Origin of the sequence: Methylobacterium sp. ap11 (assembly GCF_900110515.1) — a bacterium.
In the GTDB taxonomy this organism is placed as follows: Bacteria; Pseudomonadota; Alphaproteobacteria; order Rhizobiales; family Beijerinckiaceae; genus Methylobacterium; species Methylobacterium ajmalii.
The window spans coordinates 1-57,671 of record NZ_FOEB01000007.1; the positions used below are offsets into that span (position 1 = coordinate 1).

Genomic DNA, 57,671 nt, shown 5'->3' on the forward strand with positions numbered 1-57,671 from the left:
AACACGAGCGCCGCTACTATCTCTCTTCAGCGAGGCTCGACGCCAAAACCTTCGCGGCCGCAGTGCGGGCGCACTGGCAGATCGAAAACCGCCTGCACTGGGTGCTCGACGTCGTCTTCCACGACGACCTCGTGCGGCTGCGGACTGGATCAGGCCCGCAGAACATGGCGATCGTGCGCCACATGGCCATCAACCTCGTGCACGCACCCCACGACCGCCACAGCCTCAAGGCCCGCAGAAAGCTCGCCAATCTCAATCCCGACTACCTCGAAGCCCTTCTCCGACACTCCCCCGCAGACCAGACAAAAAGCTGAAGCGATTCCCCTGGCGCCGTCAGGCCGAGATCGCCGAGGCGGCGTCGGACCGGTGCTGGGCGGCGCGGGTGCGGTTCGCCACCATGCGGTCGTGCAGCCGCACGATGGTGCGCGAGCCGGTGCTGGTGAAGGCGAAGGGCAGGATCCCGTGCACCAGGCAGGCGAGGCCGCCGACGATCATGCTGAGGCCGAAGCCGGTCGCGACGCCCATATGCTCGACATAGGTCTCGCCGACGGCGGCGGGGTGCTCGGAGAAGGACAGCTTCGACATCGGGCTCCTCGGTGGGCTCGGTTCGGTGTTTCGAAAGGCAGCCCGAGGATCGCACGGGGGCCGCGAAGCCGGATTGCGAATTTTGCCCCTTCTTCGTAGGTTTCCGCAAACAGGTTGCGCGAGAGCGCGAAAGGTTGGAAGATTTTCGCGTGGACGAGTTCGACCGAAAAATCCTGTTGTGTCTGCAGGAGAACGCGGCCGAGTCGCTCGAGGCGATCGCCGCCCGGGTCGGCCTCTCCGCCTCGCCGTGCTGGCGGCGGATCCAGAAGCTCGAGGCGCAAGGGGTGATCCAGCGCCGGGTGGCGCTCCTCGACCCCGACCGGATGCGGGTCGGCGTCACGGTGTTCGTCTCCGTGCGCACCAACCGCCACACCGCCGACTGGGCCGAGCGGTTCTGCGCCGCGGTGATGAGCATCCCCGAGGTGGTCGAGTTCTACCGCATGAGCGGCGAGACCGATTACCTCCTGCGCATCGTCGTGCCCGACATCGCGGCCTACGACCGGGTCTACAAGCGGTTGATCCAGTCGGTCGACCTGTACGACGTCAGTTCCGCCTTCGCGATGGAGCGGATCAAGTACACGACGGCACTGCCGGTGACTTACGCCGAGTGAGGCGCGGCCGGGCCGGCACTGCGCGGGTCTGGCCTGCGCCCGGCGCCGGTTGCTTTCCGGGCCGATCGGTTTAGCTGCGACGCGGGACGTCGCCCGGGCGGTTCCCCCCGCGAGGGCCCCTCCCCTGCCGGCGACGCCACGCCCAAAGCCGCCCCGCCGAAAAGAGCCCCCATGACGACCCCCCGGACGACGCGCCGTCCCCTCGTGATCGCCGCCGTGATGGCCGCGATGGCGATGGTGGCGATCGAGGCCACGATCGTCTCGACGGCGATGCCCGGCATCGTCGGCGAGCTCGGCGGGCTGTCGATCTACGCCTGGGTCTTCTCCGGCTTCCTGCTGACCCAGACCGCCGCCACCATCGTGTTCGGCAAGCTCGCCGACATCCACGGCCGGAAGCCGGTGCTGCTCGCCGGCATCGCGGTGTTCCTCGCGGCATCCTTCCTGTGCGGCCTCGCCTGGTCGATGCCGGCGATGATCGCCTTCCGGCTGATCCAGGGCATCGGCGCGGGCGCGATCCAGCCGGTCTCGCTCACCATCGTGGGCGACCTCTACACGGCCCGGGAGCGCGGGCGGATCCAGGGCTTCCTCGCCAGCGTCTGGGCGATCTCGGCGGTGATCGGGCCCCTGGCCGGCGGCTTCATCGTCGCGCACGCCTCCTGGTCGTGGATCTTCTGGATCAACCTGCCGGTCGGCGTGGTGGCGAGCGGCCTGTTCCTGGCCTTCCTGCACGAGGGCGAGCGGCGCGAGCGCCGTCCGGTCGACGCGGCCGGCGCCGCGCTGTTCACGCTGACGGTCGCGGCCCTGATGGTCGGGCTGACCGAAGCCGGCGAGGGCCGCTGGCCGGTCGTCGGCCTGGCCGCGGGGGTCGGCCTCGTGGCGGCGGTGCTGCTCGCCGCCCAGGAGCGGCGGGCGCCGGAGCCGGTCATCGACGCCTCGCTCTGGCGGCGCCGGCCGATCGCGGCGGCCAACGCCGCCTCGCTGCTCGCCGGCATGGCGCTGATCGGGCTCACCACCTTCCTGCCGATGTACGTCCAGGGCGTGCTCGGCCAGACCCCGATCGTCGCCGGCATGGCGCTCACCGTGATGGTGCTCGGCTGGCCGATGGGCGCGACGCTGGCGGCGCGCAACCTGCACCGCTTCGGCCTGCGCCGCATCCTGGTCTGCGGCAGCCTGCTGCTGCCCCTCGGCGCCGTCGCCTTCGTCACCCTGGAGCCCGGTAGCTCGCCGGTGCGGGCCGGCCTCGGCTCGCTGGTGATGGGCTTCGGCATGGGGCTCCTCAGCAACGCCGCCCTGATGCTGATCCAGGAGATCGTGCCCTGGACCCAGCGCGGCAGCGCCACCGCCTCGAACATCTTCTCGCGCAACCTCGGCAGCACGCTCGGCGCCACGGTGTTCGGCGCGGTGCTCAACCACGGCCTGTCGGCGGCGGGCAGCACGGTCACCGCCGACAGCCTGCAGCAGGCGCTGGCGGCGGGCGGCCTGCCGGGCGATGCCGAGAGCGTCCGGCTGGTGCTGCAGCATGCCCTGCACCAGACCTTCTGGGCGGTGCTGCTGATCTCCGCGCTCGCCTTCGCCACCGCCCTCCTGGTGCCGCACGTCGCCCTCGGCCGCACCCGCGAGGTGCCGGCGGAGTGACGGGCAACCCGATGGCCGAAGCCGTCGCCCCGACGGTTCAGGCCGTCCGGGAGGCGGGCTGGACCGGCAGCGCCTCGGTGATCGCGTTGAGCAGGTAGGGCCGGCGCAGGCCCAGCACGTGGTAGAGCACCCGGTCGACGTCGCGGGCGAAGAACGGCTTCCTCAGCACGTAGTCGATGCCGAAATGGCGCGAGGCATGCGCCATGGTGGCGGCGTCGCCCCCGGTCATCAGCACCAGCGGCGTCTCGGGCGCCACCTCGCGGATCTGGCAGGCGAGTTCGAGACCGCCGCCGCCGCCGCGCAGGCCGAGGTCGATCAGCGCGACGTCGCAGGCCGCCTGCCGGGCGAGCTTGAGGGCGTGCGGGGCGCTCTCGATCTCGTCGACCGCGAGGCGGAACCCGGAGGTCGCCAGGATGCGCCGCACCAGGGCCCGGCTCTGGGGAGCGCTGTCGACGAGCAGCAGCCGGGTCGGCTGCCGGCGCCGGGCATGAGCCTGGAGCAGGCCGGCGACGTGGGCCTCGTCGAGGGGCAGGCGCAGGAACTCGTGGGCGTCGAGGTGCTGGGCGACCTCGGTCCAGCGCGGGAAGATCTGCGAGGCGACCAGGATCAGGCAGGGCACGACGTAGCCCTGCGCCTTGAACCGGGCGACGGCCTCCGGACCGGTCGCATCCTCGAATTGCAGGCCGACGAAGGCGAGAACCGGGCGGTGGAGGAGGCAGAGTTCGCAGGTGTCGCGGCTCGTCTCCGCCTCGATGATGAGCAGCGAGGGATCGTGCGCCCGGATCAGTTCCACCAGCCTGCCGCGCAAGGCGGGGTCGCGGTCGGCGACGAGGGCCGAGGCCGGTCCGCTGGCGCGGGCATCACTGTGGCTCACCGGCATCGTGCTTCGTCCGCGTGGATGAGGTCCGTCGGGATCGTCCGGCCCCGGATTGACGCCGGGTCCGGGCTACCTAGGGGTTACACTCGTAGACCCGAAAGCTTAGCACCAGATTACGAGAGACCGGACCATCCCGCACCCCGCCATGGGGCCTCAGGACAAGGCCTCAGGACGGGGCCTCAGGAGGCGCGGGCCCGGGGGTGGGCGGCGTCGAAGGCTTCGAGCAGGCGCACGGCATCGACCTTGGTATAGACCTGCGTCGTCGCCAGGGAGGCGTGGCCGAGCAGCTCCTGGATCGCCCGCAGGTCGCCCTGGCGGGCGAGCAGGTGCGAGGCGAAGGAGTGGCGCAGCGCATGCGGGGTCGCGGTGTCGGGCAGGCCGAGGGCGCCCCGCATCGAGGCGACGGCGAGCTGCACGATGCGCGGCGAGAGCGGACCGCCCTTGGCGCCGACGAAGAGCGGTCCCTCCCCCGGCAGGGCGTAGGGGCACAGGCGCAGGTACTCCTCCACGGCGGCCTGGACCTGGGCGATCACCGGCACGCTGCGGGTCTTCTGGCCCTTGCCGATTACCGTGACGGCATCCGTGCCCGCCACCGGGGCGTCGCGGCGCGCCAGGCCCAGCGCCTCCGAGATGCGCAGGCCCGAGCCGTAGAGGAGCGCCAGCACCGCGGCGTCCCGGGCCAGCACCCAGGCCGGGCGCTCGTCGCCGGCGCGGATGTCGGGGCTCGCCATCGCGATCGCGGCGGCGACGGGCAGCGGGCGGGGCAGGCGCCGCTCGACCTTGGGCGAGCGCACGGCGGCGAGCGCCGCGACGCTGCCGTGCCCCTCCCGGTCGAGGTGGCGGGCGAAGGAGCGCAGGCCCGCGAGGGCCCGCATCAGGCTGCGGCCGCCGACCCCCTCCTGGCGCCGCGCCGCCATGAAGGCGCGCACGTCCCGGGGCTTCAAGCCGATCAGGGCCGGGATGTCGGGACTGGCGCCCTGGCGGACGAGATGGGCGAGGAACTGGCGCAGGTCGCGCCGGTAGGCCTCGACGGTGTTGGGCGACAGGCGCCGCTCCGAGGCCAGCCCGTCGAGCCAGGTCGTCGCCGCGGCCCGCACGTCGGGAGCGCCGGGCAGGAGCAGGTCGGCGGGCTCGGAGGTGGGTGCGGGCATGACGGTCCGGGCTCCGGTCGCGGGATCGGGCGTCCAGTAGGCCCGATCCCGGTTGACGGCGGGTTGACGGGAGCGGAGCGGTCAGGCCGGGGCGAAGCGCAGGGTCACGCCGTGTCGGGCGTGGGCGCCGGGCGCCAGCAGTCGCTGCGAGTCGCGCTCCGCCAGCTCGCCGGAAAACCCCATCCAGTCGGCGTGGCCGGTCCAGCATTCGAGCGACAGGAACGGCGCCGTCGGCTTCGTCCAGACCGCCAGGTGCGGAAAATCCTCGGCCTCGAGGGCGATCGCAGCGCCCGACGGGGCGGTGAAGCGCATCGTGCGGCTGCGGGCGTTCAGGAAGACCAGGGCCTCGGTGAAGAGCTCGGGATCGAGGGGCAGGGTGTCGCCGTCGAGCGGCAGCGCCCGCTCGGTGCGGACCAGAAGGCCGCCGGGGCCGACCTCCGGCACCGCCGGCCGCTCGGGCTCGTCGAAGCGCACCGCGTAGCCGCCCGCGGCCGACCGCTCGCCGCCCGCGAAGGGCCACGGGAAGGCCGGGTGGAAGCCGAGGCCGTAGGGCAGCGGCTCCGCCCCCGGATTGTGGACCTCGCAGGCGAAGGACAGCGCCCCGTCGCTCACCGTGGCGGTGATGTCGAGGCGGAAGGCGAACGGGTAGGCGGCGCGGGTCTCGGGCGTGTCGGTCAGGCGCAGCGTCACGCGGTCCTCGGCCTGCGCCACCACGGTGAAGCGGCTGTCGCGGGCGAAGCCGTGCTGCGGCATCGGGTAGGCGCGGCCCGCGACCGTCACGGCGGCGCCCGCGGAGGCGCCGACGACCGGGAAGAGCCAGGGGGCGTGGCGGTTCCAGTGCGCCGGGTCGCCCTCCCAGAGGTACTCGGTGCCGGCGACCCACCAGGAGACCGGCTCGGCGCCGCCGAGCGCGATGCGGGCTTCAGTGTCGCGGTGGCGGATCTCGACGGTGTCGGTCATCGGGGCCTCGTGTCTGACGAGGCCCCTGTTACCGGCTGGCGGCCGATCCGGGAATGGGCGTCAGCCGCGCCGGGCGGTGTTGCGCCGGGGCGCGCGCGGGCGCGGCGGCACGTCGGCCTCCCCGCCGGCCAGGGCCTCGACCTGGAGGTCGGCCGGGCCGGTGCGCGGGAAGGCGTGGGCGAAGCGCTCGGCGGCACCGCCGCGGACCTCGAACTTGGTCTCGCGGTCGAAGATGCGGATCGCGCCGATCTCCTCGCGGGTCACGTCGCCGCGCCGGCACAGCATCGGCAGCAGGCGGCGCGGGTCGGCGTTGTCGCGCCGGCCGACGTTGAGGCGGAACCACACGCTCGAGCCGAAGGGCGCCCGCGGCCCGTCCCGCGGGGTCGTCTCGCGCTTGGGCGCCAGGCCGCGGCCGGTCGTGAAGCCCGGATCGGTGACCTCCTCCGGGGAGGGCATGCGGGCGCGGTAGGCCCGCACCAGGGCGGCGGCGATGTCCTCGGCCGAGCGCTGCGCGAGCAGGGACTGGGCCATCGCCCGGTCCTCGTCGCTGACCTCGTCGGTGACCAGCGGGTCCTGGAGCAGGCGGTCGTGGTCGAGGGCGCGGATCTCGTCGGCCGGCGGCGGGCCGGACCAGACCGGGACCACGTTGGCCCGCACCATCAGCTCCTCGGCCCGGCGGCGGCGGGACGGCGGCACGAGCAGCACGCTGATGCCCTTGCGCCCGGCCCGGCCGGTGCGGCCGGAGCGGTGCTGCATCACCTCGGCGTCGTTGGGCAGCTCGGCGTGGATGACGAGGCCCAGCCCCGGCAGGTCGATGCCGCGGGCGGCGACGTCGGTGGCGACGCAGACCCGGGCGCGGCCGTCGCGCAGGGCCTGGAGCGCGGCGTTGCGCTCGCCCTGGCCGAGCTCGCCCGAGAGCGCCACGGCCTGGAAGCCGCGCTCGGTCAGCACCGCCTGGAGGTGGCGCACCGAGTTGCGGGTGTTGCAGAACACGATCGAGGTGCGCGCCTCGATCTGGCGCAGGGTGTTGACGACGACGAGCTCGGTCTCCCGCGGCAGGATGCGGAAGGCGCGGTACTCGATGTCGGCATGCGCCTTGGTCTCGCCGGCGACCGCGATGCGCATCGCGTCGCGCTGGTAGGACTCGGCCAGCGCCACGATGGCCTTCGGCAGGGTGGCGGAGAACAGCAGCGTGCGCCGCTCGGCCGGGGTGGCGCCGAGGATGAATTCCAGGTCCTCGCGGAAGCCGAGATCGAGCATCTCGTCGGCCTCGTCGAGCACCGCGGCGCGCAGTGCCGACGGGTCGAGGTTGCGGCGCTCGAGGTGGTCGCGCAGGCGGCCGGGGGTGCCGACCACGATGTGCACACCGTCGGCGAGCCAGCGGCTCTCGCGCCGCGGGTCCATGCCGCCGACGCAGGAGACGACGCGGGCGCCGGCCGGGCCGTAGAGCCAGGACAATTCGCGGTGGACCTGGAGCGCCAGCTCGCGGGTCGGCGCGATCACGAGCGCGAGCGGCGCGCCGGGCGCGGGCAGCATCTCGGCGTCGCCGAGAAGCGTCCGGGCGAGCGCCAGGCCGTAGGCGACGGTCTTGCCCGAGCCGGTCTGGGCCGAGACGACGAGGTCGCGGCCTTCCGTCTCGGGCTCGAGGACGGCGGCCTGGACCGGCGTCGGGTCTTCGTAGCCGCGGTCGGCGAGGGCCTTGGCGAGGGGGGCGGGCAGAACAGGAAACGGCACGTGGATTCGATCCCGGGTAGAGGCGACGCGCGGGGATCGAATCGGCTCCGGAGGCGCCAGGCTTGGTAGCACATGGCCTCGACAGAGGGCCGGCCGCGGCTTGCGGCGGGCGCTCGCGGCGCGCGGGGAATCCCTACGGTCTTTTCGTGGAGGAGCGAGCTGTTACAGGGGTTCGCCCGCGAGGTCCACCCCGGGGGCCGCATGGCGGGCGGGCTCCCGGGAGATGGCTGGCGCCGCGCGGCCGGGACGTGCCACGCGCCGGCCGGACATCGGATCACCCCTCGATCATCGCCCGGATGCGCTGGGCGAGGAGGTCGATCGGGAAGGGCTTGGTGATCATCTGCATGCCGGGCGCCAGGAACCCCGCCGTGGCGGCGTTCTCGGCGTAGCCGGTGATGAACAGCACCTTGAGGCCGGGGCGGTGCTCGCGGGCGGCGTCGGCGAGCTGGCGGCCGTTGAGGCCCGGCAGGCCGACATCGGTGACGAGGAGGTCGACGCGGCTCGCCGCCCGCAGGGCCGCGAGGCCGGACGGGCCGTCGCCGGCCTCGAGCGGCCGGTAGCCGAGGTCGCGCAGCACGTCGACGATGAGGCTGCGCACCGCCGGCTCGTCCTCCACCACCAGCACGGTCTCGCCGCTGCCGGCGACCGGGCGCGCGGCGGGGTCCGGGGACGGAGCCTCGGCCTCGGCGGGCGGACCGGCATGACGGGGCAGGAAGAGCGCCACGGTGGTGCCGCGGCCGACCTCCGAGGCGATGATCGCGTGGCCGCCGGACTGGCGGGCAAAGCCGTAGATCATCGACAGGCCCAAGCCGGTGCCCTGGCCGATGGGCTTCGTGGTGAAGAACGGATCGAAGGCGCGGCGGGCCACCTCGGGCGGCATGCCGGTGCCGGTATCGGTGACGGCGAGGCGGATGTAGGGGCCCGGCGTGACGTCGGCGTGGGCGGCCGCGAAGATGCCGTCGAGCTCGACGTTGCGGGTCTCGATGGCGAGCCGCCCGCCGTCGGGCATCGCGTCGCGGGCGTTGATCGCGAGGTTGAGGATCGCGCTCTCGAGCTGGTTGGCGTCGCACAGCGTCGGCCACAGCCCGTCGGCGAGGCGGGTCTCCAGGGCGACGGTCTCGCCCAAGGTCCGGCGGACCAGGTCCTCCAGGGAGGCGACGAGCGCGTTGGCGTCGACAGGGCGCGGGTCGAGGGGCTGGCGCCGGGCGAAGGCGAGCAGCCGGTGGGTCAGCGCCGCGGCGCGCTGGGCCGAGGTGAGCGCGGCGGTGATGTAGCGCTCGGCGACGTCGGTGCGCCCCTGCGCCAGCCGGGTCGAGAGCAGGTCGAGCGAGCCGACGATGCCGGTGAGCAGGTTGTTGAAGTCGTGGGCGATGCCCCCCGTGAGCTGGCCCACCGCCTCCATCTTCTGGGCCTGGCGGAAGGCCTCCTCCAGCTCGCGCTGCTCGGTGACGTCGCGCCCGACCGCGTGCAGGTGGTCCTCGCCCGGCACCGCGGTCCAGGACAGGGTGCGGTAGGAGCCGTCGGCGTGGCGGTAGCGGTTCTCGAACAGCCGCGTCGTCTGGCCGTCCTCCAGGCGCTGGGCCTCCGCGGCGGTACGGGCGCGGTCGTCGGGGTGGACGAGGTCGAGGAACGAGCACCCGACCACCGCCTCGGCCGCCCAGCCGAGCACCGTGCGCCAGGCCGGGTTGACGGCCGCCACCGTGCCGTCGAAGCGCGCGACCAGCATCACGTCCTTCGACAGGCGCCACATCCGGTCGCGCTCGCGGGTGCGCTCGGCGACCTGGGCCTCCAGGGTCTCGTTGACCCGCCGCAAGGCGTCGGCCGCCTCGCGCCGGACGAGGGCGAGGCGCAGGTTGCTCTCGATCCGCGCCAGCAGCTCGCGGGCCGAGAACGGCTTGACGAGGTAGTCGTCGGCACCCGCACCCAGGCCCTCGATCCGCGCCTCCTCGCCCGCCCGGGCCGAGAGCAGGACCACCGGGATGGCCCGCAGGGCCGGATCGGCCCGGAGCGCGGCGAGGAGCCCGAACCCGTCGAGACCCGGCATCATCACGTCGGAGACGACGACGTCGGGGACGCGGCGGCGGGCCGCCGCCAGCGCCGCGTGGCCGTCGCCCACCGCCTCGACGACGTGGCCGGCATCGCCCAGCAGGCGCCGGACATAGGCGCGCATGTCGGCGTTGTCGTCGGCGAGCAGCACCCGACCCGTGAGGCCGGACGGGACGAGGCCGGGGTCCGGGACGGGACCGGGTTCCTCCTCGCTAAGCCAGCGCGTCGCCTCCTCGACGAAGACCTGCGAGCGCGTGGCGGTCGAGGGGCCGGTCCGTGCGGCGCGCAGGCGGTCGGCCGGCAGGTGGGCGGAGCCGAGCGGCAGGCTCACCGTGAAGGTGCTGCCCTCGCCCGGGCGGCTCTCGACCCCGACGGTGCCGCCGTGCAGCCGGACGAGCTCCTGCACCAGGGCCAGCCCGATGCCGGACCCCTCGAAGCTGCGCCCCTGCGCGCCCTCGACCCGGTGAAAGCGCTCGAACAGCCGCGGCAGCTCGGCCTCCGGGATGCCGAGGCCGGTATCCGACACGGTCAGCACGGCCCGGCCCCCCTCCGCCCGCAGCCGCACGGCGATGCGGCCCTCGAGGGTGAACTTGAAGGCGTTGGAGACGAGGTTGAGGACGACCGTCTCCCACATCTCCGGATCGACGAAGGCCGGCTCGGCCGCGGGCGGCCCGGGCAGGCCCGGGCAATCGACGTCGAGGACGAGGCCGGCCTTGTCGGTGGCCGAGCGGAAACTCGATGCGAGCTCCGCGGTGAAGCGGGGAAGGTCGAGGGGCTCGAAGGCGGCCTGGGCCCGGCCGGCCTCGATGCGCGAGAAGTCGAGGAGCGCGTTGACGAGCCTGAGGAGGCGCTGGCCGTTGCGGTGGGCGAGCGCCACCAGCCGGCGGGTGTCGGGATCGAGCGCCGAGGGCGCCGAGTCCAGGACCTCGCTCAGCGGCCCGAGCATCAGGGTCAGGGGCGTGCGGAACTCGTGGCTGACGTTGGAGAAGAACTCGGTCTTCTGGCGGTCGAGCGCGGCGAAGGCCTCGGCGCGCCGCCGCTCGGCCTCGTAGGCGGTGGCGGAGGCGAGCCCCGTGGCGATCTGCCCGACGAACAGCGCGAGGAAGCCGCGATAGGCCTCGTCGAGGGGCCGATAGGGATTGAGCCCGGCGACGAACACCCCGGCCGGGCGGCCCTGGCCCTGACGGGCGATCGGCAGCACCAGGGCGTGCGTGGGTGGACGGTTCCAGGGACCCGCCGGCAGGTCGGCGAAGAGCGGGCCGAGCTCGGCCACCGGCACCGGGCCGCCGCCGGCGCGGTCGAGGAGGCCGAGCGCCGCCGCCCCGGCCTCGCCGGCGAGCCCGACCGCCGGGTGCTCCGGCCCGAGCCCGCCCCGGGCGAGCAGGACCGGCCCCGACGCCCCCTCGCCGGCGAGGTAGGCGAGCGCCACCGGCAGGTCGCGGGTGCCCTCCCCGGTCCCGTCTTCCCTCAGGCAGCCGGAGGCGACGGCGCCGACCTGCGGCACCGTGCGGGCCGCCGCCATGCCGGCCCCGAGATCGCGCAAGGAGCGCAGGCGCCGCTCGCCGATGACCCGCTCGGTCTCCTCCGAGACCACGCACAGCATGCCGGTGACGCGGCCGGCATCGTCGGCGAGCGGGCTGTACGAGAAGGTGTGGTAGCTCTCCTCGGTGAAGCCGCGCCGCTCGAGGAACAGCCGCAGATCCTCGTCCCAGGTCGCCTGGCCGGTGCTCAGCACCTGGGCGATGCGCGGGCCGATATCGGGCCAGATCTCGGCCCAGACCACGTCCGAGCGCGCGCCGAGCGCCCAGGCCTCCTTGACCCCGAGGGTGGGCCTGTAGGCGTCGTTGTAGAAGAAGGTAAGCTCGGGCCCCCACGCCATCCACATGGCGAAGCGGGAGCCGAGCATGATCCGCACCGCCGTGGTCAGCGATTGCGGCCAGCCCTCGACCGGCCCGAGCGGCGTCGCCGCCCAGTCGCGGGCACGCAGGCGCGCGCCCATCTCGCCGCCGCCGGGAAACAGCGTGTCGTGCGCATGTGCCGAATTACCAGGCATGGGTATCGTCCCGCATGCCCTGGCGATGGCACGGGCGCCCTGCACTGTCAAAAACCAAACAATCGGCCGCCATGACCCATGTTGCCCGGCGGAACGATCGGGCGCCGCGGCCGGGGGTCCGTGCTCAGGCCGTCCGCGGCCCGGGGCCCTTCAGGGTCTCGACGATCTCGGCGACGATCGCCTGCGGGGTGGCGCCGACCGAGACCACCAGCGGGTCCTCGTCGGGCGCCGGCTCCTCAAGGGTGCGGAACTGGCTGTCGAGCAGGCTCGTCGGCATGAAGTGGCCGTGGCGGGCGGCCATGCGCCGGCCGATCAGCTCGCGGTCGCCCTGGAGGTAGACGAGGCGGACATCGGGCCGGCCGCCGACCAGCACGTCGCGATAGGCGCGCTTGAGGCCCGAGCAGGTCACGACCCCGTGCCGCCCCTCGGCCTGCACCCGGTCGATCCAGGCCGCGATGGCGGCAAGCCAGGGCCAGCGGTCCTCGTCGGTGAGGGGATGGCCGGCCTGCATCTTCTCGACGTTGGCGGCGGGGTGGAAATCGTCCCCGTCCTCGAACTCCCAGCCGAGCCGGCCGGCGAGCAGGCTCGCCACCGTGGACTTGCCGGAGCCCGACACGCCCATCACCACGATGACAGCGGGAGGAATCGGATTGCCTGGGGCATTGTCCATCGTGGCGTGTCCTCCCGTTTTCTTTGTCATTCTCAAGCAGACGATGCCGCGCTGAGCACCCAACCCTCCCCTTCTGCCGCACCGCTGTCCGGGGAAACCCCTTCGAAATCAAGGCGCGGGATCCCCTCTCCCGAGTTGGAGAGGGGTAGGGGTGAGGGTGGCTCGGGTTCCGCAATGACCCAGAACTGTCGAGCTGCGCAGCTCGACGCCCAGCGAATTATCCTTAAGCCGAGCCACCCTCACCCCCGGCCCCTCTCCCACACGGGAGAGGGGAGGCGCGCCATTCTTTTTCCGGACAGCCCTGCGCAGGGGGAGGGTTACGACCGTCGCGCTCACATGTGCAGCGCGCGCTTCTCGACCGCGAGCGCGGCTTCCTTGACCGCCTCGGTCAGGGTCGGGTGGGCGTGGCAGGTGCGGGCGATGTCCTCGGACGAGGCGCCGAACTCCATCGCCACCGCGACCTCCATGATGAGGTTGCCGGCGTCGGGCCCGACGATGTGGACGCCGAGCACCCGGTCGGTTCCGGCATCGGCCAGCACCTTCACGAAGCCGTCGGTGGTGTGGTTCACCTTGGCGCGGCCGTTCGCGGTGAACGGGAACTTGCCGATGTTGTAGGTGATCCCGTCCTTCTTCAACTCCTCCTCGGACTTGCCGACCGAGGCGACCTCCGGGGTGGTGTAGACCACGTTCGGGATCACGCCGTAATTCACGTGGCCGGCCTTGCCGGCCAGGATCTCGGCGACCGCGACACCCTCGTCCTCGGCCTTGTGGGCGAGCATCGGGCCGGCGATCACGTCGCCGATGGCGTAGATGCCGGTGACGTTGGTGGCGTAGCGGTCGTCGGTCTGGATCCGGCCCTTGTTGTCGAGCTGGACGCCGACCGTGTCGAGGCCGAGGCCCGCGGTGTAGGGCGTGCGGCCGATGGCGACGAGCACCACGTCGGCCTCCAGCGTCTCCGCCGTGCCGCCCGCGGCCGGCTCGACCGTGACCTTGGCGCCCTCACCGGTGCGCTCGACGCCGGTGACCTTCTGCGACAGGCGGAACTCGATGCCCTGCTTCGACAGGATGCGCTGGAACTGCTTGCCGACCTCGCCGTCCATGCCGGGCAGGATCCGGTCGAGGTACTCGACCACGGTCACCTGGGCGCCGAGGCGCCGCCAGACCGAGCCGAGCTCGAGGCCGATCACGCCCGCGCCGATGACGACGAGCTTGCCGGGGACCTTCGTCAGGTCGAGGGCGCCGGTCGAGGACACCACGACCTCCTCGTCGATGGTGACGCCCGGCAGGTTGGCGACGTCCGAGCCCGTCGCGATCACGACGTTCTTGGCCTCGAGGATCTGGTTGCCGCCGTCCTCCGAGGTCACCTCGACGCGGCCGGCCCCGGCGAGACGGCCGGTGCCCTGGAACGCCTCGATGCCGTTCTTCTTGAGCAGGAACGCGACGCCCTTGGTGTTGCCGTCGACGCCGTCCTGCTTGAACGCCATCATCTTGGCGAGATCGAGCTTCGGCTCGCCGACGGTGATGCCGAGCACCGGGAAGTGCTTGGTCGCCTCCTCGAAGGCTTCCGAGGCGTGCAGCAGGGCCTTCGAGGGGATGCAGCCGACGTTGAGGCAGGTGCCGCCATGGGCCGGGCGCTTCTCGACCACGGCGGTCTTCAGGCCGAGCTGGGCGGCGCGCAGCGCGCAGACGTAGCCGCCGGGGCCGGTGCCGATGACGACGAGATCGTAGGAGGACATGCGGGACTCGCGAGGTTGGGCGCGGCCGGCCGTCGGGGGCCGCCGCTGCGATGGGTGAGAGGATGGGAGAGGCTAGCGGCCGCCCGAGACCGTCAGGGTCGCGCCGGTGGCGTAGGACGCCTCGTCGGAGAGGAGCCACAGCACCGCGGCGGCGATCTCGTCGGCGGTGCCGGCGCGCTTCATCGGGACCGTGGGGCCGAGCCGTGCCAGCCGGTCGGGCTGGCCGCCGCTGGCATGGATCTCGGTCTCGATCAGGCCGGGGGCGACGCCGTTGACGCGGATGCCTTCACCGGCGACCTCGCCGGCGAGACCGGTGGTGAGGGTGTCGATGGCGCCCTTGGAGGCCGCGTAGTCGACGTACTGGTTCGGCGCGCCGAGGCGGGCGGCGACTGACGAGATGTTGACGATGACGCCGCCCTGCCCGCCGTGGCGGGTCGACATCCGCCGCACCGCCTCGCCGGCGCACAGGAACGAGCCGACGACGTTGGTGGTCATCATCCGGTGGAGACGCGCGAAGGTCATCTCGTCGACCCGGGCCGCGTGGTCGACGACGCCCGCGTTGTTCACGAGCCCGCCGAGCGTGCCCAGGCCGTCGGCGGCCTTGAACAGGGCCGGGATGTCGGCCTCGACCGCGACGTCGCTGCGGACGGCGAGCGCCGTGCCGCCGAGATCCTCGATCTCCCGCACGAGCGAGTCGGCGGCGTCCTTGGCCGCGACGTAGGAGAAGCAGACCCGCCAGCCGGCCCGCGCGGCGCGCAGGGCAACGGCACGGCCGATGCCGCGGCTGCCGCCGGTGACCACCAGGACCTTGTCCGAGACAGCCTTGTCCATGACCCCGTGCTCCCTGTTGCGAGGGGCCCTAAACAGCTGGACTGTCAAGGGGAGCCTCCTGGAACGATCAAGGCGCGGGATCCCCTCTCCCGTGTGGGAGAGGGGTAGGGGTGAGGGTGTGACGCTTCTGAATAAAGCTCGGGCCATCGTGCCGGCAGCGGGACGGCTCAAGCTTTCTGCGGAACCGTAGCACCCTCACCCCCGGCCCCTCTCCCACACGGGAGAGGGGAGACCCGCGCTCCTTCCTTTACCGAACCGCCCCGGGGGGAGCGGTCCCAACTACTTGCCTCAGAGGTCGAGCACGAGGCGCGCCGGGTCCTCCAGGGCCTCCTTGACCCGCACCAGGAAGGTCACGGCCTCCTTCCCGTCGACGATCCGGTGATCGTACGACAGGGCGAGGTACATCATCGGCCGCGCCTCGATCTTGCCGCCTCGCACGACCGGACGCTCCTCGATGCGGTGCATGCCGAGGATGCCCGATTGCGGCGCGTTGAGGATCGGGGTCGACATCAGCGAGCCGTAGATGCCGCCGTTGGTGATCGTGAACGTGCCGCCCTGCATGTCCTCGATCGACAGCTTGCCGTCGCGGGCCTTGCGGCCGAAGCCGGTGATGGCCTTCTCGATGCCGGAGATCGACAGCTGGTCGGCGTCGCGCACCACCGGGACGACGAGGCCCTTGTCGGTGCCGACCGCGATGCCGACGTGGTAGTAGTTCTTGTAGACGATGTCCTGGCCGTCGATCTCGGCGTTGACCGCCGGCACGTCCTTCAGGGCGCCGATCACCGCCTTGGTGAAGAAGCCCATGAAGCCGAGCTTGGCGCCGTGCTTCTTCTCGAACACGTCCTTGTACTGCTGGCGCAGGGCCATCACCGCGCCCATGTCGACGTCGTTGAACGTCGTCAGCATCGCGGCGGTGTTCTGCGCGTCCTTGAGGCGCCGGGCGATGGTCTGGCGCAGCTTGGTCATGCGCACCCGCTCCTCGCGGGAGGCATCGTCCGGCGCGGACGGGGCGCGGGCCGCCTGGGGGGCCGCCGGGGCGGGAGCGGAGGCGCCCGACGAGATCGCCGAGAGCATGTCGCCCTTGGTGACGCGGCCGTCCTTGCCGCTGCCCTTCACGGACGAGGGATCGACGCCGGATTCCTGGGCGAGGCGGGCGACGGCCGGGCCGTTGTCGCCGGCCGAATGACCCTTCGGAGCGGCGTCGCCGTGGCTGCCGTAGGACGCCGACGACGACTTCGCGGGCGCCTCGGCGGCGGCCTTCGGGGCCTCCTTGGGGGCCTCGGCCTTGGGAGCCGCCGCGCCGTTGCCGGCGGCGGCGCCGCCCTCGACGATCGAGCCGAGGAGCGCGCCGGGCTCGACCGTCTCGCCGTCCTTGGCGACGATCTCGCCGAGCTGGCCCGAGGCCGGGGCGTTGACCTCGAGGGTGACCTTGTCGGTCTCGAGCTCGACCAGCGGCTCGTCGGCCTTCACGGTGTCGCCGGGCTTCTTGAACCAGCGGCCGATCGTGGCCTCGCTCACGGACTCGCCGAGCGTCGGGACGCGGATTTCGGTGGCCATGTCTTCCGTCAGGGTTGGGGCGGTGGGGATGCGCCCGGAAAAAGGATCAGGCGGCGCCCCTCGCGGGGCGCCGGTGAAGGGGGATCAGACCGCCAGGGCCTCGTTGAGGAAGGCCTGGAGCTGGTCGAGGTGCTTCGACATCAGGCCGACGGCGGTCGAGGCCGAGGCCGGACGGCCGATGTAGCGCGGGCGCTTGGAGGCGGAGCCGGCCTGGTTGAGCACCCACTCGAGGTAGGGCTCGACGAAGGCCCACGAGCCCATGTTCTTGGGCTCCTCCTGGCACCACACCACCTCGGCGTTGCGGAAGCGCGAGATCTCGGTGGCGAGCGACTTGAGCGGGAACGGGTAGAGCTGCTCGACGCGCATCAGGTACACGTCGGAGATGCCGCGCTTCTCGCGCTCCTCGAACAGGTCGTAATAGACCTTGCCCGAGCACAGCACGACGCGCCGGACCTTGTCGTCCTTCGACAGCTTCACGCCGTCCTGCGCCTTCTCGGCGTCGTCCCACAGCACGCGGTGGAAGGTCGAGCCCTCGGCGATGTCGGCGAGCGCCGAGACCGCCCGCTTGTGGCGCAGCAGCGACTTCGGGGTCATCAGCACCAGCGGCTTGCGGAAGTCCCGCTTCAGCTGGCGGCGCAGGATGTGGAAGTAGTTCGAGGGCGTCGTGCAGTTGGCGACCTGCATGTTGTCCTCGGCGCACATCTGCAGGTAGCGCTCGAGGCGGGCGGAGGAGTGCTCCGGACCCTGGCCCTCGTAGCCGTGCGGCAGCAGCATCACCAGGCCCGACATGCGCAGCCACTTGCGCTCGCCGCTACTGATGAACTGATCGACCACGACCTGCGCGCCGTTGGCGAAGTCGCCGAACTGCGCCTCCCACAGCACCAGGGAGTTCGGCTCGGCCAGCGTGTAGCCGTACTCGAAGCCGAGCACCGCCTCCTCCGAGAGCATCGAGTTGATGACCTCGTAGCGGCTCTGGCCGTCCTTGATGTGGTTGAGGGGCGTGTAGCGCTCCTCGTTCTCCTGGTCGATCACCACCGAGTGGCGCTGCGAGAAGGTGCCGCGCTCGACGTCCTGGCCCGACAGGCGGACCCGGTGGCCTTCGGTGAGCAGCGAGCCGAAGGCCAGGGCCTCGGCGGTCGCCCAGTCCAGGCCCTCGCCGGTCTCGATCGCCTTGGCGCGGTTGTCGAGGAAGCGCCGGATGGTGCGGTGCAGGTGGAAGTCCTGCGGCACCGTGGTGATGGCCTGCCCGATCTGCCGCAGGGTGTCGGCCGGCACGCCGGTGCGGCCGCGGCGCGGGTCGTCTTCGTCCTCGCGCACCGCCTTCAGGCCCGACCAGCGGCCGTCGAGCCAGTCGGCCTTGTTGGCCTTGTAGCCGGTGGCGATGTCGAACTCGCTGTCGAGGGTGGCGCGGAACTCGGCCTTGCGGTCGTCGAGCTCCTTCTGGCTCACCACGCCGGTCTCGGTCAGCCGCTTGCCGTAGGTCTCGAGCGTCGAGGGGTGCTTGCGGATGATCTGGTACATCTTCGGCTGGGTGAACGCGGGCTCGTCGCCCTCGTTGTGGCCGAAGCGGCGGTAGCAGAGCATGTCGATCACCACCGGCTTGTGGAACTTCTGCCGGTACTCGGTGGCGATCTTGGCCGCGAAGGTGACGGCCTCGGGGTCGTCGCCGTTGCAGTGGAAGATCGGCGCCTCGACCATCTTCGCCACGTCGGACGGGTAGGGCGAGGAGCGCGAGAAGCGCGGATCGGTGGTGAAGCCGATCTGGTTGTTGATGATGAAGTGGATCGAGCCGCCGGTGCGGTGGCCCTTTAGGCCCGACAGGCCGAAGCACTCCGCCACCACGCCCTGGCCCGCGAAGGCGGCGTCGCCGTGGATGAGGAGCGGCAGCACGGTGGTGCGCTGCTCGTCGCCCTGCTGGTCCTGCTTGGCGCGCACCTTGCCGAGCACCACCGGATCGACGATCTCAAGGTGCGACGGGTTGGCGGTCAGCGACAGGTGGACGGTGTTGCCGTCGAAGGCCCGGTCGCTCGAGGCGCCGAGGTGGTACTTCACGTCGCCCGAGCCCTCGACCTCCGCCGGCGAGGACGAGCCGCCCTTGAACTCGTGGAAGATCGCCCGGAAGGGCTTGCTCATCACGTTGGCGAGCACGTTGAGGCGGCCGCGATGCGCCATGCCCAGCACGATGTCGGTGACGCCGAGCGCGCCGCCGCGCTTGATGATCTGCTCCAGCGCCGGAACCATCGCCTCCGAGCCGTCGAGGCCGAAGCGCTTGGTGCCGGTGTACTTGAGGTCGAGGAACTTCTCGAAGCCCTCGGCCTCGATCATCTTGTTGAGGATCGCCCGCCGGCCCTGCTCGGTGAACGAGATCTCCTTGTCCTTGCCCTCGATCCGCTCCTGGATCCAGGCCTTCTCCTCCGGATCGGAGATGTGCATGAACTCGACGCCGAGCGTCTGGCAGTAGGTCCGATCCAGGATCGCGACGATCTCCCGGATGGTGCCGAATTCGAGGCCGAGCACGTTGTCGAGGAAGATCGGCCGGTCCCAATCGGATTCGGCGAAGCCGTAATGCTGCGGGTGCAGCTCCTCGTGGTCGCCACGCGGCTGCAGGCCCAGCGGATCGAGCTTGGCGTGGAGATGGCCGCGCATGCGGTAGGCGCGGATCAGCATGATCGCGCGGACCGAATCCTTGGTCGCCTGCTGCACGTCGACCGGCGAGACGGGCTGGCCCTTGGCCTCCTGCTTGGCCTTGATCTTCTCGCCGACCGCCTTCTCGACCTGGGCCCAGTTGCCGTCGAGCGCCGAGACGATCTCGCCGTTGGCGGCGACCGGCCAGTTCGGCTTGGTCCAGGACGCGCCCTCCGCGTTCTTGACCACGATCGCGCTCTCCTCCTTCAGGCCGGAGAAGAAGCTGCGCCACTCGGGGTCCACCGCGTTGGGATCCCGGGTGTAGGTCGCGTAGAGCTCCTCGATGTAGTCGGCGTTGCCTCCGTAGAGGAACGAGGTTCCGAGGAGGGCGTCGTTCGCGTCCTGGCGTGCCATGGCGATCTGTCTATCCGCGCTGGTCGATCGGGGCCCGGCTTCTCGCCAGCAGTTGAGGCGGGAGGATGGCGGGTGATCGACGGTGGGGGCGCCCGGTCTCACCGGACGCGAGGATGTCTTACGAACTCAAGAGAGTTGACGTTTGCTTGCGATATGGGTGCGGAACCGAAATTCCGCACGCCACGGCTGCCATGCGCGGGGCGAGGGGCGAGGGGCCGGGGATCCGGACACGTCCCCCGCCCCCCCGCGGCGCCTCAGCCCTTCAGGACCTCGACCAGGGTCTTGCCGAGGCGGGCCGGCGACGGCGAGACGCGGATGCCGGCCTCCTCCATCGCGGCGATCTTGTCCTCGGCGCCGCCCTTGCCGCCCGAGATGATCGCGCCGGCGTGACCCATGCGGCGGCCGGGAGGGGCGGTGCGCCCGGCGATGAAGCCGACCATCGGCTTCTTGCGGCCGCGCTTGGCCTCGTCGCGGATGAACTGCGCCGCCTCTTCCTCGGCCGAGCCGCCGATCTCGCCGATCATCACGATCGACTCGGTCTTGTCGTCGGCCAGGAACATCTCCAGCATGTCGATGAACTCGGTGCCCTTGACCGGGTCGCCGCCGATGCCGACCGCGGTGGTCTGGCCGAGGCCCTCGTTGGTGGTCTGGAACACCGCCTCGTAGGTCAGCGTGCCGGAGCGCGACACGATGCCGACCGAGCCCGGACGGAAGATGTTGGCCGGCATGATGCCGATCTTCGACTCGCCGGCGGTGACGATGCCGGGGCAGTTCGGGCCGACGAGGCGCGACTTCGAGCCTTCGAGCGAGCGCTTGACCCGCACCATGTCGAGGACCGGGATGCCTTCCGTGATGCAGACGATCAGCGGGATCTCGGCATCGATCGCCTCGCAGATCGCGTCGGCGGCGCCCGGCGGCGGCACGTAGACCACCGAGGCGTCGGCGCCGGTGGCGTGGCGGGCTTCCTTCACGGTGTCGAACACCGGCAGGCCGAGATGGGTCGCGCCGCCCTTCCCCGGCGAGGTGCCGCCGACCATCTTGGTGCCGTAGGCGATCGCCTGCTCGGAGTGGAAGGTCCCGTTCTTGCCGGTGAAGCCCTGGCAGATGACCTTGGTGTTCTTGTCGATGAGGATGGACACGTGCGATCTCCGGAGATCTGCATTCGGGGATGGGCGGTGCGGCTCAAGGTGACCGAGCGCGGTGCACCGCCCCTGAGAAAGCTGCGCTGAAGGGAAGCCCGGTCGCCGGGCCCCGCTCACGAGAAGGGCGCCCTCGCGGGCGCCCCGCCCTCCTCAGCCCTTGCGGACCGCCGCGACGATCTTCTGGGCGGCGTCGTCGAGGTCGTCGGCCGGGATCACGTTGAGGCCCGAGGAGCGGATGATCTCCTTGCCCTTCTCGACGTTGGTGCCCTCGAGGCGCACCACCAGCGGAACCTGCAGGCCCACCGCCTTCACGGCCGCGATCACCCCGTTGGCGATCACGTCGCACTTCATGATGCCGCCGAAGATGTTGACCAGGATGCCCTTCACGTTCGGGTCGGCGGTGATGATCTTGAAGGCCGCGGTGACCTTCTCCTCCGAGGCGCCGCCGCCGACGTCGAGGAAGTTCGCCGGCTCCTCGCCGTAGAGCTTGATGATGTCGAGGGTCGCCATGGCGAGGCCGGCGCCGTTGACCATGCAGCCGATCGTGCCCTCGAGCGCGATGTAGGCGAGGTCGTACTTCGAGGCCTCGATCTCCTTCTCGTCCTCCTCGGTGACGTCGCGCAGCTGCACGATCTCCGGCTGGCGGTAGAGGCTGTTCGAGTCGAACGAGATCTTGGCGTCCAGGCACTTCAGGTGCCCGTCCTTGGTGACGATGAGCGGGTTGATCTCCAGCATGCTCATGTCCTTGGCGGTGAACGCCCGGTAGAGCTTGGTGGTGAGGTCCTCCGCCTCCTTGGCGAGCGGGCCGGTCAGCCCGAGCGCCTTGGCGACCGCGCGGCCGTGATGCGGCAGCACGCCGGTGGCCGGGTCGACCGAGAAGGTGACGATCTTCTCGGGCGTGTCGTGGGCGACCTGCTCGATGTCCATGCCGCCCTCGGTCGAGACCACGAAGGCGACCTTGCCGGTCTCGCGGTCGACGAGCATCGACAGGTAGAACTCGGTCTCGATGTCGGAGCCGTCCTCGATGTAGAGGCGGTTGACCTGCTTGCCGGCCTCGCCGGTCTGCACCGTCACGAGGGTGCGGCCGAGCATCTGCTCGGAGAAGGCCTTGACCTCCTCGACCGACTTGGCGAGGCGCACGCCGCCCTTCTCGCCGGCCTCGGCCTCCTTGAACTTGCCCTTGCCGCGCCCGCCGGCGTGGATCTGGGACTTCACGACCCAGAGCGGACCGCCCAGCTCCTTGGCGGCGGCCTCGGCCTCGGAGGCCTTGAAGATGGCGCGGCCGTTCGAGACCGGCAGGCCGAACTCCTTGAGGACGGCCTTGGCTTGATACTCGTGGATGTTCATGGGGCGACAAGCTTTCTGAAAGTCAGGCGGGGCGTGCGTGCAGGGGCGGCGCGGGGATTTCCCGCGCCGCTCGTGTCAGGTGTTACGCCAGCGCGCCGTTGATGCCCTTGCAGGCCTCGACCAGGCCCTTCACGGAATTGACCGACTTCTCGAACATCGCCTTCTCCTCAGCCGTGAACTCGACCTCGACGATGCGCTCGACGCCGTTCTCGCCGATCACGATCGGCACGCCGATGAACAGGCCGTCGACGCCGTACTGGCCGGTGAGGTGGGCCGCGCAGGGCAGGACCCGCTTCTTGTCCTTGAGGTAGCTCTCGGCCATCGCGATGGCGGAGGCCGCCGGCGCGTAGAAGGCCGAGCCGGTCTTGAGCAGGTTGACGATCTCGCCGCCGCCCTTGCGGGTCCGCTCGACCATCGCGTCGAGCTTCTCCTGGGTGGTCCAGCCCAGCTTGACGAGGTCGGGCAGCGGCACGCCGGCCACCGTCGAGTAGCGCACCAGCGGCACCATGTCGTCGCCGTGGCCGCCGAGCACGAAGGCGGTGACGTCCTCGACCGAGACCTGGAACTCCTCGGCCAGGAAGTGGCGGAAGCGGGCCGAGTCGAGCACGCCGGCCATGCCGACGATCTTCTTCGGGTCGAGGCCCGAGAACTTCTGCAGCGCCCACACCATCGCGTCGAGCGGGTTGGTGATGCAGATCACGAAGGCGTTCGGGGCATGCGTCTTGATGCCGGTGCCGACCGCTTCCATCACCTTCAGGTTGATGCCGATCAGGTCGTCGCGGCTCATGCCGGGCTTGCGCGGCACGCCGGCGGTGACGATCACCACGTCGGCCCCGGCGATGGCGCTGTAGTCGCTCGCGCCGCTGTACTTGGCGTCGAAGCCGTCGACCGGCGCCGACTCGGCGATGTCGAGGCCCTTGCCCTGCGGCACGCCATCGGCGATGTCGAACAGCACGACGTCGCCCAGCTCCTTGAGGCCGGCGAGGTGCGCGAGCGTGCCGCCGATCTGTCCAGCGCCGATGAGCGCGATCTTCTTGCGTGCCATGTGAGAACCGATCCTTCGCGGTGTGATGGAACCGTCGGGGGCCGGGGTCCGCTCGCGAGGAGCCCGCGCCGGCGGGTGCCTCTTTGGCGAAAAAAGCCGGGGCCGACAACCCGAGGGCCCGGCGTGGGGCGCCCGGGCACGGCCACGGCGGCGCTTCCGGGGCGTCACGCGATCCGGATTTGCATTTTATTGCAACGCACTACGACGACACACCGCCGATCATTACATTTCGGACACTTTGTCAGCGCGGCTAGAGCGTGCCGAGGCGCAGGATGCGCAGCATCGCCCGGATGATCGCCCCGAGGCGGGCCTCGATCAGGTCGCGGGGCACCTCGGCGTCGAGCTGGATCGAGACCGGGTGCAGGAAGCGGTGGCTGGTGTCGAAGATGAAGGCGATGCCGCGCTCGCGGTCGCGCAGCGAGAAGGTGCCGGCATTCATCCCTTCCTCGATCACCCGCTCGACGAGTTGGCGCAGGCGGCCGCGGTGGCGCCGGGCGATCGGCCGGGATTCCACGGTCGCGTCGCGGTGGACCGCGAACAGGTGCGGGTCCCGCGCCAGCACGTCGCGCTGCATCGAGGCGAGCGCCAGCAGCAGGCGCTCGAGCTTGTCGTCGGCGGGGTCGGGCGCGTCCGCGATGGCGCCGAGCTCGGCCTCGACGTCGCGCAGCCAGCGCCCCGCCACCGCGTCGACGAGCGCGGTCTTCGACGGGAAGTAGCGGTAGACGTTGGCATGCGTCATGCCCGCCTCGGCCGCGACGCCCACCACCGTGACCTGGCGGTGGCCGAGCCGGCGCAGGTGGTCGGCCGCGATGGCGAGCAGCCGCGCATCCGCCGAGAGCGGCGTCGCGCGGGCACGCTGGCCGAGCCCGGCGGAGGCCAGCCCGGCCAGGACGGGTCCGGCGGCGGAGGCCCCGGCAGAGGCTTGTCCGGCAGAGGCTTGCCCGGTGGAGCTCTGCGCCCCGGGGAACGGCGCGTCCGTCGGATGCGGCTCGTCGCGGGGCTGGGCGCCGGGGCGGCTGCGGGGCATGGAACTCGGGAACGCTCGGGATCGGTGGCGAGGCAATCCCGACAGGTTAGCGTCCGGCCGGCCGCAGGAGAAGCCCCGCGGGACAGTCGCGAGGCCGCAGTATTATACCCGGTAGCGCCGGTGCAGGCTCGACACCACGTCCTCGGCCAATCCCAGGCGCTCGGCCAGGTAGGCGAGATAGAGCTGGTTGACCCGGCGGCGCTGGTCCACGGCGAGCAGCGAGGCGACGTACGCGTAGGCGCCGAGATCGGCGTCGAGGATCGCGTCGAGGAGGTCGCCGAGCGCCAGCGGCGCGGCGAGCGCCTTGTCGAGGCGCTGGCGCTCGGCCTCCGCGGCGCTGATCCGGGCGAGCGCGTCGCGCACCGGGGCGGGGTCCTGCCGGCGCCCCTGCGCCAGGAAGGCCGCCGCCATCGCCTGGATCACGAGGTCGCGCTGGGCCGGCTCCAGCACCCGGAGGTTGAGGGTGAGCGGCACCAGGGTCTGGTGGCGGTTCTGCAGGAAGGCGTGCAGCACCTTCTGGCCCAGCGCCTCGGTCACCACCGCGTCCGCCCGCCCCGCCCGCCGGTCGCGCCGCGAGGCCCGGGCCGGGGCGGTCCCCGGCTCCTCGACCTCCCCGGCCGGGTCGTCGCGCCCGAAGGCGCGGGTGAGGAAGGCGAAGCTCATGCGGGGCGGGTCCGTGACGGGCGGTCCCGCACCAACGTGCGGCGGTGCGCCGGGCTCCGCGGCGGGATCAGCCGCCGACGATCGGGCGCAGGACCGGCACGTCGAAATAGATCCGCCCGAGATCGATCGCGAAATCCACGGCGTCGAGCCGCAGGACGTCGTCCGGCGCGGTGAGGACGTCGCAGACCCAGCCATCCCCCTCGCGCCGGTCATGCTCCACCCGCATCTGGTCCTGGTAGGCAAGGACGATGTGCCGGAGCGTCGGCAACGACTTGTAGAAGGACAGCTTGGGCCCGCGGTCGCGGTCCATGGTGCTCGGCGACAGCACCTCGACGATGACGAGCGGGTCGGTGACGAAGGTGCGGTTCTGGCGCGGTCCGCAGCGTACGACGATATCGGGCTTCGGCTTGTCCCGGCCGCGGCCGTCCTCGTCGCGCTGCACCCGCATCCCGCCCTGGTAGCTGCGGCAGCCGGCAGCATCCATGGCGAGCTTCAGCGGCGCGCCGATATTGCCGGCGATCTGCTCGTGGTTCTCCGTCGGGTTCGTCATCATGACGACCTCGCCGTCGACCAGCTCCCAGTCGCTCTCGTCGCGCTGCGCATCGACGAAGCGGTCGAATTCGGAGACGGTGAGCCCGTGGTGGCGACGGACGCGGTCGTCCATGGCGCGCTCCCCTGTGGCGCTTCCCGGCTGCCCTCGGGAGCCTATCCGCTCGGGACGGGGGCGAGAAGGCGCCGTCCCGCGCAAACTCTTCGCCCCGCCGCCCTGGGCGCGGCCGCCCGCCACCCAATCTAGGGGGCTCGATACCCCGCAGCAGGATCATCCCCCGGCATGACACGCCCCCGATCGTCCGACCGGCAGGCCGGCGCATGACCCTCGACCAGGGCCTCGCCTTCGGCCTCATCGGCGTCACCGTCCTGCTCTTCATCTGGGGCCGGCTGCCCTACGATCTCGTGGCGCTGCTCTCGCTGGTCGCCGGAGTGGCGCTGGGGCTGGTGCCGGCCTCCAAGGCCTTCGACGGCTTCGCCGACGACGTGGTGATCATCGTAGCGAGCGCGCTCGTCATCTCGTCGGCGGTGTCGCGCTCGGGCGTCGTCGAGAACGCGATGCGCCCGCTCCTGCCCTACCTGCGAAAGCCCAGCCGGCAGGTGCCGGCGCTGGCCGGCGCCGTGATGGGCCTGTCGGTCTTCACCAAGAACATCGGGGCGCTTGCGATCTTCATGCCCGTGGCGCTCCAGCTCGGGCGCAAGACCGGCACGCCGGCCTCGCTGCTGATGATGCCGATGTCCTTCGCCTCGCTGATCGGCGGGCTCGTCACGCTCGTCGGCACCTCGACCAACATCATCGTCGCCAAAGTGCGGGCCGACGTCACCGGCCAGCCCTTCGGCATGTTCGACTTCACCCCCGTCGGCCTCGGGCTCGCGGCGGCGGGCCTCGCCTTCCTGGCGGTCGGCTACCGGCTGCTGCCGCGCGACCGGCGCCCGGCGGGCTCGCTCGCCGCCTCGTTCCGGATCGAGGCCTACACGACCGAAGCCTGCCTGCCCGAGGACTCGCCGCTCGTCGGCGCGACGGTCGGGGAGCTCGAGGCGCTCGGCGACGGCGACGTCACGGTGGCGACCGTGATCCGCGAGCGCTTCCGCCGCTTCGTGCCGGGCCCCGACTGGCGGCTTTCCGCCGGCGACGTCCTGCTCCTCGACGGCGAGCCGGAGGACCTGGAGCGCCTGGTGGCGCGGGCGAAGCTCACGCTCGTCGGCACGCTGCCGGCGGCCGGGGAGGCGACGGTGATCGAGGCGGTGATCCCGGACGGCTCGGCCCTCGTCGGCACCACGGCGGCGGGCGCCGACCTCGCCGGGCATCACGGCACCACGCTCCTGGCGGTCAGCCGCGCGGGCGCGGCGATCACCCGGCGCATCGGCAGCGTGCGCCTGCGCGCCGGCGACGTGGTGGTGCTGCGCGCCGCCCCGGACCGGCTCGGCGACATGCTGTCGGAGTTCGGCCTGCTGCCGCTCGCCGAGCGCAAGCTGGCGCTCGGCCACAGCCGCCGCAGCTACATCCCGATCGCGGTGCTGGCCGGCGCGATGGCGCTGATCGCGCTCCACGTCGTGCCGGTGGCGATGGCGTTCTTCGGCGCCGCGGTGCTGCTGCTGGTCCTGCGCGTCATGACCATGCACGAGGCCTACGAGACGATCGAGTGGCCGGTGATCGTGCTGCTCGGCGCCCTGATCCCGGTCAGCGACGCGGTGCGCACCACCGGCGGCACCGACCTCATCGCCGGGGCCCTGTCGAACGTCATGCACACCGTGCCGCCGATGCTGGCGATCGGCCTGCTGCTGATCGCCGCGATGGCGGTGACGCCGTTCCTCAACAACGCCGCGACGGTGCTGGTGATGGGGCCGATCGGCGCCAGCCTCGCCCAGAAGCTCGGGCTCAACCCGGATCCGTTCCTGATGGCGGTGTCGGTGGGGGCGGCCTGCGACTTCCTCACCCCGATCGGCCACCAGTGCAACACCCTGGTGATGGGTCCGGGCGGATACCGCTTCGGCGACTATGCCCGCCTCGGCCTGCCGCTTTCGATCATGGTGATCGTCGTCGGCACGCTGCTGATCAGCCTGTTCTGGCCGGTGGCGCCGCGCTGACGGCGAAAGCTGTTCCCTTCACGGGACTGCCCGTACGTGACACCGTGTCGCCATGCCGTCGAATCGTGTCGCCCCGGGCGGGGGGCTACACAGGCGGCATGACGGCGATCTGGTTCATCTTCGCGCTCATGACCGGCCTGGCGGTGCTCGCCCTGCTCTGGCCGATGTCGCGCCGCCCCGCCCTGGCCGTGCCGGAGGGCGAGGCGCGGATCGCCACCGAGACCGGCTTCTACCGCGACCAGTTGCGCGAGATCGACCGCGACGCCGCCCGCGGGCTCCTGGCCGCGCCGGAGGCCGAGGCCGCGAGGGCCGAGGCCGCGCGCCGGCTCCTGCGCGCCAGCCGCGATCCCGGCCGCACCGCCGGCGCGGTCGGCGAGCCGGCCCTGCGCCGGCGCCGCGCCGCCTCCGCCTTCGCCCTCTCGACGGTGCCGCTCGTCGCGCTCCTCGTCTACGGCATCTACGGCTCGCCCGACCTGCCGGCCCGGCCCCAGGCCGATCGCCTGGCCCACGCGAAGGCGGCCGGCAACGACCTCGCCGCGGCGGTGGCGCAGATCGAGGCGCATCTCGCCAAGGCGCCCGAGGACGGCCGCGGCTGGGCGGTGCTCGCCCCGGTCTACCTGCGGGTCGGGCGCGTCGCGGACGCGATCAAGGCCTACGAGAACTCCCTGCGGATCCTCGGCGACGACGCCGGCCGGCTCGCCGATTACGGCGAGGCCCTGGTGGCGGCCGATGACGGCGTCGTCTCGGCCAAGTCCCGCGACGCCTTCGAGCGGGCGCTCCGCCAGGATCCCAAGGCGATCAAGCCGCAATTCTACCTCGCCCGCGCCGCCGAGCAGGACGGCGACCGCGACAAGGCGCGCGCGCGCTACGCCGCGCTCGTCGCCGCCTCCCCGGCCGAGGCGCCCTGGCTGCCGATGGTGCGCGAGAGCCTGGCCCGCTTCGACGGCACGGCCCCGCCTCCCGCCGCCCAACCCGCGGCACGCTCGGCCCCCGCGATGAGCGAGGAGCAGCGCGGCATGGTCCGCGGCATGGTCGAGGGGCTGGCGCAGCGCCTCGCCGAGAAGGGCGGGACGGGCGAGGAATGGGCCCGGCTGGTGCGCTCCTACGGGGTGCTGGGCGAGCGGGCGAAGGCCGAGGAGACGCTGGCCAAGGCCCGCGGCGCGCTCGGGAGCGATCCCGGCAAGCTCGCGCCGGTGGAGGAAGCGGCCCAAGAGATGGGATTGGGTGCCAGGGCGGCACCTTGACGACCGCCCCCGCCCCGCAGAGGGGAAGATCCGGGGGCTCGGGGCGTTCGGACGGCAGAGGCTTGCGAATCATCCCGCGGTACGCCCCCGCCTTTTTCCCGCCTCGCCAGGCGAGCCGGGCCGGTGCACAACACACCAACAGAGCCGGATCCCCACGCCGGCCCCTCGGGAGACGCCCCTGATGACGACCGCGACCCCCCTCCCCCGCCGCCGGCGTTGAGACCCGCCCCATGACGCGCCGGCGCCGCCGTTCCGTCCTCATCGTCGTCTGCGGCGCCGTGCTGGCGGCGGCCCTCGGGCTCGTCCTCACGGCGATGCGCGACACCATCGTGTTCTTCCGCTCCCCCACCGAGGTGGCGAGCCAGAAGGTCGTGCCGGGCACGCGCTTCCGCCTCGGCGGGCTGGTCGAGGCCGGCTCGCTCAAGCGCGAGGCCGACGGGCATGTCGAGTTCGCCGTCACCGATACCGGCTCGACCGTGGCGGTGCGCTACCGCGGCCTGCTGCCCGACCTGTTTCGCGAAGGCCAGGGCGTGGTGACCGAGGGCGTGCTGCAGGCCGACGGCACCTTCCGGGCCGACACGGTGCTGGCCAAGCACGACGAGACCTACATGCCGCGCGAGGTCGCCGACGCCCTCAAGGCGCAGGGCCGCTGGCAGGAGGGCGGCGCGGGCGGCCCCGTGAAGCCCGCGGACGGCAAGCCCCGGCAGGCGCAGGCCGGCGAGGACCAGCCCGGATCGGTCTCGCGCACCGCCGTGAAATAGTCACGCCCCGTGCGGCGGAAGGTCTTGGCGGCTCGGCCCGGGAAGCGGATTAAGATGACGCCCGCGTTCCGCCGCAGCGGGACGCCGGGTCGCGAGACCCGTCGGCCGATCGTCCGCTGCGCTCGACACCCGCTTACCGAAAGGTCGCCCCGTTGCTGATCGAGGTTGGTCATTACGCCCTCGCCCTCGCGCTCGCCCTGTCGCTGACGCAGATGGTGATGCCGGTCTGGGCGAGCCGCGCCGGCGACCCGGTCCTGCGCAGCATCACGGTGCCGGCCGCACTCGCCACCTTCGCGTGCATCGCCTTCGCGTTCGGGGCGCTGACCTACGCCCACGTCACCTCGGACTTCTCGGTCCAGAACGTCGTCGAGAATTCGCACTCGATGAAGCCGCTGATCTACAAGATCTCCGGCGTCTGGGGGAACCACGAGGGCTCGATGCTGCTCTGGGTGCTGATCCTGGCGCTGTTCGGCGCCGTGGTGGCGCTCGCCCGCAACTCCGTGCCGCCGATCCTGCGGGCCAACACGCTGGGCGTGCAGGCCGCGATCACCGCGGTGTTCCTGCTCTTCATCCTGGTGACCTCGAACCCGTTCAACCGGCTCAACCCGGCGCCGATCGAGGGCCGCGACCTCAACCCGCTGCTCCAGGATCCCGGCCTCGCGATCCATCCGCCGCTGCTCTATCTCGGCTATGTCGGCTTCTCGATCACCTTCGCGTTCGCCATCGCGGCGCTGATCGAGGGGCGGATCGACGCCGCCTGGGCTCGCGCGGTGCGGCCCTGGACGCTGGCGGCCTGGTGCTTCCTCACCGTCGGCATCGCCATGGGGTCGTACTGGGCCTACTACGAGCTCGGCTGGGGCGGCTGGTGGTTCTGGGACCCGGTCGAGAACGCCTCGCTGATGCCTTGGCTCGCCGGTACCGCGCTGGTCCACTCCACCGTGGTCATGGAGAAGCGCGACGCCCTGAAGGTCTGGACGGTGCTGCTCGCCATCCTGACCTTCTCGCTGTCGCTGCTCGGCACCTTCCTGGTGCGCTCGGGCGTGCTGACCTCGGTCCACACCTTCGCGACCGATCCCACCCGCGGCACCTTCATCCTCGGCATCCTGGTGCTGTTCATCGGTGGGTCGCTGGCGCTCTATGCCTGGCGGGCGCCCACCTTGCGCCAGGGCGGCCTGTTCGCGCCGATCTCCCGCGAGGGCGCCCTGGTGATGAACAACCTGTTCCTGTCGGCGGCCTGCGCCACGGTGCTGGTCGGCACGCTCTATCCCCTGGCGCTGGAATCGCTGACGGGGGAAAAGATCTCGGTCGGGCCGCCCTTCTTCAACCTGACCTTCGTGCCGCTCGCGGTGCCGCTGCTCCTCGTGGTGCCGTTCGGCCAGACGCTGGCCTGGAAGCGCGGAGACCTCGCGGCGGCGAGCCAGCGGCTGTTCGTGGGCTTCGCGCTGGCCATCGCGGTCACGCTTCTCGCCGTCGCTGTCACCTGGGGCGGGCCGGTCGGCGCGCCGCTGGGCCTCGGCCTCGGCGCCTACCTGATCCTCGGCGCCGCCTTCGAGATCGTCACGCGGGCGAAGGCCAAGACGGTGGGCGTGTCGCTGCGCCGCGCCGCCGGCCTGCCGCGTTCGGCCTGGGGCACGGCGCTCGCCCATGCCGGCGTCGGCGTCACGGTGATCGGCATCGCCGCCCAGGCCTGGAGCGTCGAGGCGCTGGCGACCCTGCCGCGCGGCGGGGAACTCCGCGCCGGCCCCTACGTCGCGGTGCTGGAGGGCGTCCTGCCCCGCACCGGGCCGAACTACACCGAGACGGTGGCCCACCTCACCATCCGGGAGGGCGGCGACCCGGTGGGCGTGATCGAGCCGGGCAAGCGCTTCTACGCCTCGCGCAACATGTCGGTGAGCGAGGCGGGCCTGCTCACCCGCGGGGTGAGCCAGGTCTATGCCAGCGTCGGCGAGACAGGCACCGACGGCCGCGTCGGCATCCGCCTCTACTACAAGCCCCTGGTGCTGCTGATCTGGCTCGGCGCCGTGGTGATGGCGCTCGGCGGCGGCCTGTCCCTCACCGACCGGCGCTTCCGCGTCGGCGCCCCGGCCTCGCGGCCGGCGATCCGCGACGCCGCCGGGCCGGTGCCGCCCCATTCGGTTCCGGCGGAGTAGCCGCATGCCCGCCCCTTCCCCGGCCCTGCGCGCCCTTCTGCTCGCCCTCCTGCTCCTCGCGCCGGTCGCGGCCGGCGCGGTCCAGCCCGAGGAGGTGATGAAGGACCCCGCTCTCGAGGCGCGGGCCCGGACGATCTCGGCGGAGCTGCGCTGCCTCGTCTGCCAGAACCAGTCGATCGACGATTCCGACGCGCCGCTCGCCCGCGACCTGCGGCTGATCGTGCGCGAGCGCCTGCGCCAGGGCGACGGCGACGAGGCGGTGCTGAGCTACGTCGTGCAGCGCTACGGCGAGTTCGTGCTGCTGCGCCCGGTGCTGGCCTGGCACACCGCCTTCCTGTGGTTCACCCCGGTCCTGGTGGTCGGCCTCGGCGGCCTCGCCCTGTGGGCCGCCGCCCGCCGGCGCCGGCCGGCCCCGCCGCGGGGGCTCACCGCCGCCGAGGAGGCGGCCGTCGCCGAGCTGGTGCGCCGGGCCGAGCCGCGGTGAGCGGCGGCCTCACCGACATCGCCGGCATCCGCGTCGGCCACGCCGAGGATCCGCGCGCGCTGTCGGGCGTCACCGCCATCGTGTTCGACGCCCCCACCGTGGCGGCGGTCGACATCCGCGGCGGCGGGCCGGGGACGCGGGAGACCGATCTCCTCGATCCCGAGCGCACGGTACCGGGGGTCGATGCCCTGGTCCTGTCCGGCGGCTCGGTCTTCGGGCTCGATGCGGCATCGGGCGTCACCGCCTGGCTTGCCGAGACCGGCCGCGGCTTCGCGGTCGGCCCGGCCCGGGTGCCGATCGTGCCGGCGGCGATCCTGTTCGATCTCCTCAACGGCGGCGACAAGGCCTGGGGCCGGTATCCGCCCTACCGCGACCTCGGCTTTGCCGCCGCGGCGAAGGCCGGCACCGGCCCGGTGGCGATGGGCTCGGTCGGGGCCGGGCTCGGAGCCCGGACCGCGAACCTGAAGGGCGGGCTCGGCAGCGCCTCGGCCGCGGTCGAGGGCACGGGGCTGCGCGTCGCGGCGCTGGTCGCCGTCAACGCGCTCGGGCGGGTCACGGTCGGGGACGGTCCGCATTTCTGGGCCGCGCCGTTCGAGATCGGCGCCGAGTTCGGGGGCTTGGGCTCGCCCGCGGCCCCGCCGCCCGACGCCTTCGCCTGGCCGGTGAAGCCGATGCCGGGCGCCAACACCACGATCGCGGTGGTCGCGACGGACGCCCGCCTGACCAAGGCCGAGGCCCGCCGCCTCGCCGTGATGGCCCAGGACGGCCTCGCCCGGGCGATCGTGCCGGCCCACACGCCCCTCGACGGCGACCTCGTCTTCGCCGCGGCGACCGGCGCCGTGCCGCTCGCCGACCCAATCGGGGACCTGGCCCGGCTCGGCGACGCGGCGGCGCGGGTGCTGGCCCGTGCCGTGGCCCTGGGGGTCTACCATGCGAGCGCCTTACCGGTGGCGGGGGCGCAGGGAGCGTGGCGGGACCGGTTCGGGGGGTGAGGGCGCAGCGGTTCCTGCTCGAACCCGCCCCCTTTCCCGGACGGCTGGAGCGTCAGCGGAAGGAGATCCGGGAACCAGCAGAAAACTTGCCGCAAAGCGGCTCAGCTTCTGCAACGCCGCAGAGAGGCGGACGCTTCGCGACATTATGCGCTGGATCCAGAATCTCCCTCCACTTCGTGTCAGTCGTCCGGGAAAGGGCGGCGGATCCTACGGGGTGGTGGGCACCTGCTGCCGGGTGCCCACCCCTCAGAACTGGTACCGCAGCCCCGCCGTCACCCCGTGCGCGACCCCGGCCCGGGTGCCGACCGCCGCCTGGTAATCCACCCGCCAGCCGAGACGCTCGGTCAGGCTGCCCTGGAGACCGGCGCCGGCGGTGACGAAGTCGGCTTGCAGGAACGGCACCGCGGCGGTCGCGGTCGCCATCGGGTTCTGCACGCTGGCGAGGCGGAACAGTCCCGCGCTCCGCTGCGGGCCGAGGCCGGCATTGTAGGCCACCCGCACCGAGGGGACGATGCCGGAAAACCCGTAATACGCCACTTCGGCGCCGAAGCGGGCGGTGGTCTGGAGTACGGTGAGGCCGCCATACGCGACGTTGTTGCCGGCCGCGCCCTGCTCGGTGAAACCGTCGATCCGGGCCGAGTAATGGCTCAGGCCCGCGAATGGCGTCAGCCGGAAGGCGTCGCGGTCGAAGACGAGGCCGACCTCGCCGTCGAGCGCCAGGGCGGAGCCCGAGGTGCGGGCCGCGGCGGTGAGACCGTAGGCGGCCGGGCGGCGCAGGCCCGAGAAGTCGACGATCGGCGCCCCGCCGACGATGCCCTGCGCGTAGAAGTCCGGGCCGTAATAGCCGCCATAGGCCGCGACCGTGAAGGCGCTCTGATCCTGCCGGAAGCCTTGCTGGTAGGCTCCTTGCGGCCGCGACAGCGAGCCGCCGCCCCCGCCCACCGCGAGGCCGGCCCGCCACGGGCCGGTGAGCGGCAGGTCGAGGCCGGCCGAGCCCTGCGCGATGGTGCGGTCGAGGGAAAGGCCGCCGTTGCGCGGCTGGTCGGCGAACACGACGTCGCCCCCGACCCAGAGCGCCGGGCCGGCGGTGCCCCAGGCGCCCTGGCCGGCGCCCGCCGGCAGGTTGGCCCCGCGGCGCAGGGCCGAGAGGTGGTCCTGCACCCCGCGCGTCGCGGACGCCGCCGCGCCGATCGCGCCGGCCCCCAGGCCCTGCAGCACCGTCGGCGCCGTCTCCTTCATCACCGCGAGCGAGAGCGGGTCGACGTAGGTCGGCAGGGTCAGCCGGTAGGCGAGCAGGATGTTGTCGTTGTTGATGCCGGCGTCGTAGGGCTGGCCGTTGATGACGCCCTGGCGGGTCAGGAAGTCGTTGTCGTTGCCGACGAGCAGGAAGTAGTCGTTGGGCGCCCGCTCGCTCAGCACCGGCACGAGGCCCATCGCCTCGATCTTCTCGGGGAGCGTGGTCTGGGTCGCCGGGCTGGTGGTGAGGTTCATCCCGAAGCGGTTGAGCTGCACCGGGTTGAGCAGGTTGACGACCTCGGTCGCCTGCACCGGGGCGAGGCCGGCCCGCAGGGTGCCGCTCGGGGCGATCGGCGTCGTGCCGTCATAGGCGCTGCCGGCGATGTTGGTGGCGCCCGCCGTGTCGACGAGGAGCACGCTCTTGTAGACGATCGGCGTGATGTTGCCGGTGCCGAGCCCGTTCGAATCCCGCGACAGCACCAGGAACTGGGTGTCGTTGAGCGCCACCATCTCGCTCTGGGCCGCGGTGCGGTTGGGCGCGCCGCCATTGCCGCTCTGCTGATAGACCGGGAGCTGCAGCACGTATTCCCGGCTCGGGGCCGCCGGGGTCGGGGTGCCGGAGATGTCGTAGTAGAGGATGCGGGTATTGGCCCGCTGCTGCTGGCCGGGGCCGGAATCCTGCAGCGTCGCGCTCTGCAGGATGGCGACGAGGCCGCGCCCGTCGGGCGTCAGCGCCAGGGCCTCGAGGCCCTGGTTGTTGCGCCGCCCGGTGTCGGGCGGGTTGAGCGAGTTGAAGTTGAGCTGGCCGTTCGTCACCGGCTGGAGCGCCGCCGGGATGCCGATCAGGCCCTGCAGCTGGCCGCTGCGGTTGAAGTAGTAGACGTTCGGGCCGTACTCGTCGCTGACGTAGAACGACCCGTCGAGGCGGCGCGCCAAGCCCTCGGCGTCGAGGCTGATGCGCCCGGCGCTCGGGCCGGCGGCGGCCGAGGGCAGCACCGCGCCGAGCTGCACGGTGGTGCCGGCGGCCGGGTCGAGGCCGCTGAAGCGCTGGCCCTTGGCGTCGGTGAGCACGATGCCGCCGTCCGGCGTCAGGGCGACCTGGCGTTGCGAGGTGGTGGCCTGCGGCAGGGCGGCGCCCGCATAGGGCGTGAAGCTCAGGGAGAAGCGGTTGAGCCGGCCGGCATAGTCGCTGAACAGGCCACCATCGGGGTTGTTGTAGCCGCGGTCGGGCAGCGTGTAGAGCGTGCCCGTGTAGGTGTCGCCGCTGCGCCGCCAGGTCGCGAGGTCGACGGCGAGCGACGAGAACGAACCGAGGGAATCGCCGAGGAAGTCGCGGGTGTTGGCCGACAGCCGGCCGACGCCCTGCAGGCCCTGGTTGACGATCGTCGTGCCGCCGGCCGCCACCGAGACCGGATCGTCCGTGCGCTGCAGGTTCGGCACCCGCGCCTCGATCGACTGGCCGTGAGCGAGCCCCGCGCCCGCGAGGAGGCCGCCCGCCGCCAGGGCGGCCCGGATGGAGATGGTGGTCACGATTCGTCCCCGAGGCCGACTTTGCGGCAGCGATGCGGTGGGGACGTGACGGTGGCATGACGCGGCGCGACCCCGCCGCACCGGACGGAGCCCGGTGCGGCCTGCGGGCCACGGTCGCGGGGCGGGCCTCACCCGTCCTGCTCGCCCTCGGCGCCGGGCCGTGGCAGAAGCCACCCGGCATCAAGCGGAGGCGTCGGAGCGGTGAGCTACCTGGTGGTCTTTCTCGGCGCCGGCCTCGGCGGGGCCCTGCGCCACGGCGTCAACCTGTGGGCGGCGCGGGCGGGGAGCGGCTTCCCGTTCGGCACGATGGTGATCAACGTCGTCGGCTCGATCCTGATGGGCGTGCTCACCGGCTGGTTCGCCGCCCGGGGCGGCGGGCCGCAGGCGCTGCGGCTCTTCCTCACCACCGGGGTGCTCGGCGGCTTCACCACCTTCTCGACCTTCTCGCTCGAGGCCTTCCTGCTCTGGGAGCGGGGCGCCCACGGGGCGGCGCTCGCCTACGTGGCGGTGTCGGTGGCGGCGGGCATCGCCGGCGTGGCGGCGAGCCTCGCGGTGCTGCGCCAGCTCGCCTGAGCCGTGCGCCGGATCACGCCCGGCGAACCGGCACGGTTGACAAGTCGGGGGGATCGGGGAGGAGTCGAGCCTGAAATGAGCGACAACGCCCCCTCTCCCGCGACCGAGGCCGACGCGCTCCCCGCCGGCACGCCCCCCGTCCCGGCCAAGGACCGCCCGCGCATCGCCATCACCTACTGCACGCAATGCAACTGGCTCTTGCGGGCCGGCTGGATGGCGCAGGAGCTGCTCTCGACCTTCCGCGACGCGATCGGCGAGGTGGCGCTGATCCCCGGGAGCGGCGGCGCCTTCGCGATCACCTGCGGCGACGCCCTGATCTGGGAGCGCACGCGCGACGGCGGATTTCCCGACATCAAGGCCCTCAAGCAGCGGGTGCGCGACCGGATCGAGCCCGGGCGCGACCTCGGCCACGTCGACCGGGCAAGCCGTGACGGGGCGAGCCGTGACCCGGCGAGCCGGCAGGGCCCGACCCCTTGACCCTCCCGCGCCGCCCGCGCGCCCCCGGGACACCGTCGTGATCGGCCGCCGCCTCAGCGCCCTGCGCCGGGACGGGCTGTCGACGCAGGTCTATCTCGTCGCCCTGGTGATCGCCCTGATCGGGCCGGGCCTGCTGTTCACCGCGATCCTGCTCGGCCGCTACGCCGCCCTCGACCGGGTCCGCTTCGAGCAGGACGCCCGCGAGAGCGTGCGCGGCATCGCGCTCACCATCGACCGGGACATCGCCGGGCTGGTCTCGGTGCTCCAGACCCTCGCGGCCTCGCCGCGCCTGCGCAAGAGCGGGCTCGACGGTTTCGAGACCCAGGCCCGGGCGGTGCGGGAAACGACGGGGCTCGACCTGTCCCTGCGCCGGCCGGACGGGACACAGCTCGTCAACACCGCGCTGGCGCCCGGCGCGCCGGTGCCGCAGGCCCCGCACGAGGAGGATGCCGAGGTCCTGGCGACACGCCGGCCGGTGGTCGGCGGCGTCCGGATGGGCGCCCCCGGGCGGCCGCCGACCTTCGACGTGGCGGTGCCGGTCGTGGTCGACGGGGCGCCGGCCTACGTGCTCAGCGTCACGGTGCCGGTGGAGCGCCTGCACCAGATCCTGGTCCAGGACCTCGCGCCGGGCTGGACCACCGGCATCGTCGACCGCAAGGGCCTGCTGCTCGCCCGCTCGGCGGAGCACGCGACCCTGGCGGGCCAGCCGATGCTGGCCGCCCTGCGCGGCCGCCCGACGGCGGCTTCCGGGATCTGGGAGGGGGTCGACCGGCGCCGGCAGCCGGTGCTCTACGTCGAGACCACCGTCCGGGCGACCGGCTGGCTCGTCGGCGCCAGCATCCTGCGCGAGCGGGTCGAGGCGCCCCTGCGCCACTGGATCGTCGCCTTCGGCGGCTTCGGGCTGCTCGCCCTCGCGACGTCCTCGTTCCTGGCGGTGCGGCTCTGGGCGCGGGTCGCCGGCCCGCTGCGCCAGCTCGCCACCGCCGGCGGGGCGCTCGCCGCCGGCCAGCCGGTGCCCCGGGTCTCGACGCCGATCCGCGAGATCCGCCAGCTCGCCGACGTGCTGGCCGACGCCTCCCAGAGCCTGCGCCGGCGCATCGCCGAGCGCGACCAGGCGCTGGCCGAGCAGAGCCGCAGCCTCGTCGCCCTGCGGGAGAGCGAGGCGCGCTTCCGCCACATGGCGGATTCCGCCCCGGCCATGATCTGGATGACCGACGCCGAGGGCGAGATCGTCTTCGTCAACATGCACTACGAGTACCTGTTCGGCCGCTCGGTCGAGGCGCTGGCGCATGGGCGCTGGCGCGAGGTCATCCACCCGGACGACCTCCTCGGCTTCCAGCAGACCTTCCAACAGGCCTTCGCGGCGCGCACGCCGTTCCGCCACGCCACCCGGGTGATCGACCGGCACGGGGCGACGCGCTGGATCCTGTGCGAGGGGGTGGCGCGCCTCGACGACCACGGCCGCTTCCTCGGCTATACCGGCTGCAACGTCGACGTCACCGAGGCCAAGGCGGCGGAGCTCGCCCTGCGCGAGGGCGAGGAGCGCCTGCGGCTGGCGCTGGCCGCCGGCCGGCTCGGCACCTGGGAAATCGACCTCGCCTCCGGGCAGCACCGCCTCTCGGCCCGCTCGTCCGAGATCTTCGCGCACGCCCCCCTCTCGCACGAGGGCTGGACCCGCTCGGTCCATCCGGACGACCGGGCCCGGATCGAGGCGGCTCTGGCCGACCTGCTGGCGGGCGAGGCCGACTACCGCACCGAGTTCCGGATCCGGCCCGAGGCGGAGGCGCCGCACGGCAACGGCGCCCGCTGGGTCAGCGCCCAGGCGATCGTGCAGCGCGATGCCGGCGGCCGGCCGCGCCGGGTGATCGGCATCCACCAGGAGGTGACCGAGCGCAAGCGCGCCGAGGAGCACCTGCGCCTCCTGGTGCACGAGCTGAACCACCGGGTGAAGAACACGCTCGCCACCGTGCAGTCGATCGCGATGCAGAGCCTGCGCGGCATGCAGGGATCCGCCGCCGAGGCGGCGAAGGCCGCCTTCGAGGCCCGGCTGATTGCCCTGGCGCGGGTCCACGACGTGCTCACCCGCGAGAGCTGGGAGGGGGCGGAACTCGCCGAGGTGGTCGAGGACGCGCTGGCGCCCCTCGGGGGCCCGGGCGGCCCGTCCGACGGGAGCGAGGGCCGGCCGCGCTTCTCGGCCGCCGGCCCGGCGGTGCGCCTGCCGCCCCGCATCGCCCTCTCGATCGCCATGGCGCTGCACGAGCTCGCCACCAACGCGGTCAAGTACGGGGCGCTCTCGGTGCCGACGGGCCGGGTCGCCCTGTCGTGGAGCGTCGCCGAGGGGCGGCTCTCCCTGTACTGGCGCGAGAGCGGCGGCCCGCCGGTCGTGCCCCCGACCCGCACCGGCTTCGGCTCCCGCCTGATCGAGCGCAGCCTCGCGCGCGAGCTCGACGGCACGGTGAGCCTCGGCTTCCCGCCCGAGGGCGTGACCTGCACCATCGTGGCGCCCTTGGCCGACCCGGCGGCACCGCTGGCGCCGCAGCAGGAGGACGCCGGACCGCGGGAGCGGGACGGCGATGCCCCGTCCCGGCGCCGGGCCCGGTCCTGAGGGCACCCGGTCGCGGCGGGCGCGGGGGTAGGCCGGCCGGTCGATTGCGGCCGGCGCCGGCCTCCCCATATCGCAGGGGTGAGCCGAGGGCCCGTCCCGCGCCCCAGTCCCGGACGAGCCCCCGCCGATGACGCCAGACGCCCCCCCGCCCGCCTCGCCGGTCCGCACGCGGCCGGCGCGGATCGGCCCGGTCCGCATCCGGGCCGGGATGACCTTCGTGGGCGCGGTGCTGCTGCTGCTCGTCGGCTCGGCGAACGGGCTTCTGCTCGCCTGGCAGAGCACGGTGCAGCACCGCATCACCCACACGCTGTCGATCGACCGCGCCCTGATGCAGGTGCTGGCCGACCTCCTCGACAGCGAGACCGGGCAGCGCGGCTACCTGCTGACCGGCGACGCCGCCTTCCTGGTCCCCTACACCCAGGGCCTCGGCCGGGTGGCCGCCGAGATGCCCCGCCTCGCGGCGGAGCTGCGCGGCAACGGCGAGCAGGAGACCCGGCTCGCCGCCCTGCGCCCCGCCATCGACCGCAAGTTCGCCGAGCTCGACCGCACGATCGCCCTCGACCGCGCAGGCGACCGCACCGGCGCCCTCGCCCTGGTGCGGGCCGGCGAGGGCAAGGCGGAGATGGACGAGATCCGCCGGATCGTCGAGACGATGCGCAGCCGCGAGGACGAGTTGCTGATCGGCTACCAGCGGCACGCCCACCAGATCGAGACCTGGGTCGGCCTCGGCAGCGTCGTGTCGGTCGGCATCATGGCGCTCTTGGCGGTGCTGGCCCTGCGCGAGGCGGCCCGGCGGGCGGCCCTGTCGCGCTTCCTGCCGGCAGAGCTGGCGCCGCTCCTGGAGCGCGGCGGCAGCCTGGAGCAGGGCGGCGGCCTGCGCCTCGGCGAGCGGCGGCACGCGGCGATCGCCTTCGTCGACATGCGCGGCTCGACCACCATCGCCGAGCGGGCCGACCCCGAGACGGTGGCGGTCCTGATCACGGGCTTTCGCCGCTGCGTCGCCCAGGCGGCCCGGGAGACCGGCGGCCTGATCGACAAGTTCATGGGCGACGGGGCCCTGGTGGTGTTCGGGGTACCGGAGGTCCGGGCCGACGCCGCGGCGGGCGCCCTCGCCTTCGCGGGGCGGCTCGAGGCGCTGGTGGAGGCCTGGAACGCCGCCTCGGCGCACGATCCGGTGCGGATCGGCATCGGGGTGCATTGCGGCGAGGTGTTCGTCGGCGTGGTCGGCGACGACGACCGGCTCGAATTCACCGTGCTGGGCGATGCGGTCAACGTCGCGGCCCGGCTCGAGCAGGCGACCAAGACCTTCGGGACGACCACCCTCGTGTCGCAGGCCGCCCTCGACGCCGCGCGGGCGAGCGACGCCTCCGGGGGCGAGACGTGGCGCGAGACCTGGCGCGAGGTCAGCCGGACCGCGCTGCGAGGCCGCAGCGAGGCCTTCCCGATCTACGGCCGCGCCGCGTGAGGGCCGGGACGACGGCCGGGGGAGGAAAACCGGTTCGGGACGGGTAGCGGTCCCGGTCGGCCTCTGCTATCGCAGCCGCCCCGGACGGGTCGGCTCGAAGACGATCCGGCGGTGGAAGGCGCACCAGCTCTTTCCGTCCTGCACCGGCGCACCGCAACAGACCGCGCGGTCGTTGGGCTCGCCGATGATGAATTTGCACACGAAGGCGCCCGACTGGGCGAAGGGAACCCGGAGGCTCGGGGAGGGCTCCTCGACGGCGTCTGCGGTCACGATATGCGACATGCGCACGAGCTGGTTCATCAGGTACTGACTCGCTGGCCTTCCGTCACCCTCGACCAGAAGGGCATCGGGCCGGTTCGTTGGAGGCGACGGACCCGCGCGGAAAGCAGCGCCGGACTCGTCGCCCATGGGACCCGCGCCTCCATGACCCGTGCGCACACGCATCGCAGCGGCAGCGGTGATTTGTCGAATTTGGGGTTGCGTTTTGCAGAACGCAAGCCCCTTAGGCATTTACACATGGTTTTCACACGCCCGGCCGCCTCCGCGGCTGTCCGCGGCGGCGCGGTTCCCGTCATCGACTTGCCATTCGGGCGCCCTATTCCTTGAGGGGCAGCCCCGCCGGAGCGAGTCCACCATGTCCGACGCCGCCCTCGCCCGACGCCCTGCCGGCGCGGCACCCGGCCCCGCCCGCACGGGGCCGCGCCTCGACCATCGCCTCCACCCGACCGCCACGATCGGGTTCCTGGCGGTGCTGGCCGCGGGCCTGGCCTATGCCGGCTACAACCTCGTCGCCGACATGCGGCAGGCCGGGCAGCCGCCGCTCGCCGTCGGGGCCTTCGCGCTGCTCGGCCTCGCCCTCCTGATCGCGCTCGCCTTCGAGTTCGTGAACGGCTTCCACGACACCGCCAACGCGGTGGCGACCGTGATCTACACCCACTCGATGCCGCCGCTGACGGCGGTGATCTGGTCGGGGACGTTCAACTTCCTCGGCGTGATGGCCTCGACCGGGGCGGTGGCCTACAGCGTCGTGACGCTGCTGCCGGTGGAGCTGATCCTCCAGGTCGGCTCGGGCGCCGGCTACGCGATGATCTTCGCGCTGCTGCTCGCCGCGATCGTGTGGAACCTCGGCACCTGGGCGCTCGGCCTGCCGAACTCGTCCTCGCACGCGCTGATCGGCTCGGTGATCGGCGTCGGCCTCGCCAACCAGCTGATGGCGCCGGGCCACGCCGCCTCTGGCGTCGCCTGGGGCCAGGCGCTCGGCGTGCTCGAATCGCTCCTGTTCAGCCCCCTCGTCGGCTTCGTCTGCGCGGCCGGGCTGCTGGTCCTGCTCAAGCGCGTGGTGCGCCGGCCCGAGCTCTACCGGGCGCCGGAGGGCGACGCGCCGCCCCCGCCCTGGATCCGCGGCCTCCTGATCCTGACCTGCACCGGCGTGTCCTTCGCCCATGGCGGCAACGACGGCCAGAAGGGCATGGGGCTGATCATGCTGATCCTGATCGGCGCCGCCCCCACCGCCTACGCGCTCAACCGCACCATGCCGGATTCGAGCACGCCGGCCTTCGTGCAGGGCTCGCAAGGCGCGAGCCGGGTGTTTCGCGCCCATGCGGGCGGGGCGGCGGTGCCCGACGCGGCCGGCGCCCGGGCCCGGGTCGGCGAGGCGCTCAAGGCCGAGGCGCCGCCCAAGTCGCTCGCCGCGCCCGAGGTCCAGGCGGCGCTCGCCGGCCTCTCCGACGACATCGCCGCCCAGGTCCAGGGCTACGGTGCCATCCGGCACGTCCCGGCGGAGGCGACCCAGAACCTGCGCGCCGACATGTACCTCGCGGGCGACGCGGTGCGCCTGCTCACCGGCGAGCACTCGTCCTACGCCGACGACGAGAAGCGGACGCTCCAGGACTACCGCCGCACCCTCGACGACGGCACCCGCTACATCCCGACCTGGGTGAAGGTGGTGGTCGCCCTGGCGCTCGGCCTCGGCACGATGGTGGGCTGGAAGCGGATCGTCGTCACGGTCGGCGAGCGCATCGGCAAGCAGCACCTCACCTACGCGCAGGGCGCGTCCGCCGAGGCGGTGGCCGCCGGCACGATCGGGCTCGCCGAGGCCTACGGCCTGCCGGTCTCGACCACCCACATCCTGTCGAGCGGCGTCGCCGGCACGATGTGGGCCAACGGCACCGGCCTGCAGATGGCCACCGTGCGCAACCTGGCGCTGGCCTGGATCCTGACCCTGCCGGCGGCGATCACCCTGGCGGGCGGGCTGTACTGGGCGCTGCGGCAGGTGTTCTGAGGGCTTTCCCGGCCTTCAGGGCCGGGCCTGCCATACCGGCCGGAAGCGGCTGGAAGACTCCGCGAAGGCATGCGCGCCTGGGCACATCGCGGCGACGACGCGCTGGAGATCGCGGTGACGCTGCTCGAGCGGCAGATGGAAGATCGGCTCGTGATGGGCGATCCGGTTGCGCAAGGACAGCATCTCGTCGCAGATCGCCCACGCCGCCGGACGGTCGAGGACCCGGTCGTTGGGGAAGACCTGCGCGAGGTTCCTCCGCCAGACATGGGCGAGGTCATACCGCTTCGAGAGCTGCGACACCCAGAACCCGGCCGACAGATCCGACACGATGGCGGGCAGTGCGGCAGGCGCAGCACGCCGAATTCGTTCCTGGCGTTGCCGGGCGCGCGAGAGGCGCTCCTCGTCGGTTCCGCTCAATTGTCGGACGAGACCGGCGGTGTCGTAGGGCCAGGACCTGCCATAGCGATGGATCAGGAAGTCGTTCAGCTGGTTCCGCAGGCAGATCTCCCAGGCTTGGAGATACAGATAGAATTCCCGCGAAAGATGCGAGTTCCACTCGTACAGCTTCAGCGCCCTGCTCGGATCGTGACCTGCTTCCGAAAGATATCGCGCGAACCGAGGCTGGCTCAACGACTGGACGAACTGGCCCCGGAGATGCGCATCTTTCCAAAAATTATGTTGCATACGGCGGGGTGCTGCATTACCAGGAAAGTGTGAGCCTGGGGAAACGGTCACTGCGCCATAGGCGCACACCCCCTTGGGACGAGAATCGAACGGCGGGGGCGGGTCTGCGAGGATCCGCCCCTTGCTGTTTCACGCCGAGCGTTCTGGCACGCCGCATGACGCTGCGGCAAGCTCGTATCGGGTGGCTGCCGCACGCCCGGGCTGGCAACCCGCCCCAGGCCGGTGTAACCGCCCCGGGCGGGCGCGTGTCCGGCCCGCGCCAGGGATCCGGCATGCGCTTCCTCGTGACAGGCACGGCCGGCTTCATCGGCTTCCACCTCGCCCACCGCCTGCTCCAGGCCGGCCACGAGGTCGTGGGGGTCGACGGGCTGACCGACTACTACGACGTCGCCCTCAAGCGGGCCCGGCTGGCCCGGCTCGCGGCCCTGCCGGGCTTCTCGTCGCATGAATTCCTGCTGGAGCAGCCCGGCGCCTTCATGGCCCTGATGGGCGAGGCGCGGCCGGACGTGGTGGTGCACCTCGCGGCGCAGGCCGGGGTGCGCTACAGCCTGGAGCACCCGGAGGCCTACGTCGCCGGCAACGTGGTGGGCACCTTCCAGGTGCTGGAGGGCTGCCGGGCGCATCCGGTGCGCCACCTCCTCTTCGCCTCGACCTCCTCGGCCTATGGCGGCAACCCGACGGTGCCGTTCCGCGAGACCGACCGGGCGGTGTGGCCGCTGACCATCTACGCCGCCTCGAAGCTCGCCGGCGAGGCGATGGCGCATTCCTACGCCCACCTGTGGAAGATCCCCACCACCGCGTTCCGGTTCTTCACCGTCTACGGGCCGTGGGGCCGGCCCGACATGGCGCTGTTCCTGTTCACCCGGAAGATCCTGGCCGGCGAACCGATCGAGGTCTACGACCACGGCCGCGCCGTGCGGGACTTCACCTATATCGACGACCTCGTCGAGAGCATCGGTCGGCTGATCGACGCTCCCCCTCCCCCGCCGGGCTCCGCCCCGGTCTCGGCCGCCGACACCCTGAGCCCGGTCGCGCCGTTCCGGATGGTCAATATCGGCGGCGGCCGGCCGGTGAGCGTCGCGGCGATGCTCGATGCTCTGGAGGCGTCCCTCGGCGTGCGGGCGGTCCGCCACCTGCGCGACCTGCCGCCCGGCGACGTCGAGCGCACCGAGGCCAGCCCCGATCTCCTGCGCGACCTCGTCGGCTACGTGCCCTCGACCCCCCTCGAAACCGGCATCCCGGCCTTCGTCGCCTGGTACCGCGCGCAGTACGGCATCGACCGCTAGGAGAACGCCGCGACACTCGACGGCTTGTCACGGCGCCCGCGACAGTGCTCAATCCCCCCATGCCCCGCAGCCTCGACCCCGAGACCGTGCCCGCCCCCGAGGCGGCGCCGCGCCAGACCCGGCGCTACGCCCAGAAGCGCGACGCGATCCTCCACGCCGCCGCCGCCCTGATCAACGAGGCCGGGGTGAAGGGCACGACGCTCGCCGACGTCGCCCGCAGCGTCGGGCTGATGACGAACAGCGTGACCTACTACTACCGCCGCAAGGAGGACCTGGCGGCGGCCTGCTTCCTGCACACGATCGGGGTGCTCGACGGGCTGGTGGCGCAGGCCGAGGCGGCGCCCGGCGGGCCGGCGCGGCTCGCCCGCCTGCTCGACCTCGCGGTGGCCCACCGGGCCGCCATGGCGGTGGGCGAGGAGCCGGACATCGCGGTCCTCAACGACGTGCGGGCGCTCCCCGCCCTCCAGGCCGAGAGCGTGTTCTCCGCCTACAACGCGCTCTTTCGCCGCCTGCGCGGGCTGTTCGACGACGACGGGCTCGACCGGGCCGACCGCAACGCCCGCACCCACCTGCTGCTCTCGGTGCTGCACTCGACCCGGCTGTGGATCCACCGCTACGAGCCGCGGGACTACGCCCGGGCCGGCGCCCGGATGGCCGACCTCCTCACCCGCGGCCTCGCCGGCCCGGCCTCGGAGTGGCGCCCGGCTCTGCTGCCCGAGCCCGAGCCGCCGGAGGAGAGCGAGGTCTCGCCCGAGGCCTTTTTGCGCGCGGCGACGATCCTCATCAACCAGCAGGGCTATCGCGGCGCCTCGGTGGAAAAGATCTCCGGGCTCCTCAAGGTCACCAAGGGCTCGTTCTACCACCACAACGACAACAAGGACGACCTCGTCGCCAACTGCTTCTCGCGCAGCTTCGCCCAGATCCGGGCGGTGCAGGACGCGGCCGACGCGAAGGGCGGCAGCGGCTGGGACCGGATCTGCACGGCCTCGGCCACCCTGGTGCGCAGCCAGCTCGGCCCCGGCGGTCCGCTGCTGCGCGTCACCGCCTTCAGCGCCCTGCCGGAGGCCCTGCGCACCGAGACCCGGCGCACCATGAACCGCCTGACCGAGCGCTTCGGCTTCTGCCTCGTCGACGGCATGGCCGACGGCTCGGTGCGCCCGCTCGACGCCGGCATCGCCGCCCAGCTCGTGTCGAGCATGGTCAACGCGGCGGCCGAGCTGCCGGCCTGGGTGCCCGGGGTGACGCCGGAGAATGCGGCGGAGCTCTACGCGCGGCCGCTGTTCCTAGGGCTGTTCGCGCCGGCGGCGCGGTAGATCCACACCGGTCCCGATGCGGTCGATCATCCGCCTGGTGCTCGAGGCGTATTGGCGCGAAGCGCGCCGGGCGACCCTGCTGGTGATCGGTACCACAATCGTCGGCGCCCTCGCGGCGATCACCGCGCCCTATCTCTTCTCCCGCGCCGTCGATGCGCTGACGACCGGGACGGGAGCCGGCGCAGCCCTGCGCCTCCTGCTCCTCTACGCGCTCCTCGTCGGCGTCGCGGCGGCGTTCGGCCAGGCCGCCCGCTTCCTCATCCTCCTCTGTGCGGAGCGCCTCGCCTTCATGGCGAACACGGCCTTCTTCTCGGCTCTCCTGCGCAAGACGCCGGATTTCTTCCTCGACCACAATCCGTCGGAGATCGGCAGTGCCCGGCAGTCGGGCGCGCAGGCGCTCAACACCGTCGCGCAGCTCGTCGTCGGCGGCCTGCTCCCGGGGCTCGTCCAGATCACGATCGCGGCCGTCCTCCTCTGGCGTCTCCTGAGCTGGGACGTCGCCGTCATCGTGTTCGTCTACGGGGCGATCGTGATCGGCCTCGACTACGTCCGCATCGGCCGCGTCCGCCCGTTCCTGAAGGCCGCGATGGAGAGCAGCCAGGAGAACGCGAAGCTGGTTGGCAACGCCGTCGCGCTGATCGACACGCTGCGCCAGACCCGGGGCGAGGCCTGGATCAAGGATCGGTTCGCCCGGGGGGCGGGCGAGACCGTCGCGAGCTGGCGCGGCTACGCGCTGGCGAGCAGCGCCTTCAGCGGCGCGCTCGGCCTCGCCGCGACACTGCAGCTGGCCGTGACGTTCCTGCTCCTCATGCCGCGCTACGAGGCCGGATCGCTGACGGTGGGCGACATCGTGCTGTTCAACACGCTGCTCCTGCAGCTCAACGAGCCGTTCCGCCTCGTCGGGATGGCGATCAAGGAGACCACGGAGGCGGCCGCCCGCTTGCGGCCGCTGACGACGCTCTGGTCCGCACCCGAGCAGGCCGAGCCGGACGACCCCGTGCCCTACCGGACCGCCGAGGGCACGATCGCGTTCGAGGACGTCACGTTCCGCTACGCCAACGGACGTGGGGTCGCGGACCTGTCGTTCATCGCGAGACGCGGAACGCCGACTTTCCTCACGGGCGAGACAGGATCGGGGAAGTCGACGGTCCTGAAGCTGCTGCTCAAGGGCGCTGCGCCGACGCAAGGGCGCATCCTCGTCGACGGCATCGACCTGACGCGGATTACCGACACGGACTGGTTTTCCCAGGTCGGCGTCGTGCCGCAGGACGTGGTGCTCCTCAACGACACCCTGTCAGCCAACATCGTGCTCGGCCGTCCTTTCGATGCCGCCCGCCTGCGCGCGGCCGCGGAACGGGCCTCGATCCTGCCCCGCATCGAGGCGATGCCGGACGGGTTCGACACGGTGGTGGGCGAGCGGGGGCTGAAGCTGTCCGGTGGCGAGCGTCAGCGGATCGCCATCGCCCGCGCCCTCTACGGCGCGCCGAGCATCCTGATCCTGGACGAGGCCAGTTCCGCCCTCGACGCGGAGACCGAGCGCGAGGTCATGGACGGGCTGCGAGGCGTCGCCGACCGGCTGACGATCGTCTCGGTCACGCACCGGATCGCGACGATCCGGGCAGGCGACCAGATCGTCCGTCTGCCCTCGGGCCCGCCGCGACACGACGAAACCGCCGGAGAAGGGTCTCCGGCGCTCGGCGCCTGAGCAGGCTGGCCCTGGCAGGCCAACGTTTCGCCTGCTCAGATTGTTGTTTCATCGCAGATTTTTGTCGCAAGACCGAGGGCCGCTCTCACGGCACACGACACGGGCGTGAAGCCCTTCTGCGTCAAGGCTTTCCCATAACACCACCTCATCCTGAGATGCGGGCGATCGAAAATCGCTGAGCCTCGAAGGAGGCCTCCAGAGATCGCAGCCGCATCTGGAGGCCTCCTTCGAGGTCAGTCGATCTTCGATCGCCAACGCCTCAGGATGAGGTCGCGGGTGGGAGAGATAATCATCGCGAATTCACTTCACTGTCGTGTACCGTGGGCCGCTCTTGCTCAATCTGCTCAGGGCATCGTCCGACGACGGAAGTATCGATCCGTCGAGAAAAAATATGAAAGATCAAAGATCTGGAGCAGCATCCGGCCGGACGACCGTGATCCGGTCGAAGCCTTCGGCGGCGGTCGGTGCCTCGAAGAGGCCGGCGACCGAGCGGATCGCCTCCTCCGGGACGCGCCGGTCGGCGGGCCGCGAGGCGTTGCGCGTCAGGGCGAGGGCGAGGGGGACGTCGATCCACACCGCCTCGACGCGGGCGCCGGCCGACCGGGCGATCTCGACGATCGGGCGGCGGTGCCGCGCGCCCGGGAGCGCGGCATCGAAGTAGACGACCTCCGGATGCCGGGCCTGGCGCCCGATCCAGGTCGTCTTGCCGGCGCCCTGCAGGCCGCAGACGATCACGACGGTGCGGGGGCCGTCATCCGCCCGGAGCGCCCGCCGCAGCGTCTCGTAGCAGGCCTGCCACGCCTGCCGGCTCCGCTCGGGCGTCCAGACCCGCCCCTCCGCGGTCTCGAGGCAGTCGTCGGGATTGATCGCGGCCGGCCTCACCCCTCGGCGGCCCGCCGCGGCCACATCCGCCCCAGCACCTCGTCGCGCCGGATCCAGGCGTGCCAGGCCACCGAGAGCACGTGGAGGGCGAGCACGATCCCGATACCCCAGGCGATCCAGTAATGCGCGGCGTAGCCGGCGAGCGACAGGGCCTTGTCGACCGGCACGAGGCGCGGGAACGAGACCACGCCGAACCACGGCAGGCCGTAGCCCCCGGCCGCCGAGTAGACGTAGCCGCTGACCGGCAGGAGCAGCATCAGAGCGTAGAGGCTCCAATGCGCGGCCTTCGCGGCGAGATGGGCCGAGCGGGAGGGCGGCGCGCGGTAGGCCGGCTCGCCGGCGACGAGCCGCCAGACGAAGCGCAACGGCAGGAGCAGCAGCACCGTCAGGCCGATGGATTTGTGGATGTCGAGGATCTCGCGCCGCGGCGAGGTGCCGGGCACCTGCCAGGCGGCGTAGATGCCGAGGACCAGCGCCACCAGGATCAAGGCCGCCATCAGCCAGTGGAAGCCGCGCTGGGTGCGGTCGTAGGTGTGGGGATCGCGGGCCCGGGCCATGGTGGTCTTCTGCGTCCATCGTCGTATGGCCGAGCTTGTCGCGCCCGATCGGGGCGTGAGCGCGGCGGGTTCGTTTCGCGTCCGTCACCGGGTGCGGAGCGGGCCCGGTTGCAACGCGCCGCCGCCCGGGACATATCAGGAACACCCCACGGAGGCCGGCGCGCGGCCCGAAAAACCCCGGAGATCCGCCGCCGATGGCGAAGAACCACCAGACCTTCGCCTGCCAGTCCTGTGGCGCGGTCTACAACCGCTGGCGCGGGCGCTGCGAGGCCTGCAACGGCTGGAACACGATCGTCGAGGAGACCGGCGCGACGAGCCCGGTCTCCGGCCCGGTCGCGACCCGGCCGAGCCGGGCGCGAGGACGAATCTTTCCGCTCGAGGGCCTGACCGGCGAGGTCAAAGAGGCGCCCCGCACCTCCTCGGGCATCGCCGAGCTCGATCGGGTGACGGGCGGCGGCTTCGTGCGCGGCTCGGTGATCCTGCTCGGGGGCGATCCCGGCATCGGCAAGTCGACGCTCCTCATGCAGGCCTCCGCGGCGCTGGCGAAACGCGGCGAGCGCGTCGCCTACATCTCGGGCGAGGAGGCGGTGGGCCAGGTGCGGCTGCGGGCCGAGCGGCTCGGGCTGGCGAGCGCCCCCGTCGAGCTCGCCGCCGAGACCAACGTCGAGGACATCATCGCCACCCTGAGCCAGGGCAAGCCGCCGGCGCTCGCCATCATCGATTCGATCCAGACGATGTGGACCGAGACGGTGGAATCGGCCCCCGGCACCGTGACCCAGGTCCGCGGCTCGGCCCAGAGCCTGATCCGCTTCGCCAAGACGTCGGGCACCGCCGTGATCCTGGTCGGCCACGTCACCAAGGACGGGCAGATCGCCGGCCCCCGCGTCGTCGAGCACATGGTCGATGCGGTCGCCTCGTTCGAGGGCGACCAGGGCCACCATTTCCGCATCCTGCGGGCGGTGAAGAACCGCTTCGGCCCCACCGACGAGATCGGGGTGTTCGAGATGACCGACGGGGGGCTCGCCGAGGTGCCGAACCCCTCGGCCCTCTTTCTCGCCGGGCGCGACCTCGCGGCGCCGGGCACCGCGGTCTTCGCCGGGATGGAGGGCACGCGCCCGCTGCTGGTCGAGATCCAGGCCCTGGTGGCGCCCTCCGCGCTCGGCATGCCCCGCCGCGCGGTGGTGGGCTGGGACCCCAACCGCCTGTCGATGGTGCTGGCGGTGCTCGAGGCCCACGGCGGCATCCGGCTGGGCGGCCACGACGTCTACCTCAACGTCGCGGGCGGGCTTCGCATCAGCGAGCCGGCCGCCGACCTCGCGGTGGCGGCGGCCCTCGTCTCCTCGCTCTCGGGCGCGGCGCTGCCGTCGGACGCGGTGTATTTCGGCGAGGTCGGCCTGTCGGGGGCGGTCCGCCCGGTGGCGCAGGCGCCGGCGCGGCTCAAGGAGGCGCAGAAGCTCGGTTTCGCCAAGGCGCTGATGCCGCTGGGCCGGGAGGGTGCCGGGCGCGACGGGTCCGGGACGGGGTTTCCGGCGGAGTCGCTTCGCCACATCGCCGATCTCGTCGCCGGGGTCGCCGCCAGCGGCAAGCCGGTCCGGGGCGGGCGGCGTCCGCAACAGCGGCTGCCGGCCTATGACGACGAGGACGCCTGAGCCGCCCGCCTCAGGCCGAGGGTGACGAAGCGCATCCGGCAGCGTATACAACGCCGGCGGTGCCGGGCAGCCGCGACCCGAGCCAACGCTCCCGCCCCCGAACCTGTTCCTGCCAATGCCGTTCTCCGTTCTCGATCTCGTCGTGCTGGGCGTCGTCGTCATCTCCGCGCTGCTCGCGGCGGTGCGGGGCTTCACCCGCGAGGTTCTGGCGATCGTGGCCTGGGTCGCGGCGGCGGGCCTCGCCTGGACCCTGCATCCGCTGCTGCTGCCGACCGTGAAGCAGCACGTCTCCAGCGACACCGTTTCGCTGGTGGTGTCGATCGCCGCGATCTTCCTCGTCACCCTGCTGGTGGTCTCGGTGATCACCGTAAAGATCTCGGACCTGATCCTCGATTCGCGCATCGGCGCGGTCGACCGCAGCCTCGGCCTCGCCTTCGGGGCCGGGCGCGGCTTCCTGATCTGCGTCATCGGCTGGGTCTTCCTGGCCTGGCTCGTCCAGGGCAAGGTGCCGGACTGGGCCCAGCAGGCCCGCAGCCGCGAGATCCTCGAGAACAGCGGACAGAAGCTGGTGGCGATGCTGCCGGACAACCCGGAGGGCCTGCTCAAGCAGTTCCGCAAGCCCAAGCCCGAGGTCGATCCCGGCACCGACGCCCCGGCGGAGGCCGACACGCCGCCCCAGCGCCGCACCGATGCGAGCCCCCGGCGCTGAGACCGCGCACGAAGGACACACCCCGCCAAGGACGCCCGACCGGCGTCCTTTGCATGTGAGGTAAGCCCCGCAACGCACCTTTGACGCCTTGGTTCCGCCGAAGGCAGCGATTACATAGCCGGCGGCGAGGCAAACGATCGGACGCAACGCATCGGATGCGGGCGGTCCGGTTCCTGCTTCGCTCGAGGCGAATCAGGCCCGCGCGGCGACCGTCACGGGACGCGCGGGGTCGGCGAGGCGAGGCCGTGCGGTGACCGGCCACCAGGGGCTTCTCATCATGTCAGCACGCAGCGAAACCTTCCGGGGCGCCCCCGGGACGAGCGAGGCGTTCGGCGGCGATCTCGACCTCGACGGTGACACCCTGCGCGAGGAATGCGGCGTCTTCGGCATCTACGGCCATCCGGATGCCGCCGCGATCGTGGCGCTCGGCCTCCACGCCCTGCAGCACCGCGGCCAGGAGGCGGCCGGCATCGTGTCGTTCGACGGCCGGGTGTTCCATTCCGAGCGCCGCATGGGCCTCGTCGGCGATTCGTTCTCGGACCTCGCCACGATCGAGCGCCTGAAGGGCCAGACCGCGATCGGCCACGTCCGCTACTCGACCACCGGCGAGACGATCCTGCGCAACGTGCAGCCGCTCTTCGCCGAGCTCGAGACCGGCGGCCTCTCGGTCGCCCATAACGGCAACCTGACCAACGGCCTCTTGCTGCGCCGCCAGCTCGTGCGCGACGGCGCGATCTGCCAGTCGACCTCCGATACGGAAGCGATCCTCCACCTCGTCGCCCGCTCGCGCCACGTCCGCATCGTCGACCGGGTGATGGACGCGCTGCGCCAGATCGAGGGCGCCTACGCCCTCGTGATGATGACGAACAAGAAGCTGATCGGCGCCCGCGATCCGCTGGGCATCCGCCCGCTGGTGCTCGGCGAGCTCGACGGCCGCTACATCCTGGCCTCGGAGACCTGCGCGCTCGACATCATCGGCGCCCGTTTCGTGCGCGACGTCGAGAACGGCGAGATGGTGGTGATCTCGGAAGACGGCATCGAGTCGATCCGCTTCGCCCGGGCCCAACCGCTCCGCCCCTGCATCTTCGAGTACATCTACTTCGCCCGGCCCGATTCGACCGTGAACGGCAAGAGCGTCTACGCCGTGCGCAAGAACATCGGCCTGGAATTGGCCAAGGAATCTCCGGCCGAGGCCGACATCGTCATCCCGGTGCCGGATTCCGGCGTGCCGGCGGCGCTCGGCTACGCCCAGGAGACCGGGCTGCCCTACGAGCTCGGCATCATCCGCAACCACTATGTCGGCCGCACCTTCATCCAGCCGACCCAGTCGGTGCGCGAGCTCGGCGTGCGGATGAAGCACTCGGCCAACCGCGCCGCGGTCGAGGGCAAGCGCATCGTGCTCGTCGACGACAGCCTGGTGCGCGGCACCACCTCGGTGAAGATCGTGCGGATGATGCGCGAGGCCGGCGCCCGCGAGGTGCATTTCCGCATCGCCTCGCCGCCGATCACCCATCCCGACTTCTACGGCATCGACACGCCGGAGAAGGAGAAGCTGCTCGCCGCCACCCACGACCTCGAGAGCATGCGCGAGTATATCGGCGCCGACTCGCTCGCCTTCCTGTCGATCGAGGGGCTCTACCGGGCGATGGGCGAGGAGCGCCGGGACGCGGCCTGCCCGCAATACACCGATCACTGCTTCACCGGCGACTACCCGACGGCGCTGACCGACCTCGCGGTCGCCTCGCCGCGGCGCATGGCGCTCCTCGCCGAGGCCGACTGACCCCGAGGCGGACGAACCCGAGGCGGCCCTCCCGGGGGAGGCCGCCGCCAAGCCGATCGATCCCGAGCCGACCGACCCGATGACCGACACCCCTCTCGCCCACAAATCCCTCGCGGATCGCATCGCGGTCGTCACCGGGGCCTCGCGCGGCATCGGCCGCGCGGCGGCCCTGGCGCTCGCCGAGGCCGGCGCCCACGTGATCGCGGTCGCCCGCACGCAAGGCGCGCTCGAAGAACTCGACGACGCCGTGCGGGCGGCGGGCGGCTCAGCCACCCTCGTCCCCCTCGACCTGTGCGACTACGACGCGATCGACCGTCTCGGCGCGGCGATCAACGAGCGCTGGGGCCGGCTCGACATCCTCGTCGGCAATGCCGGCGTGCTCGGCAAGCTGATGCCGCTCGGGCACATCGACCCGAAGGTCTGGGCGAACGTGATGGACGTCAACGTCACGGCGAACTGGCGCCTGATCCGCTCCCTCGATCCGCTCCTGCGCCGCTCCGATGCGGGGCGGGCGGTGTTCGTCAGCTCCGGCGCGGCCTCGTCGTGCCGGGCCTATTGGGGGCCGTACGCGGTGTCGAAGGCGGCGCTGGAAGCGCTGGTGCGGACCTACGCGGCCGAGACCGAGACCACGGCGGTGCGCGCCATGCTGCTCAATCCCGGCCCCTTGCGCACCGCGATGCGCAAGGCCGCGATGCCGGGCGAGGACCCGGAGACGCTGCGCACCCCCGAAGAGCTGGCACCCCACATCGTGCGGCTGGCCAGCCCGGACTGGACGGAAAGTGGAACGATCTTCGACTTCCCGACCGGCCGCGTCCTGACGCCGCAGAAGCCGGCCTGACGAGAATCGCCGATCGTCGGTGAGCCAATTCCGCTCTGACGAAGAGTCTGCCCGGTCCCGCGCCGGACAGGCCGGCAGGTATTCCGCGCCGTACGGCCCGCGGGAGACCGTGCCCGTCACGTTCCGACGGCAACGTCCATCAGCCATCTGAACATTTATAGTTCATTTTACCGGTTGTTCGGTACCGATCCCGGTACTGGATTTTTTCTTCTACCCGCGGCGAGGTTTAAGGTTGCATTAGCGGGCATGCCCGACACCCGATCGCAGGCATACCCGCCACCGGTGTCCCCGGGGCGGACCCGACGACGGAACGGACGACCGTGACCGCAGATACCGATGTCCTGTACCGGCTGCTCGTCCAGGGGGTGACCGACTACGCGATCTACATGCTGGATCCGTCCGGTCGCGTGGTGAACTGGAATGCCGGCGCGGAGCGCGCCAAGCAGTACACCGCCGCCGAGATCGTCGGCCGGCACTTCTCCTGCTTCTACGGCCCCGAGGACCGGGCGGCGGGGCAGCCGGAGGCCGGCCTGAGCCAGGCCCGCGAGACCGGGCGCTTCAAGGCCCAGGGCTGGCGCTTCCGCCGCGACGGCAGCTCGTTCTGGGCCGACGTCGTGATCGACGCGATCCGGGACGAGGACGGGGCCCTGATCGGCTTCGCCAAGATCACCCGCGACCTGACCGGGACGCGCGAGCAGGACCTGCGGATCGTGGCCGCCAAGGAGGCGGCCGAGCGCCACCGCGACGAGCACCGCGCGATCTCCGCCTTCCTCGACAGCGTCATCGCGACCATCCCGTCGAGCGTCGTGGTCCAGGACGGGGCGACGGGGCTGATCCGGCTCGCCAACCGGCAGGCCGAGCTGCTGCTGTGCCGCTGCACGGGCGAGCTGGTCGGCCGTTCGCCCGCGACGGTGCTGCCCCCCCTCCTCGCCGCGCAGTTGCGGGCCGCCCTCGCGACGCCCGGCGCCACCCCGATGATCGAGGCGCCGGTCGACACTCCCTGGGGCCCCCGCACGCTGACGATGCGGGCCATGGCGATCGGCGAGGAGGGCGGGCCGCGCCACGCGCTCCTGGTGGCCGAGGACATCACCGACGAGCACGCCGCCCGCGTGCGGATCCACCACCTCGCCCATCACGACGGCCTGACGGGCCTGCCGAACCGCGAGTTGTTCCGGCAACGGCTCGGCGACGCCCTGTCGGCGGACGGCGAGGCCGAGACGGCGGTGCTCTGCCTCGATCTCGACGGCTTCAAGGGCATCAACGACACGATGGGCCACCCGGCCGGCGACCAGATGCTGCGGGTCATCGCCCGGCGCCTCGAGGAGGCCTTGCGCCCGGGCGACACCCTGGCGCGGCTCGGCGGCGACGAGTTCGCGGTCGTCGCCCCCGTGCGGGGGGCCGCCGCGGAGGCCACTGCGCTCGCCGACCGGATGATCGCGGCGGCGCGGCGGCCGATCGTGATCGACGGCCAGTCGTTCGCGCCCGGGGTCAGCATCGGGATTGCGCTGGCGCCCTCCGACGCCGCGAGCGCCGACGAGCTGCTGCGCTGCGGCGACCTCGCGCTCTACGAGGCCAAGCGTCTCGGGCGGGGCCGGCATGCGCGCTTCCACGGGGCCCTGGAGGCCTCCGCCCGCTACCGCCGCCTGATCGAGACCGACCTGCGCGACGCGATCGCCCGGCGCGAACTGGCGCTGCACTACCAGCCGATCGTGCGGGCGGCGGACGGCGAGACCGTCGGCTACGAGGCGCTGCTGCGCTGGCACCACCCGGTGCGCGGCCTGATCCCGCCCCTCGACTTCGTTCCGGTCGCCGAGGAGACCGGGATGATCGACGCGATCGGCGCCTTCGTGCTGAACGAGGCCTGCCGGGAGGCGAGCCGCTGGGGGAGCGGCCGGCGCGTCGCCGTCAACCTGTCGCCGGCGCAGTTCCGCAACCCGGCGCTCGCCGCCGAGGTCGCCGCGGCGCTCGACGCCTCCGGCCTGCCCGCCGACCGGCTCGAGCTCGAGATCACCGAGTCGGTGCTCCTCGACGCCTCGTCGAACAACCTGACGACGCTCGGCCGGCTCAGGCGGCTCGGCGCCCGGATCGCGCTCGACGATTTCGGCACCGGCTACTCGTCCCTGAGCTACCTGTGCACGTTCCGCTTCGACAAGATCAAGATCGACCGGGCGTTCATCCGCGGGATCTGCGACAGCCGCGAGGCGCTGGCGGTGGTGCGGGCGATCACCGGTCTCGGCCGCAGCCTCGGCATCGTGGTCACGGCGGAAGGCATCGAGACGCAAGAGCAGGCGGCTTGCCTGCGCCAGGAGGGCTGCACCCAGTTCCAGGGCTACCTCTACGGCAAGCCGATGCCGGCGAGCGCCCTGGCCGAGGGACCCGTGGCGGAGGGATCTCTTGGGGGGGAAGGGGCCGCACCGGCCCGGGCGGGCACCGGGGCGTGAGGCCGGTCCTTCGGCCGGCTGGCCCGGGCCCGGCCGACCGGCTATCAGGCGGGGCGCGCCGAGCCCCCGTCCGGGTCTCCGGGCGGGAGGGCCGAGGACCGATGATCGACGTGCGGGCGATGTGCGCCATCGGGCAGCGGGGCCAGCTCGGCCTCCACGGCCGGCTGCCCTGGGAGGGCAACACCGATCCGCTCTACGTCGAGGACGTGACGCGGTTCTTTGCGGTCACGCAGGGCCACGTGCTGATCGCCGGCCCGAAGACCATCGAGGCGGTGCCGGACTTCGCCTACCAGGACCGCACCATCGCCATCATCCGCTCGCACGAGGATCCGCGGGCGGTGCTGGCGCGCTATCCCGGCCGGCGGATCTATGTCGGCGGCGGCATCGCGGTCTGGAACGTCTACGCGCCGTTCATCCAGCAATGGGACATCACCCGCCTGCCCTACGACGGCGAGGCCGACCGCTGGTTCGACCCCGCCTGGCTGGTGGGCCGCGGGCGGGACTGACGCTCGTTCCGGCAGGGCCGCGACCCGGCGATCCGGGTCGACCCGACCCCGGAGGAGGGCCTGGTCGGCCGGGCCTTCCTGCCCGATCGGATGGCGGCGGCGAGCCCCGGCCGTCCGCGCCCGGCCGAGAGGGCGAGCGTCCCGGCGGTCGTGCCGGCGTTGTCGTCGCCGGCCGGC

The 57,671-nt window shown here is 72.3% G+C and carries 45 protein-coding genes; 23 read left to right on the forward strand and 22 right to left on the reverse strand.

Translation table 11 applies throughout. The features are described 5' to 3' along the window. A partial coding sequence (locus BMX97_RS12020) for an ISAs1 family transposase (protein WP_143074606.1) occupies positions 1-314 on the forward strand: 314 nt, incomplete at its 5' end. Between the two features lie 19 nt (positions 315-333). On the opposite strand, the gene BMX97_RS12025 is transcribed toward BMX97_RS12020, so the two are convergent. Further along, positions 334-585 (reverse strand): DUF6356 family protein, encoded by a 252-nt coding sequence (locus tag BMX97_RS12025; RefSeq protein ID WP_091749991.1) that lies wholly within the window; start codon positions 583-585, stop codon positions 334-336. Positions 586-734: 149 nt separating this feature from the next. Between BMX97_RS12025 and BMX97_RS12030 the strand changes: the two genes are divergently transcribed. Both BMX97_RS12030 and BMX97_RS12035 read left to right on the forward strand, forming a co-directional pair. Continuing rightward, complete coding sequence (locus tag BMX97_RS12030) at positions 735-1,196, forward strand: Lrp/AsnC family transcriptional regulator (protein ID WP_091749994.1); 462 nt, start codon at positions 735-737, stop codon at positions 1,194-1,196. Between the two features lie 171 nt (positions 1,197-1,367). Then, on the forward strand, positions 1,368-2,831 hold the full coding sequence (locus BMX97_RS12035; RefSeq protein ID WP_091749997.1) for an MDR family MFS transporter: 1,464 nt from the start codon (positions 1,368-1,370) through the stop codon (positions 2,829-2,831). Between the two features lie 37 nt (positions 2,832-2,868). Here the strand turns inward: BMX97_RS12035 and BMX97_RS12040 are convergent, their stop codons facing one another. The 16 genes from BMX97_RS12040 to BMX97_RS12115 form a co-directional block, all read right to left on the reverse strand. Beyond that, positions 2,869-3,705, reverse strand: coding sequence for a response regulator (locus BMX97_RS12040; RefSeq protein WP_177202196.1), 837 nt, complete (start codon positions 3,703-3,705; stop codon positions 2,869-2,871). A 182-nt stretch (positions 3,706-3,887) separates the two neighbouring features. Beyond that, on the reverse strand, positions 3,888-4,859 hold the full coding sequence (locus BMX97_RS12045) for a tyrosine recombinase XerC (protein WP_091750003.1): 972 nt from the start codon (positions 4,857-4,859) through the stop codon (positions 3,888-3,890). 81 nt (positions 4,860-4,940) lie between these two features. Continuing rightward, on the reverse strand, positions 4,941-5,819 hold the full coding sequence (locus BMX97_RS12050) for an aldose 1-epimerase family protein (protein WP_091750006.1): 879 nt from the start codon (positions 5,817-5,819) through the stop codon (positions 4,941-4,943). Positions 5,820-5,879: 60 nt separating this feature from the next. Next, positions 5,880-7,553 (reverse strand): DEAD/DEAH box helicase, encoded by a 1,674-nt coding sequence (locus tag BMX97_RS12055; protein ID WP_091750009.1) that lies wholly within the window; start codon positions 7,551-7,553, stop codon positions 5,880-5,882. A 274-nt stretch (positions 7,554-7,827) separates the two neighbouring features. Further along, positions 7,828-11,652, reverse strand: coding sequence for an ATP-binding protein (locus tag BMX97_RS12060; protein ID WP_091750012.1), 3,825 nt, complete (start codon positions 11,650-11,652; stop codon positions 7,828-7,830). Positions 11,653-11,776: 124 nt separating this feature from the next. Further along, on the reverse strand, positions 11,777-12,322 hold the full coding sequence (locus tag BMX97_RS12065; protein WP_244538394.1) for a gluconokinase: 546 nt from the start codon (positions 12,320-12,322) through the stop codon (positions 11,777-11,779). 332 nt (positions 12,323-12,654) lie between these two features. Next, a complete protein-coding gene (gene lpdA, locus BMX97_RS12070) occupies positions 12,655-14,058 on the reverse strand; it encodes a dihydrolipoyl dehydrogenase (RefSeq protein WP_091750015.1) in 1,404 nt (467 codons plus the stop codon). A gap of 72 nt (positions 14,059-14,130) precedes the next feature. Beyond that, positions 14,131-14,889, reverse strand: coding sequence for an SDR family oxidoreductase (locus tag BMX97_RS12075; protein ID WP_091750018.1), 759 nt, complete (start codon positions 14,887-14,889; stop codon positions 14,131-14,133). A 288-nt stretch (positions 14,890-15,177) separates the two neighbouring features. Beyond that, positions 15,178-16,446, reverse strand: a complete 1,269-nt coding sequence (odhB, locus tag BMX97_RS12080) for a 2-oxoglutarate dehydrogenase complex dihydrolipoyllysine-residue succinyltransferase (RefSeq protein WP_091750021.1) — start codon at positions 16,444-16,446, stop codon at positions 15,178-15,180. Between the two features lie 84 nt (positions 16,447-16,530). Beyond that, positions 16,531-19,485, reverse strand: a complete 2,955-nt coding sequence (locus BMX97_RS12085) for a 2-oxoglutarate dehydrogenase E1 component (RefSeq protein ID WP_091750024.1) — start codon at positions 19,483-19,485, stop codon at positions 16,531-16,533. Between the two features lie 254 nt (positions 19,486-19,739). Next, positions 19,740-20,624 carry a succinate--CoA ligase subunit alpha gene (gene sucD, locus BMX97_RS12090; RefSeq protein WP_060846838.1) on the reverse strand — a complete coding sequence of 295 codons (885 nt, stop codon included), beginning with the start codon at positions 20,622-20,624 and terminating at the stop codon, positions 19,740-19,742. 153 nt (positions 20,625-20,777) lie between these two features. After that, entirely contained in the window at positions 20,778-21,974 is a 1,197-nt protein-coding gene (gene sucC / locus BMX97_RS12095; protein ID WP_091750027.1) for an ADP-forming succinate--CoA ligase subunit beta, read from the reverse strand. 82 nt (positions 21,975-22,056) lie between these two features. Then, positions 22,057-23,019, reverse strand: a complete 963-nt coding sequence (gene mdh, locus BMX97_RS12100) for a malate dehydrogenase (protein ID WP_060846840.1) — start codon at positions 23,017-23,019, stop codon at positions 22,057-22,059. A gap of 250 nt (positions 23,020-23,269) precedes the next feature. After that, positions 23,270-24,046: a TetR/AcrR family transcriptional regulator gene (locus tag BMX97_RS12105; RefSeq protein ID WP_091750030.1), complete on the reverse strand. Its 777-nt coding sequence runs from the start codon at positions 24,044-24,046 to the stop codon at positions 23,270-23,272. 102 nt (positions 24,047-24,148) lie between these two features. Then, a complete protein-coding gene (locus tag BMX97_RS12110) occupies positions 24,149-24,709 on the reverse strand; it encodes a DUF533 domain-containing protein (protein WP_048427896.1) in 561 nt (186 codons plus the stop codon). Between the two features lie 67 nt (positions 24,710-24,776). After that, complete coding sequence (locus BMX97_RS12115) at positions 24,777-25,373, reverse strand: Uma2 family endonuclease (RefSeq protein WP_091750033.1); 597 nt, start codon at positions 25,371-25,373, stop codon at positions 24,777-24,779. A 206-nt stretch (positions 25,374-25,579) separates the two neighbouring features. Between BMX97_RS12115 and BMX97_RS12120 the strand changes: the two genes are divergently transcribed. The 6 genes from BMX97_RS12120 to BMX97_RS12145 all read left to right on the forward strand — a co-directional run bounded on the left by BMX97_RS12120 (position 25,580) and on the right by BMX97_RS12145 (position 32,977). Continuing rightward, positions 25,580-27,346, forward strand: coding sequence for an SLC13 family permease (locus BMX97_RS12120; protein ID WP_091750036.1), 1,767 nt, complete (start codon positions 25,580-25,582; stop codon positions 27,344-27,346). Between the two features lie 98 nt (positions 27,347-27,444). Continuing rightward, entirely contained in the window at positions 27,445-28,590 is a 1,146-nt protein-coding gene (ccmI, locus tag BMX97_RS12125; protein ID WP_091750039.1) for a c-type cytochrome biogenesis protein CcmI, read from the forward strand. 230 nt (positions 28,591-28,820) lie between these two features. Then, the gene (gene ccmE / locus BMX97_RS12130) at positions 28,821-29,351 is read left to right on the forward strand and encodes a cytochrome c maturation protein CcmE (protein ID WP_091750043.1); all 531 of its coding nucleotides are present in this window, start codon (positions 28,821-28,823) and stop codon (positions 29,349-29,351) included. 152 nt (positions 29,352-29,503) lie between these two features. Next, positions 29,504-31,501 (forward strand): heme lyase CcmF/NrfE family subunit, encoded by a 1,998-nt coding sequence (locus BMX97_RS12135; RefSeq protein ID WP_091750046.1) that lies wholly within the window; start codon positions 29,504-29,506, stop codon positions 31,499-31,501. Positions 31,502-31,505: 4 nt separating this feature from the next. Next, positions 31,506-31,985, forward strand: coding sequence for a cytochrome c-type biogenesis protein (locus BMX97_RS12140; RefSeq protein WP_091750049.1), 480 nt, complete (start codon positions 31,506-31,508; stop codon positions 31,983-31,985). Further along, positions 31,982-32,977, forward strand: coding sequence for a P1 family peptidase (locus tag BMX97_RS12145; RefSeq protein WP_091750053.1), 996 nt, complete (start codon positions 31,982-31,984; stop codon positions 32,975-32,977). Before BMX97_RS12140 ends, BMX97_RS12145 begins: the two co-directional genes overlap by 4 nt. 246 nt (positions 32,978-33,223) lie before the next feature. Here the strand turns inward: BMX97_RS12145 and BMX97_RS12150 are convergent, their stop codons facing one another. Then, the gene (locus tag BMX97_RS12150) at positions 33,224-35,743 is read right to left on the reverse strand and encodes an esterase-like activity of phytase family protein (protein WP_091750056.1); all 2,520 of its coding nucleotides are present in this window, start codon (positions 35,741-35,743) and stop codon (positions 33,224-33,226) included. A 201-nt stretch (positions 35,744-35,944) separates the two neighbouring features. Here BMX97_RS12150 and crcB point away from each other — a divergent pair, with 201 nt between their 5' ends. The 4 genes from crcB (at position 35,945) to BMX97_RS12170 (ending at position 40,863) form a co-directional block, all read left to right on the forward strand. Further along, positions 35,945-36,316, forward strand: a complete 372-nt coding sequence (crcB, locus tag BMX97_RS12155; protein WP_091750058.1) for a fluoride efflux transporter CrcB — start codon at positions 35,945-35,947, stop codon at positions 36,314-36,316. A 75-nt stretch (positions 36,317-36,391) separates the two neighbouring features. Next, positions 36,392-36,793: an Rdx family protein gene (locus tag BMX97_RS12160; protein WP_091750060.1), complete on the forward strand. Its 402-nt coding sequence runs from the start codon at positions 36,392-36,394 to the stop codon at positions 36,791-36,793. Positions 36,794-36,830: 37 nt separating this feature from the next. Next, positions 36,831-39,398, forward strand: a complete 2,568-nt coding sequence (locus tag BMX97_RS12165) for a sensor histidine kinase (RefSeq protein WP_091750063.1) — start codon at positions 36,831-36,833, stop codon at positions 39,396-39,398. Positions 39,399-39,525: 127 nt separating this feature from the next. After that, positions 39,526-40,863, forward strand: coding sequence for a CHASE3 domain-containing protein (locus tag BMX97_RS12170; protein ID WP_091750066.1), 1,338 nt, complete (start codon positions 39,526-39,528; stop codon positions 40,861-40,863). 66 nt (positions 40,864-40,929) lie between these two features. Here BMX97_RS12170 and BMX97_RS12175 read toward each other — a convergent pair whose 3' ends face one another. Continuing rightward, positions 40,930-41,163, reverse strand: coding sequence for a GcrA family cell cycle regulator (locus tag BMX97_RS12175; RefSeq protein ID WP_048430796.1), 234 nt, complete (start codon positions 41,161-41,163; stop codon positions 40,930-40,932). A gap of 334 nt (positions 41,164-41,497) precedes the next feature. Between BMX97_RS12175 and BMX97_RS12180 the strand changes: the two genes are divergently transcribed. Next, the gene (locus BMX97_RS12180; protein ID WP_091750069.1) at positions 41,498-43,144 is read left to right on the forward strand and encodes an inorganic phosphate transporter; all 1,647 of its coding nucleotides are present in this window, start codon (positions 41,498-41,500) and stop codon (positions 43,142-43,144) included. A 15-nt stretch (positions 43,145-43,159) separates the two neighbouring features. On the opposite strand, the gene BMX97_RS32030 is transcribed toward BMX97_RS12180, so the two are convergent. Continuing rightward, entirely contained in the window at positions 43,160-43,774 is a 615-nt protein-coding gene (locus BMX97_RS32030; RefSeq protein ID WP_143074607.1) for a hypothetical protein, read from the reverse strand. Between the two features lie 326 nt (positions 43,775-44,100). Between BMX97_RS32030 and BMX97_RS12190 the strand changes: the two genes are divergently transcribed. The 3 genes from BMX97_RS12190 to BMX97_RS12200 are packed head-to-tail and all read left to right on the forward strand — an operon-like array spanning position 44,101 to position 48,132. Further along, positions 44,101-45,114: an NAD-dependent epimerase/dehydratase family protein gene (locus BMX97_RS12190; RefSeq protein ID WP_091750074.1), complete on the forward strand. Its 1,014-nt coding sequence runs from the start codon at positions 44,101-44,103 to the stop codon at positions 45,112-45,114. 59 nt (positions 45,115-45,173) lie between these two features. Then, positions 45,174-46,427, forward strand: coding sequence for a TetR/AcrR family transcriptional regulator (locus BMX97_RS12195; protein WP_091750077.1), 1,254 nt, complete (start codon positions 45,174-45,176; stop codon positions 46,425-46,427). A gap of 16 nt (positions 46,428-46,443) precedes the next feature. After that, positions 46,444-48,132, forward strand: coding sequence for an ABC transporter ATP-binding protein (locus BMX97_RS12200; RefSeq protein WP_091750080.1), 1,689 nt, complete (start codon positions 46,444-46,446; stop codon positions 48,130-48,132). Positions 48,133-48,531: 399 nt separating this feature from the next. On the opposite strand, the gene BMX97_RS12205 is transcribed toward BMX97_RS12200, so the two are convergent. Both BMX97_RS12205 and BMX97_RS12210 read right to left on the reverse strand, forming a co-directional pair. Then, complete coding sequence (locus BMX97_RS12205) at positions 48,532-49,014, reverse strand: AAA family ATPase (RefSeq protein ID WP_091750644.1); 483 nt, start codon at positions 49,012-49,014, stop codon at positions 48,532-48,534. After that, positions 49,011-49,571, reverse strand: a complete 561-nt coding sequence (locus BMX97_RS12210; protein ID WP_091750083.1) for a cytochrome b — start codon at positions 49,569-49,571, stop codon at positions 49,011-49,013. Before BMX97_RS12210 ends, BMX97_RS12205 begins: the two co-directional genes overlap by 4 nt. A gap of 194 nt (positions 49,572-49,765) precedes the next feature. Between BMX97_RS12210 and radA the strand changes: the two genes are divergently transcribed. The 6 genes from radA (at position 49,766) to BMX97_RS12240 (ending at position 57,494) form a co-directional block, all read left to right on the forward strand. After that, complete coding sequence (radA, locus tag BMX97_RS12215; protein WP_091750086.1) at positions 49,766-51,220, forward strand: DNA repair protein RadA; 1,455 nt, start codon at positions 49,766-49,768, stop codon at positions 51,218-51,220. 115 nt (positions 51,221-51,335) lie between these two features. Further along, positions 51,336-51,929 carry a CvpA family protein gene (locus BMX97_RS12220; RefSeq protein WP_091750089.1) on the forward strand — a complete coding sequence of 198 codons (594 nt, stop codon included), beginning with the start codon at positions 51,336-51,338 and terminating at the stop codon, positions 51,927-51,929. A gap of 277 nt (positions 51,930-52,206) precedes the next feature. Continuing rightward, positions 52,207-53,709, forward strand: a complete 1,503-nt coding sequence (gene purF, locus BMX97_RS12225; protein WP_091750647.1) for an amidophosphoribosyltransferase — start codon at positions 52,207-52,209, stop codon at positions 53,707-53,709. 79 nt (positions 53,710-53,788) lie between these two features. Continuing rightward, the gene (locus BMX97_RS12230) at positions 53,789-54,547 is read left to right on the forward strand and encodes an SDR family NAD(P)-dependent oxidoreductase (protein WP_091750092.1); all 759 of its coding nucleotides are present in this window, start codon (positions 53,789-53,791) and stop codon (positions 54,545-54,547) included. A gap of 320 nt (positions 54,548-54,867) precedes the next feature. Continuing rightward, complete coding sequence (locus BMX97_RS12235) at positions 54,868-56,988, forward strand: GGDEF and EAL domain-containing protein (RefSeq protein ID WP_091750095.1); 2,121 nt, start codon at positions 54,868-54,870, stop codon at positions 56,986-56,988. Between the two features lie 101 nt (positions 56,989-57,089). After that, the gene (locus BMX97_RS12240; RefSeq protein WP_060846860.1) at positions 57,090-57,494 is read left to right on the forward strand and encodes a dihydrofolate reductase family protein; all 405 of its coding nucleotides are present in this window, start codon (positions 57,090-57,092) and stop codon (positions 57,492-57,494) included. Positions 57,495-57,671: the final 177 nt, after the last annotated feature.

What these genes read in the sequence shown, in the direction of transcription:
- BMX97_RS12025 (WP_091749991.1), bottom strand. Translation starts at nt 585, where the DNA reads ATGTCGAAGCTGTCCTTCTCCGAGCACCCCGCCGCCGTCGGCGAGACC.
- BMX97_RS12035 (WP_091749997.1), top strand. Translation starts at nt 1,368, where the DNA reads ATGACGACCCCCCGGACGACGCGCCGTCCCCTCGTGATCGCCGCCGTG.
- BMX97_RS12045 (WP_091750003.1), bottom strand. Translation starts at nt 4,859, where the DNA reads ATGCCCGCACCCACCTCCGAGCCCGCCGACCTGCTCCTGCCCGGCGCT.
- BMX97_RS12050 (WP_091750006.1), bottom strand. Translation starts at nt 5,819, where the DNA reads ATGACCGACACCGTCGAGATCCGCCACCGCGACACTGAAGCCCGCATC.
- BMX97_RS12060 (WP_091750012.1), bottom strand. Translation starts at nt 11,652, where the DNA reads ATGCCTGGTAATTCGGCACATGCGCACGACACGCTGTTTCCCGGCGGC.
- BMX97_RS12065 (WP_244538394.1), bottom strand. Translation starts at nt 12,322, where the DNA reads ATGGACAATGCCCCAGGCAATCCGATTCCTCCCGCTGTCATCGTGGTG.
- lpdA (WP_091750015.1), bottom strand. Translation starts at nt 14,058, where the DNA reads ATGTCCTCCTACGATCTCGTCGTCATCGGCACCGGCCCCGGCGGCTAC.
- BMX97_RS12075 (WP_091750018.1), bottom strand. Translation starts at nt 14,889, where the DNA reads ATGGACAAGGCTGTCTCGGACAAGGTCCTGGTGGTCACCGGCGGCAGC.
- odhB (WP_091750021.1), bottom strand. Translation starts at nt 16,446, where the DNA reads ATGGCCACCGAAATCCGCGTCCCGACGCTCGGCGAGTCCGTGAGCGAG.
- BMX97_RS12085 (WP_091750024.1), bottom strand. Translation starts at nt 19,485, where the DNA reads ATGGCACGCCAGGACGCGAACGACGCCCTCCTCGGAACCTCGTTCCTC.
- sucC (WP_091750027.1), bottom strand. Translation starts at nt 21,974, where the DNA reads ATGAACATCCACGAGTATCAAGCCAAGGCCGTCCTCAAGGAGTTCGGC.
- mdh (WP_060846840.1), bottom strand. Translation starts at nt 23,019, where the DNA reads ATGGCACGCAAGAAGATCGCGCTCATCGGCGCTGGACAGATCGGCGGC.
- BMX97_RS12105 (WP_091750030.1), bottom strand. Translation starts at nt 24,046, where the DNA reads ATGCCCCGCAGCCGCCCCGGCGCCCAGCCCCGCGACGAGCCGCATCCG.
- BMX97_RS12110 (WP_048427896.1), bottom strand. Translation starts at nt 24,709, where the DNA reads ATGAGCTTCGCCTTCCTCACCCGCGCCTTCGGGCGCGACGACCCGGCC.
- BMX97_RS12115 (WP_091750033.1), bottom strand. Translation starts at nt 25,373, where the DNA reads ATGGACGACCGCGTCCGTCGCCACCACGGGCTCACCGTCTCCGAATTC.
- BMX97_RS12120 (WP_091750036.1), top strand. Translation starts at nt 25,580, where the DNA reads ATGACCCTCGACCAGGGCCTCGCCTTCGGCCTCATCGGCGTCACCGTC.
- ccmI (WP_091750039.1), top strand. Translation starts at nt 27,445, where the DNA reads ATGACGGCGATCTGGTTCATCTTCGCGCTCATGACCGGCCTGGCGGTG.
- ccmE (WP_091750043.1), top strand. Translation starts at nt 28,821, where the DNA reads ATGACGCGCCGGCGCCGCCGTTCCGTCCTCATCGTCGTCTGCGGCGCC.
- BMX97_RS12140 (WP_091750049.1), top strand. Translation starts at nt 31,506, where the DNA reads ATGCCCGCCCCTTCCCCGGCCCTGCGCGCCCTTCTGCTCGCCCTCCTG.
- BMX97_RS12160 (WP_091750060.1), top strand. Translation starts at nt 36,392, where the DNA reads ATGAGCGACAACGCCCCCTCTCCCGCGACCGAGGCCGACGCGCTCCCC.
- BMX97_RS12170 (WP_091750066.1), top strand. Translation starts at nt 39,526, where the DNA reads ATGACGCCAGACGCCCCCCCGCCCGCCTCGCCGGTCCGCACGCGGCCG.
- BMX97_RS12175 (WP_048430796.1), bottom strand. Translation starts at nt 41,163, where the DNA reads ATGAACCAGCTCGTGCGCATGTCGCATATCGTGACCGCAGACGCCGTC.
- BMX97_RS12180 (WP_091750069.1), top strand. Translation starts at nt 41,498, where the DNA reads ATGTCCGACGCCGCCCTCGCCCGACGCCCTGCCGGCGCGGCACCCGGC.
- BMX97_RS12190 (WP_091750074.1), top strand. Translation starts at nt 44,101, where the DNA reads ATGCGCTTCCTCGTGACAGGCACGGCCGGCTTCATCGGCTTCCACCTC.
- BMX97_RS12195 (WP_091750077.1), top strand. Translation starts at nt 45,174, where the DNA reads ATGCCCCGCAGCCTCGACCCCGAGACCGTGCCCGCCCCCGAGGCGGCG.
- BMX97_RS12200 (WP_091750080.1), top strand. Translation starts at nt 46,444, where the DNA reads ATGCGGTCGATCATCCGCCTGGTGCTCGAGGCGTATTGGCGCGAAGCG.
- BMX97_RS12210 (WP_091750083.1), bottom strand. Translation starts at nt 49,571, where the DNA reads ATGGCCCGGGCCCGCGATCCCCACACCTACGACCGCACCCAGCGCGGC.
- radA (WP_091750086.1), top strand. Translation starts at nt 49,766, where the DNA reads ATGGCGAAGAACCACCAGACCTTCGCCTGCCAGTCCTGTGGCGCGGTC.
- BMX97_RS12220 (WP_091750089.1), top strand. Translation starts at nt 51,336, where the DNA reads ATGCCGTTCTCCGTTCTCGATCTCGTCGTGCTGGGCGTCGTCGTCATC.
- purF (WP_091750647.1), top strand. Translation starts at nt 52,207, where the DNA reads ATGTCAGCACGCAGCGAAACCTTCCGGGGCGCCCCCGGGACGAGCGAG.
- BMX97_RS12230 (WP_091750092.1), top strand. Translation starts at nt 53,789, where the DNA reads ATGACCGACACCCCTCTCGCCCACAAATCCCTCGCGGATCGCATCGCG.
- BMX97_RS12240 (WP_060846860.1), top strand. Translation starts at nt 57,090, where the DNA reads ATGATCGACGTGCGGGCGATGTGCGCCATCGGGCAGCGGGGCCAGCTC.